General features: G+C 47.2%; 55 protein-coding genes, 1 tRNA gene and 1 pseudogene (2 of these 57 only partly in view). 33 read left to right on the forward strand and 24 right to left on the reverse strand.

Features of this window, described 5'->3' with window-relative positions; genetic code table 11:
* From nirB to NDI44_RS05555, 6 genes and pseudogenes are all read left to right on the forward strand, one after another.
* A protein-coding gene (gene nirB, locus NDI44_RS05530) for a nitrite reductase large subunit NirB (protein WP_190412707.1) crosses the window boundary here: on the forward strand, positions 1–1,387 show its 3' portion. Its footprint begins 1,157 nt before the window's first position; only the last 1,387 of its 2,544 coding nucleotides appear in the window; the start codon falls outside the window, past its left edge; its stop codon occupies positions 1,385–1,387.
* A 44-nt stretch (positions 1,388–1,431) separates the two neighbouring features.
* A complete protein-coding gene (locus tag NDI44_RS05535; RefSeq protein ID WP_190412708.1) occupies positions 1,432–1,857 on the forward strand; it encodes a hypothetical protein in 426 nt (141 codons plus the stop codon).
* 66 nt (positions 1,858–1,923) lie between these two features.
* Positions 1,924–2,286: a nitrite reductase small subunit NirD gene (gene nirD / locus NDI44_RS05540; RefSeq protein WP_190412709.1), complete on the forward strand. Its 363-nt coding sequence runs from the start codon at positions 1,924–1,926 to the stop codon at positions 2,284–2,286.
* A gap of 100 nt (positions 2,287–2,386) precedes the next feature.
* Positions 2,387–2,969 (forward strand): annotated as a pseudogene (locus NDI44_RS05545) (Uma2 family endonuclease).
* An 81-nt stretch (positions 2,970–3,050) separates the two neighbouring features.
* Positions 3,051–3,236 carry a hypothetical protein gene (locus NDI44_RS05550; protein WP_190412710.1) on the forward strand — a complete coding sequence of 62 codons (186 nt, stop codon included), beginning with the start codon at positions 3,051–3,053 and terminating at the stop codon, positions 3,234–3,236.
* 112 nt (positions 3,237–3,348) lie between these two features.
* Positions 3,349–3,591, forward strand: coding sequence for a hypothetical protein (locus tag NDI44_RS05555; protein WP_190412711.1), 243 nt, complete (start codon positions 3,349–3,351; stop codon positions 3,589–3,591).
* A 29-nt stretch (positions 3,592–3,620) separates the two neighbouring features.
* Here the strand turns inward: NDI44_RS05555 and NDI44_RS05560 are convergent.
* Positions 3,621–3,694, reverse strand: a tRNA-Pro gene (locus tag NDI44_RS05560).
* A gap of 137 nt (positions 3,695–3,831) precedes the next feature.
* Between NDI44_RS05560 and lipA the strand changes: the two genes are divergently transcribed.
* The 4 genes from lipA (at position 3,832) to NDI44_RS05580 (ending at position 8,195) form a co-directional block, all read left to right on the forward strand.
* Positions 3,832–4,716, forward strand: coding sequence for a lipoyl synthase (gene lipA / locus NDI44_RS05565; protein ID WP_190412712.1), 885 nt, complete (start codon positions 3,832–3,834; stop codon positions 4,714–4,716).
* Positions 4,709–5,692 carry an NAD(P)H-dependent glycerol-3-phosphate dehydrogenase gene (locus tag NDI44_RS05570; protein WP_190412713.1) on the forward strand — a complete coding sequence of 328 codons (984 nt, stop codon included), beginning with the start codon at positions 4,709–4,711 and terminating at the stop codon, positions 5,690–5,692. Before lipA ends, NDI44_RS05570 begins: the two co-directional genes overlap by 8 nt.
* Positions 5,693–6,078: 386 nt before the next feature.
* A complete protein-coding gene (gene sigC, locus NDI44_RS05575) occupies positions 6,079–7,356 on the forward strand; it encodes an RNA polymerase sigma factor SigC (protein ID WP_190412714.1) in 1,278 nt (425 codons plus the stop codon).
* Positions 7,357–7,739: 383 nt separating this feature from the next.
* Positions 7,740–8,195 carry a transcriptional repressor gene (locus NDI44_RS05580; RefSeq protein WP_190412715.1) on the forward strand — a complete coding sequence of 152 codons (456 nt, stop codon included), beginning with the start codon at positions 7,740–7,742 and terminating at the stop codon, positions 8,193–8,195.
* A 90-nt stretch (positions 8,196–8,285) separates the two neighbouring features.
* Here NDI44_RS05580 and NDI44_RS05585 read toward each other — a convergent pair whose 3' ends face one another.
* The 13 genes from NDI44_RS05585 to NDI44_RS05645 form a co-directional block, all read right to left on the reverse strand.
* Positions 8,286–9,656, reverse strand: coding sequence for a peptidoglycan-binding protein (locus NDI44_RS05585; protein WP_190412716.1), 1,371 nt, complete (start codon positions 9,654–9,656; stop codon positions 8,286–8,288).
* A 73-nt stretch (positions 9,657–9,729) separates the two neighbouring features.
* Entirely contained in the window at positions 9,730–10,959 is a 1,230-nt protein-coding gene (locus NDI44_RS05590; protein ID WP_190412717.1) for a peptidoglycan-binding protein, read from the reverse strand.
* A gap of 62 nt (positions 10,960–11,021) precedes the next feature.
* Positions 11,022–11,900, reverse strand: a complete 879-nt coding sequence (locus tag NDI44_RS05595; RefSeq protein ID WP_190412718.1) for a peptidoglycan-binding protein — start codon at positions 11,898–11,900, stop codon at positions 11,022–11,024.
* Positions 11,901–12,088: 188 nt separating this feature from the next.
* Positions 12,089–12,259 carry a hypothetical protein gene (locus tag NDI44_RS05600; RefSeq protein ID WP_190412719.1) on the reverse strand — a complete coding sequence of 57 codons (171 nt, stop codon included), beginning with the start codon at positions 12,257–12,259 and terminating at the stop codon, positions 12,089–12,091.
* Between the two features lie 209 nt (positions 12,260–12,468).
* Entirely contained in the window at positions 12,469–12,951 is a 483-nt protein-coding gene (locus NDI44_RS05605; protein ID WP_190412720.1) for an SH3 domain-containing protein, read from the reverse strand.
* Positions 12,948–14,477 carry an AAA family ATPase gene (locus tag NDI44_RS05610; RefSeq protein ID WP_190412721.1) on the reverse strand — a complete coding sequence of 510 codons (1,530 nt, stop codon included), beginning with the start codon at positions 14,475–14,477 and terminating at the stop codon, positions 12,948–12,950. Before NDI44_RS05610 ends, NDI44_RS05605 begins: the two co-directional genes overlap by 4 nt.
* A 276-nt stretch (positions 14,478–14,753) precedes the next feature.
* Positions 14,754–15,260 (reverse strand): YceD family protein, encoded by a 507-nt coding sequence (locus tag NDI44_RS05615; protein WP_190412722.1) that lies wholly within the window; start codon positions 15,258–15,260, stop codon positions 14,754–14,756.
* 80 nt (positions 15,261–15,340) lie between these two features.
* Positions 15,341–15,856, reverse strand: a complete 516-nt coding sequence (locus NDI44_RS05620; RefSeq protein WP_190412723.1) for a R3H domain-containing nucleic acid-binding protein — start codon at positions 15,854–15,856, stop codon at positions 15,341–15,343.
* Between the two features lie 2 nt (positions 15,857–15,858).
* On the reverse strand, positions 15,859–17,007 hold the full coding sequence (gene yidC / locus NDI44_RS05625; RefSeq protein ID WP_190412724.1) for a membrane protein insertase YidC: 1,149 nt from the start codon (positions 17,005–17,007) through the stop codon (positions 15,859–15,861).
* A 181-nt stretch (positions 17,008–17,188) separates the two neighbouring features.
* A complete protein-coding gene (locus NDI44_RS05630) occupies positions 17,189–17,584 on the reverse strand; it encodes a PH domain-containing protein (protein ID WP_190412725.1) in 396 nt (131 codons plus the stop codon).
* Entirely contained in the window at positions 17,556–17,954 is a 399-nt protein-coding gene (gene rnpA, locus NDI44_RS05635) for a ribonuclease P protein component (protein ID WP_190412726.1), read from the reverse strand. Before rnpA ends, NDI44_RS05630 begins: the two co-directional genes overlap by 29 nt.
* A 77-nt stretch (positions 17,955–18,031) precedes the next feature.
* Positions 18,032–18,169 carry a 50S ribosomal protein L34 gene (gene rpmH / locus NDI44_RS05640; protein WP_190412727.1) on the reverse strand — a complete coding sequence of 46 codons (138 nt, stop codon included), beginning with the start codon at positions 18,167–18,169 and terminating at the stop codon, positions 18,032–18,034.
* A 123-nt stretch (positions 18,170–18,292) separates the two neighbouring features.
* Positions 18,293–18,826: a DUF2808 domain-containing protein gene (locus NDI44_RS05645; RefSeq protein ID WP_190412728.1), complete on the reverse strand. Its 534-nt coding sequence runs from the start codon at positions 18,824–18,826 to the stop codon at positions 18,293–18,295.
* Between the two features lie 592 nt (positions 18,827–19,418).
* On the opposite strand from NDI44_RS05645, the gene NDI44_RS05650 reads away from it, so the two are divergent.
* The 6 genes from NDI44_RS05650 to NDI44_RS05675 all read left to right on the forward strand — a co-directional run bounded on the left by NDI44_RS05650 (position 19,419) and on the right by NDI44_RS05675 (position 29,879).
* A complete protein-coding gene (locus NDI44_RS05650; RefSeq protein WP_190412729.1) occupies positions 19,419–20,564 on the forward strand; it encodes a Re/Si-specific NAD(P)(+) transhydrogenase subunit alpha in 1,146 nt (381 codons plus the stop codon).
* 133 nt (positions 20,565–20,697) lie between these two features.
* Positions 20,698–20,988 (forward strand): NAD(P) transhydrogenase subunit alpha, encoded by a 291-nt coding sequence (locus NDI44_RS05655; protein ID WP_190412730.1) that lies wholly within the window; start codon positions 20,698–20,700, stop codon positions 20,986–20,988.
* Between the two features lie 115 nt (positions 20,989–21,103).
* Positions 21,104–22,507, forward strand: coding sequence for an NAD(P)(+) transhydrogenase (Re/Si-specific) subunit beta (locus NDI44_RS05660; protein WP_190412731.1), 1,404 nt, complete (start codon positions 21,104–21,106; stop codon positions 22,505–22,507).
* A gap of 183 nt (positions 22,508–22,690) precedes the next feature.
* Positions 22,691–24,052: a serpin family protein gene (locus tag NDI44_RS05665; RefSeq protein WP_190412732.1), complete on the forward strand. Its 1,362-nt coding sequence runs from the start codon at positions 22,691–22,693 to the stop codon at positions 24,050–24,052.
* 92 nt (positions 24,053–24,144) lie between these two features.
* A complete protein-coding gene (gene pruA / locus NDI44_RS05670; protein ID WP_190412733.1) occupies positions 24,145–27,141 on the forward strand; it encodes an L-glutamate gamma-semialdehyde dehydrogenase in 2,997 nt (998 codons plus the stop codon).
* 158 nt (positions 27,142–27,299) lie between these two features.
* On the forward strand, positions 27,300–29,879 hold the full coding sequence (locus NDI44_RS05675; protein WP_190412734.1) for a glycosyltransferase family 39 protein: 2,580 nt from the start codon (positions 27,300–27,302) through the stop codon (positions 29,877–29,879).
* Between the two features lie 40 nt (positions 29,880–29,919).
* Here NDI44_RS05675 and NDI44_RS05680 read toward each other — a convergent pair whose 3' ends face one another.
* Complete coding sequence (locus tag NDI44_RS05680; RefSeq protein WP_190412735.1) at positions 29,920–33,012, reverse strand: response regulator; 3,093 nt, start codon at positions 33,010–33,012, stop codon at positions 29,920–29,922.
* Positions 33,013–33,923: 911 nt separating this feature from the next.
* On the opposite strand from NDI44_RS05680, the gene NDI44_RS05685 reads away from it, so the two are divergent.
* From NDI44_RS05685 to NDI44_RS05695, 3 genes are all read left to right on the forward strand, one after another.
* Entirely contained in the window at positions 33,924–34,349 is a 426-nt protein-coding gene (locus NDI44_RS05685) for a BON domain-containing protein (RefSeq protein ID WP_190412736.1), read from the forward strand.
* Positions 34,350–34,384: 35 nt separating this feature from the next.
* On the forward strand, positions 34,385–35,221 hold the full coding sequence (locus NDI44_RS05690; protein ID WP_190412737.1) for an RsmE family RNA methyltransferase: 837 nt from the start codon (positions 34,385–34,387) through the stop codon (positions 35,219–35,221).
* A gap of 78 nt (positions 35,222–35,299) precedes the next feature.
* Entirely contained in the window at positions 35,300–36,382 is a 1,083-nt protein-coding gene (locus NDI44_RS05695; protein ID WP_190412738.1) for a tetratricopeptide repeat protein, read from the forward strand.
* Between the two features lie 49 nt (positions 36,383–36,431).
* Here the strand turns inward: NDI44_RS05695 and NDI44_RS05700 are convergent, their stop codons facing one another.
* Positions 36,432–37,022, reverse strand: coding sequence for a hypothetical protein (locus tag NDI44_RS05700; RefSeq protein WP_190412739.1), 591 nt, complete (start codon positions 37,020–37,022; stop codon positions 36,432–36,434).
* 427 nt (positions 37,023–37,449) lie between these two features.
* Here NDI44_RS05700 and NDI44_RS05705 point away from each other — a divergent pair, with 427 nt between their 5' ends.
* A complete protein-coding gene (locus NDI44_RS05705; RefSeq protein ID WP_190412740.1) occupies positions 37,450–38,139 on the forward strand; it encodes a triacylglycerol lipase in 690 nt (229 codons plus the stop codon).
* Here NDI44_RS05705 and NDI44_RS05710 read toward each other — a convergent pair.
* Positions 38,069–38,500 (reverse strand): VOC family protein, encoded by a 432-nt coding sequence (locus tag NDI44_RS05710; RefSeq protein WP_190412891.1) that lies wholly within the window; start codon positions 38,498–38,500, stop codon positions 38,069–38,071. The genes NDI44_RS05705 and NDI44_RS05710 overlap by 71 nt on opposite strands.
* Positions 38,501–38,661: 161 nt before the next feature.
* On the opposite strand from NDI44_RS05710, the gene NDI44_RS05715 reads away from it, so the two are divergent.
* The gene (locus NDI44_RS05715) at positions 38,662–39,453 is read left to right on the forward strand and encodes a TIGR00297 family protein (protein WP_190412741.1); all 792 of its coding nucleotides are present in this window, start codon (positions 38,662–38,664) and stop codon (positions 39,451–39,453) included.
* A 24-nt stretch (positions 39,454–39,477) separates the two neighbouring features.
* Here the strand turns inward: NDI44_RS05715 and NDI44_RS05720 are convergent, their stop codons facing one another.
* Positions 39,478–42,066 (reverse strand): type I secretion system permease/ATPase, encoded by a 2,589-nt coding sequence (locus NDI44_RS05720; protein WP_190412742.1) that lies wholly within the window; start codon positions 42,064–42,066, stop codon positions 39,478–39,480.
* The gene (locus NDI44_RS05725) at positions 42,015–42,770 is read right to left on the reverse strand and encodes a peptidylprolyl isomerase (RefSeq protein ID WP_190412743.1); all 756 of its coding nucleotides are present in this window, start codon (positions 42,768–42,770) and stop codon (positions 42,015–42,017) included. Before NDI44_RS05725 ends, NDI44_RS05720 begins: the two co-directional genes overlap by 52 nt.
* Positions 42,771–42,887: 117 nt before the next feature.
* On the opposite strand from NDI44_RS05725, the gene NDI44_RS05730 reads away from it, so the two are divergent.
* A complete protein-coding gene (locus tag NDI44_RS05730; RefSeq protein WP_190412744.1) occupies positions 42,888–44,699 on the forward strand; it encodes a serine/threonine-protein kinase in 1,812 nt (603 codons plus the stop codon).
* 167 nt (positions 44,700–44,866) lie between these two features.
* Here NDI44_RS05730 and NDI44_RS05735 read toward each other — a convergent pair whose 3' ends face one another.
* Both NDI44_RS05735 and NDI44_RS05740 read right to left on the reverse strand, forming a co-directional pair.
* Positions 44,867–47,230, reverse strand: a complete 2,364-nt coding sequence (locus tag NDI44_RS05735) for a response regulator (RefSeq protein ID WP_190412745.1) — start codon at positions 47,228–47,230, stop codon at positions 44,867–44,869.
* A gap of 155 nt (positions 47,231–47,385) precedes the next feature.
* Complete coding sequence (locus tag NDI44_RS05740; protein ID WP_190412746.1) at positions 47,386–47,643, reverse strand: ATP-binding protein; 258 nt, start codon at positions 47,641–47,643, stop codon at positions 47,386–47,388.
* A 403-nt stretch (positions 47,644–48,046) separates the two neighbouring features.
* On the opposite strand from NDI44_RS05740, the gene NDI44_RS05745 reads away from it, so the two are divergent.
* A complete protein-coding gene (locus NDI44_RS05745; protein ID WP_190412747.1) occupies positions 48,047–48,496 on the forward strand; it encodes a pentapeptide repeat-containing protein in 450 nt (149 codons plus the stop codon).
* Between the two features lie 68 nt (positions 48,497–48,564).
* On the opposite strand, the gene NDI44_RS05750 is transcribed toward NDI44_RS05745, so the two are convergent.
* Positions 48,565–49,152 carry an SRPBCC family protein gene (locus tag NDI44_RS05750; protein WP_190412748.1) on the reverse strand — a complete coding sequence of 196 codons (588 nt, stop codon included), beginning with the start codon at positions 49,150–49,152 and terminating at the stop codon, positions 48,565–48,567.
* Between the two features lie 238 nt (positions 49,153–49,390).
* Here NDI44_RS05750 and NDI44_RS05755 point away from each other — a divergent pair, with 238 nt between their 5' ends.
* From NDI44_RS05755 to NDI44_RS05790, 8 genes are all read left to right on the forward strand, one after another.
* Positions 49,391–49,546 carry a hypothetical protein gene (locus NDI44_RS05755; protein ID WP_190412749.1) on the forward strand — a complete coding sequence of 52 codons (156 nt, stop codon included), beginning with the start codon at positions 49,391–49,393 and terminating at the stop codon, positions 49,544–49,546.
* Positions 49,547–49,566: 20 nt separating this feature from the next.
* Entirely contained in the window at positions 49,567–49,758 is a 192-nt protein-coding gene (locus tag NDI44_RS05760; RefSeq protein ID WP_190412750.1) for a hypothetical protein, read from the forward strand.
* A 148-nt stretch (positions 49,759–49,906) separates the two neighbouring features.
* Positions 49,907–50,698, forward strand: coding sequence for a ChaB family protein (locus tag NDI44_RS05765; RefSeq protein ID WP_190412751.1), 792 nt, complete (start codon positions 49,907–49,909; stop codon positions 50,696–50,698).
* A gap of 215 nt (positions 50,699–50,913) precedes the next feature.
* Positions 50,914–51,078 carry a rubredoxin gene (gene rd / locus NDI44_RS05770; RefSeq protein ID WP_190412752.1) on the forward strand — a complete coding sequence of 55 codons (165 nt, stop codon included), beginning with the start codon at positions 50,914–50,916 and terminating at the stop codon, positions 51,076–51,078.
* A gap of 51 nt (positions 51,079–51,129) precedes the next feature.
* On the forward strand, positions 51,130–52,398 hold the full coding sequence (locus tag NDI44_RS05775) for an NAD(P)/FAD-dependent oxidoreductase (protein ID WP_190412753.1): 1,269 nt from the start codon (positions 51,130–51,132) through the stop codon (positions 52,396–52,398).
* A 116-nt stretch (positions 52,399–52,514) separates the two neighbouring features.
* On the forward strand, positions 52,515–53,564 hold the full coding sequence (gene lpxD, locus NDI44_RS05780; RefSeq protein WP_190412754.1) for a UDP-3-O-(3-hydroxymyristoyl)glucosamine N-acyltransferase: 1,050 nt from the start codon (positions 52,515–52,517) through the stop codon (positions 53,562–53,564).
* Positions 53,565–53,734: 170 nt separating this feature from the next.
* Positions 53,735–54,043 carry a WGxxGxxG family protein gene (locus NDI44_RS05785; RefSeq protein ID WP_190412755.1) on the forward strand — a complete coding sequence of 103 codons (309 nt, stop codon included), beginning with the start codon at positions 53,735–53,737 and terminating at the stop codon, positions 54,041–54,043.
* 121 nt (positions 54,044–54,164) lie between these two features.
* A complete protein-coding gene (locus NDI44_RS05790) occupies positions 54,165–54,485 on the forward strand; it encodes a WGxxGxxG family protein (RefSeq protein WP_190412756.1) in 321 nt (106 codons plus the stop codon).
* A 248-nt stretch (positions 54,486–54,733) separates the two neighbouring features.
* Here the strand turns inward: NDI44_RS05790 and NDI44_RS05795 are convergent, their stop codons facing one another.
* A complete protein-coding gene (locus NDI44_RS05795) occupies positions 54,734–55,288 on the reverse strand; it encodes a peroxiredoxin (protein ID WP_190412757.1) in 555 nt (184 codons plus the stop codon).
* Positions 55,289–55,517: 229 nt separating this feature from the next.
* Complete coding sequence (locus tag NDI44_RS05800) at positions 55,518–56,603, reverse strand: fatty acid desaturase (RefSeq protein ID WP_339380667.1); 1,086 nt, start codon at positions 56,601–56,603, stop codon at positions 55,518–55,520.
* 166 nt (positions 56,604–56,769) lie between these two features.
* On the opposite strand from NDI44_RS05800, the gene NDI44_RS05805 reads away from it, so the two are divergent.
* Both NDI44_RS05805 and NDI44_RS05810 read left to right on the forward strand, forming a co-directional pair.
* The gene (locus NDI44_RS05805) at positions 56,770–56,979 is read left to right on the forward strand and encodes a hypothetical protein (protein ID WP_190412759.1); all 210 of its coding nucleotides are present in this window, start codon (positions 56,770–56,772) and stop codon (positions 56,977–56,979) included.
* A gap of 70 nt (positions 56,980–57,049) precedes the next feature.
* Positions 57,050–57,671, forward strand: the 5' portion of a protein-coding gene (locus NDI44_RS05810; RefSeq protein WP_190412760.1) for a retropepsin-like aspartic protease. 281 nt of this gene lie beyond the right edge of the window; 622 of the gene's 903 nt are visible here — the first part of the coding sequence; its start codon is at positions 57,050–57,052; its stop codon lies beyond the right edge, outside the window.

Here is a 57,671-nt window from a genome sequence, read left to right on the forward strand (position 1 = left end):
ATTTGTGCAGAATGCGATCGCCCTCCCGCCTCATCCAGAAGATTTGCTGATGCCACCCCGCGAAGGCAAGTCTGCCACAGTCGGTATGGGTGTGGAGAGTTTACCAGATACTGCCCAAATTTGCTCTTGCAATAATGTTAGCAAAGAGCAAATTTGTAGCGCTATCCAAGAAGGAAAACTCACTGATATTGCCGGTGTCAAGAAATGCACCCAAGCCGGGACAGGTTGCGGCGGTTGCGTGCCACTGGTAACGGATATCCTTAAAGCTGAGATGAAGAAAGCGGGGATAGAAGTCAAAAATCATCTCTGCGAACACTTCGCCTATTCCCGTCAGGAACTTTATCACTTAGTGCGTTCTCAAAAAATCCTGACTTTTGAAGATTTAATTCAAAAACACGGGAAAGGTAAGGGTTGTGAAATTTGTAAGCCTGCGGTTGCCTCTATTCTCGCTTCTACTTGGAACGAGTATATTTTGGAAATCCCACACGTCGGTTTACAGGATACCAATGATTATTACTTGGCAAATATTCAGAAGGATGGAACTTATTCAGTAATCCCCAGAGTTCCCGGTGGTGAACTAACGCCAGATCAGCTAATTGTGTTGGGAGAAGTTGCTAAAGATTTTGGTCTTTATACCAAAATTACAGGCGGACAGCGGATCGATTTATTAGGTGCGCGGGTAGATCAATTACCCCAAATTTGGCAGCGGCTGATAGATGCTGGATTTGAATCGGGACACGCTTATGGGAAGGCACTCCGCACAGTCAAATCTTGTGTAGGTAGCACCTGGTGCCGCTTTGGGGTTCAGGATTCAACCACTTTGGCGATTGAGATCGAACTGCGATATCGAGGCTTGCGATCGCCCCACAAATTAAAATCAGCTGTATCGGGTTGTACCCGCGAATGTGCCGAAGCTCAAAGCAAGGATTTTGGGATCATTGCTACCGAAAATGGCTGGAATTTATATGTATGTGGCAATGGTGGAATGAAGCCACAACACGCAGTTTTGTTAGCAACAGATATTGACAAGGAAACGCTGATTAAATATTTGGATCGGTTCTTGATGTTCTATATTCGCACCGCGAATCGACTAGAACGCACTGCAACTTGGTTCAATAAGCTGGAAGGAGGCATCGAGTACCTGAAGCAGGTAGTTATTGAAGATTCTCTGGGCATTTGTGCTGAATTAGAATCAGAAATGCAGCATCTTGTCAATACCTATCAGTGTGAGTGGAAAGCCACAATTGAAGATCCAGAAAAAGTGAAGCGATTCCGTCACTTTGTCAATTCTGACCAACCCGATCCTGGTTTAGTTCATGTAGAGGAACGGGGGCAAAAACGTCCAGCTTATGACCACGAGAAGGTTTTAGTTGGTATTTCCGAATAAGCTGACTGTTGCTCTGGTGCATTACCTACAGTTTAAAAAAACTGATGTTATTTCAAGTAGGAAAAACATACACACGCTATCAAATTCATTCTGCATTGGGTGGAGAACTCCAAACTTATCTTCCTCAGCGTGCTGGAAAGATTGTGTGTGGATGTTTTAAGCCTACCCTGGACTCAAAAGCTCCTGATGAAGTTTTGGTAGAAGATTCACCAAAAGTAAAACAGAAAGCTGAGATACTCTGCCAACAAGGAGGTGCTATTCCAGTGTTCCTCAAGCTACATCGAGCTAGGTGGAAGTATATAGGAATGTTTCGTGTCAAGAAACATTCCGTTGACCTAGAAGAAATTAGGCGTAAGCAGCAGGAATCAGGCAGAAATAACATTGCAGCCGTGCTGTATTTGGAACCTGTGTTAAGCGAACTATGCAGTACGGTTCAAATAACCAAAGAGCGAGTTTTTGAGTTAGTTTGACTTGCTGCAATGTGTTGAATTTTTCAAGCTAGGCTACACCAATCCGTTAATCAATAGGAAAAGAAAATGGTTCAAGCATTACCGATTCGTCAGACAATTTCTACATGGGTTGATATTTGTCCGCTGTCAGCGATCGCGCCCAACACTGGAGTTTGCGCTTTAGTTGAAGATCAACAGGTGGCAATTTTCCGTGTGGGACAAGAAACTGATGTATTTGCGCTAGGCAATTACGATCCCTTTAGTAAAGCCTTTGTCCTATCGCGGGGAATTTTAGGCGATCGCAATGGCATTCCCAAAGTTGCATCCCCCATCTACAAGCAAAATTTTAACTTGCTCACCGGAGAATGCTTAGACGATGAAACCGTAAGCGTTCCTACTTTTCCTGTAAGAGTGGTGGAAGATAAAGTGCAGGTAGCTATTAGCGAATAACTACTGCTACATTTCATCAAAGAACCCGGTTTCAGAAGAGAAACCGGGTTCTTTAATAGGGATACTACTATATATACAGCTAATGAAAAGGAGTTCTCCTATGCAGCCTACGGTAACTAATGGAGTGCGTTGGGCTACTACAGATATCAACCTCTTACCTGAAAACGAAGGCACGCGCTATGAGATTATTGATGGAGAGTTGTTTATGACCAGAGCGCCCCACTGGAAGCATCAACGCACCTGCTTCAACATCTGTTGAGAAGTCGATGCTTGGTCTGTTTTTAGTGGTTTAGGGCAAGCCAGCATCACTCCAGGTGTGCTATTCAGCGAATCAGATAACGTCATACCAGATGTAGTGTGGGCTAGTAACGGAAGATTAGCTGTATTGCTAGACGAGGCGGGACATCTAACAGGCGCACCAGAATTAGTGGTGGAAGTGTTATCACCTGGTATAGAGAATGAACGCCAAGATAGAGAACCTAAACTCAAACTTTACGCATCACGGGGAGTCCAAGAGTATTGGATTGCTGATTGGCGCTTGCAACAAGTTGAAATCTACCACCGCGAAAATGCGACGCTAAAATGCGACGCCAAAATTGATAGCAACGCTACTAAATAATGATGAGTTAAGTTCACCTCTATTGCCAGATTTTACCTGCACTGTGGCTCGGTTTTTTGTGTAGGAAAGTGGTAGGGAAAAAGGCGATCTCCACTAGCTGTGCTTACTTTTAGAAGCTGTTTTAAAAGTCTAATAAGTTGTTATTTTGCATCCTGAGTGGAGTGAAGCGCAACGCTCAAGGCGCGATCGCTTCCCTCATTCAGTGTCCCCACCCACCCCTAAAAAAATACATCTAGCCAGAGCAAAATTACTGGCTGACAACGGGGTCAAGATGCGATCGCACCCCATCTCACTCCATCAGCAAAGTGCGATCGCTCTCAACTCGGACTAAGTCTTCAGACTGATGTATAGCTGCAATAAAATTTCAACACTTGTGGCATAACTGACAGAAAAAATCTGTAGTTATAAAATCTCATTTGTGCCTTATAGCCGGAGGAAAAACAATGTTTTCAAATCAACCGAAGCACGTTGATGCCGTTGGCGCTGATAACACTGGCAGTGGGTTTCTCACCCCTGATGCTGGCCCCGATACCGCACGCGCCGATTATTCTGAGGAATCGGATCTAAATGACGCAACTCATGATTATGACAACGTTGATGAACTTGTTCCCGATACCTCTGTTGAGGAGTCTAGGGGTAACGTTGTCGATCGTCAAATGAGAATTATTGGACGCACTTCAGGATGACATCGCAAGTGTCATTCAAAAAATCAAAATCGGGATGACAGGATTTGAACCTGCGACCCCCTCGTCCCGAACGAGGTGCGCTACCAAGCTGCGCTACATCCCGTTGTCATAAGTGACAAACTAGATCCACAATATCACGCCAAATCCCAAATCACCAACCCACTCCACCAGAAATTAATTCACTGAGTCCGTTGCTTGCTACGATAAACTCTGTATGACTGAAAGTGGAAAAAGCGGGTTGTGGCTGTTAAACCAGATTGGTTGCGCGTCAAAGCGCCTCAGTGGGAGCGAGTCGGTAGTGTTAAAGAAATTTTGCGGGATTTGGGGCTGAATACCGTTTGTGAGGAAGCCTCTTGCCCCAACATCGGCGAGTGTTTCCAAGCCGGTACAGCGACATTCTTAATTATGGGGCCAGCCTGCACGCGGGCTTGCCCCTATTGCGATATCGACTTTGAGAAAAAGCCCAAAGCGCTTGACCCCACGGAACCAGAAAACTTGGCGGAGGCAGTTAGACGACTCCGACTCAATCATGTCGTAATTACCTCCGTGAACCGGGATGACTTGCCGGATGGCGGTGCGTCTCAGTTTGTCCGCTGCATTCAAGCGGTACGCGCCACCTCACCAAAGACGACAATTGAGGTATTGATTCCTGACTTGTGCGGCAACTGGGGGGCACTCGAAACAATCCTCCAGGCATCACCCGAAGTGCTAAACCACAATACAGAAACGGTTCCCAGCCTTTACCGGCGGGTGCGTCCTCAAGGAAATTATCAGCGATCGCTCGAACTACTACATCGAACCCGCGAGTTAGCCCCTTGGGTTTACACAAAATCTGGTTTGATGGTAGGGCTGGGAGAAACTGACGCCGAAATCCGGCAGGTAATGCAAGATTTACGAGATGTCGATTGCGATATTTTGACGATTGGGCAATATCTCCAACCCTCCCAAAAACATTTGAAAGTCGATAGCTTTGTCACACCTGCTCAGTTTGATGCTTGGAGACAGTTTGGCGAGTTGCTGGGTTTCCTGCAAATCGTCTCCTCTCCCCTGACTCGGAGTTCTTATCATGCCGAACAGGTGCGGGAATTGATGGAACGCTATCCTCGATTCAAGAGTTATGAGTGACCAGAACTCCTCTAACTCAATCAAAACCATTCCCTTGAGGGAAGCGAAAGGTCAAAACTCAAAACTCACGATAGCGATTCTTGGATCGGGCGCTTGGGGTACGACCCTTGCCTCTCTCGCATCTCAGAACGGTCATCACGTCCGTGTGTGGTCGCGTCAGTCTTCCCTATGCTTAGAGGCGGTTCTAGAGAATGCTGAAATTGTTTTATCCGCCATCTCGATGAAAGGTGTCGGCGAGGTTGCGGCGAATGTACAAAAGGCTGTCTCTTCTAAGCCAATTTTCGTCACCGCTACCAAAGGATTAGATCCTGTCACTACCTGCACCCCTTCACAAATTTGGCAGGCGGCATTTCCGACTCGCCCAGTGGTCGTTCTATCGGGGCCAAATCTTGCTAAAGAAATTCAACAAGGATTGCCAGCTGCTACGGTGGTAGCCAGCCGGGATGCTGCCGCTGCCTCGTCGGTGCAAGCGGTGTTTTCGTCCCCCAGTTTTCGGGTTTATACCAATGCTGATCCTTTGGGAGTGGAACTCGGCGGAACGCTAAAAAACGTGATGGCGATCGCTGCCGGTACTTGTGATGGGTTGCAATTGGGAACGAATGCCAAAGCCGCTTTGTTAACCCGTGGTCTCACTGAAATCATCCGCATCGGCAACTGCTGGGGGGCACAACCTGAAACGTTTTATGGATTGTCAGGACTTGGTGACTTACTCGCCACCTGCAACAGCAGTCTCAGTCGCAATTATCAGGTTGGTTACAGGTTGGCTCAAGGTAAGACACTCTCCGAAGTTTTAACCGAGCTGGAAGGAACCGCTGAAGGGGTCAACACCGCTTCCGTGCTGATTCAACGAGCGGATCGAGAAGAAATTTCAGTTCCGATTTCTTACCAAGTCTATCGCTTGCTCAAAGGGGAAGTTACCCCACTCTCAGCAGTTGAAGCACTCATGCTAAGAGACAGCAAACCTGAGTATAGCTAGGTTTTAGCCTTTAAAACCATCTATAGGGAACTCTTTGAGCCAATATTCTTTCTTAACCCTAGGGATTTTTCAGGAAATCCTTCAATTGGTGATGTAGATTAACTTGGCCTTTGACCCAAATCACTACTCTAAGATTGAGCGCTGCCTATACTACCCAAAGATAGAAATCTGAATCCTACTAGAGACAGGTTTTTCTGAATGTCACGTCGTCCCTGCCTGCATAACCATCGATATCGATGAATTCAGTAAGTGTCATGCAGCTAGATGTAACAGAAAGTAACAGAAAGGTAAGCATTAGCTGTTTCGTCCTGGAGGGTGGGAATTCTAGCAATAAGTAGTGAAGTGATTAATTGAAAGACTATTCCGGACGCAATTGAGAGATCCCTATGCCAGCCACTCCTTTTTATGCAGAGACAGATACAGAATTTGACTCCGAGTTGCCAGATTACAACTTTGGGTCTGCCGTGTTGAACGACGATGCTCGACCCCCGGTGGATGATCTCGATAGCCCTGAGATGGAAGGTCTAGATGCAGAGTACGGGCGACTCGGCGAGGCATCTCTACGGGCAACTGCCAGCCGTCGTACTACCGATCTGGTTCGGTTATATCTTCAGGAAATTGGCCGGGTTCGGTTACTAGGGCGAGATGAGGAAGTCTCGGAAGCTCAAAAAGTCCAGCGTCATATGCGGTTGCTGGAGCTGAGAAATGATACTGCCAACCAGGCAGATCCAGTGATTCAGCCGTATGTGCATCTGATTGAAGTACACGATCGTCTAGCATCTCAGTTGGGGCACCGTCCTTCTTTGGAACGGTGGGCGACGGAAGCGGGTATTGAGCTGAGCAAACTGAAGCCCACATTAGCTGCTGGGAAGCGTCGCTGGGCAGAAGTAGCAGGTCTGGCAGTTGAAGAGCTAGAGCGGATTCAGGCTACTGGCATTCGCGCCAAAGAACACATGATCAAGGCCAACCTGCGTCTAGTGGTTTCTGTGGCGAAGAAGTATCAAAATCGCGGATTGGAATTGTTGGATTTAGTCCAGGAAGGAACCCTTGGGCTAGAACGGGCGGTTGAGAAGTTCGATCCGACCAAGGGTTATCGGTTTAGCACCTATGCTTACTGGTGGATTCGCCAAGGAATTACCAGAGCGATCGCAACTCAAAGTCGTACTATCCGCCTGCCGGTTCACATCACCGAAAAGCTCAACAAAATTAAGAAAGCTCAGCGCAAAATTTCTCAAGAAAAAGGTCGCACGGCAAGCATTGAGGATATCGGCGTTGAGTTAGAAATGACACCGGAGCAGGTACGGGAAGTTTTACTTCGGGTGCCTCGTTCTGTCTCTTTAGAAATTAAAGTAGGAAAGGAGAAAGACACAGAATTAGGCGACTTGCTGGAAACAGACAGCATATCTCCCGAAGAAGTGTTGATGCGAGAAGCTTTACACCGAGATTTGCAGCAGCTGCTTGCCGATCTCACCAGCCGCGAGCGAGATGTGATTCGGATGCGGTTTGGCTTAGGAGATGGTCATCCTTACTCCTTGGCAGAAATTGGTCGCGCTCTGGATTTATCTAGAGAACGAGTTCGTCAAATTGAAGCCAAAGCTTTACAAAAGTTGCGGCAACCCAAGCGCCGCAACCGTGTACGCGACTATCTGGAGTCCTTAGGCTAAGAAATAGTAATTTCATTTTCACAACTGCCCAATACTAATTTCTCAAAACCCCCCTTTTTAAGGAGGGTTTTGTGATTTCAAATATAGAAAGTCAGGGAGCGGCAAGCAGTGGTAAAAAGCGGTAAATACTGCACCCAGCAGGGACAAGGCATCAAACTAGATCCCACAAGTAACAACTGACACTCACAGCAGTGGTCAAAAGGAAAAAAGAAAAAAGCAAAAGATATAATTCTTAACTTATCTTGCTTCCTTTTTCCAGTTGCTTTCCCTATTTCTTCGCCTTGTTTCTTATTAAATATTATTCTCAATAAGCTTCGATTGTTGCAAATATTCTAGGAATTCGCTATTCTTCTCAATAGGGCTACTTTCTTGAGAAGGTCAACATGTCTTTCTACACAGCAACCTCACTCAAGGCTGAACTGAACGAGCGGGGCTGGCGTTTAACTCCCCAACGGGAAACCATCCTGAATGTCTTTCAACATCTTCCCAGAGGTCAGCATCTTAGTGCTGAAGACCTCCACGAGTTGTTGCACAGTGAAGGTGAGGACATAAGCTTATCCACCATTTACCGAACCTTAAAGTTGATGGCTCGGCTGGGCATTTTGCGCGAACTTGAACTGGCAGAAGGACATAAGCATTACGAACTCAATCAACCTTATCCTCATCACCATCACCATTTGATCTGTGTTCGGTGTAACAAGACGATTGAATTCAAAAATGACTCGATTTTAAAAACCGGCACCAGAACAGCCAGAAAAGAAGGGTACCACCTGCTTGACTGTCAGATGACGATTCACGCTATCTGTCCAACTTGCCAGCGGGCGTTACTACCCATTTAAAAAGCGATCGAGTAGGGTTAGGGCGGGATGCACCACTTCCACCATAGCGATTAGCTAGTAGTATAGCTAATCGCTAATTGCTATGTTTGTTTAAAAACGTCCCTTGACGATGTCATCAGCGCTGAGACCATAAGCACGTTGGGCAGCTTCAACTGCTGCTTTGGTTTGCGCCTCGAAAACCCCATTTAATGGTCCGCGATAAAAGCCGTTTTCTTTCAGACGCTTTTGTAAAGACAATACATTAAAGCGATCGCTTGTATTTTCCAGAGCCAATATAGTATCGGGTCTAGCGATTCCATCAGCTGTTAAACCTTGCGATTTCTGAAACTGAATCACGGCGTCTTTGGTGTCTTGATCGAAGTAGCCAGTCATGGCACCTTGAAAAATTCCCATCTGCCGCAACCGTCGCTGGAGTTCTACCACCTCCCGGTTGTTACTGCCTAACTGTAGGATCTGTCCGCTAGAAGCTGTATTAAAGCGATCTCTTGTATTTTTCAGAGCCAATATAGTATTGGGTCTAGCGATTCCATCAGCTGTTAAACCTTGCGATTTCTGAAACTGAATTACGGCATCTTTGGTGTCTTGATCAAAGTAGCCAGTCATGGCCCCTTGCAAAATTCCCAGTTTCCGCAACCGTCGCTGGAGTTCTACCACCTCCCGGTTGTTACTGCCTAATTGTAGGATCTGCCCACTAGAAGTGATATTTTTAGGCGGAGTCCGATCCTCTCCACCTCCCACACCTATCAAAGCTGCCTGGGTATCCGAACCGACAATGCCATCTACTGGCATTCCCGCCGCTTGCTGAAATCGGTTAACGGCTGCTTTTGTGATCGGGCCATAATAGCCAGTGATATTTGCTTGAAAATAGCCCTGTTTTTGCAACCGTTGCTGGAGGGATACTACCTCCGGACCGCTGTCTCCTTCCTGTAGGACTCCACTCCTCGGACGTTGGCTGACCTGAGAAGCCTTGCTGACCGGCTGAGTACGTTGCCTGACAGACTGGAAACGTGGGCGGCTGACCTGTCTGACCTGCCGAGATTGGCTGGCCTGCGCCTGGATTGCCTTGCCTCGCTTCTTCTGTAAGGCGGCTTCGGTTCGCGGCCCCACAATGCCATCCGGTTCCAGCCCATTAGCTTTCTGGAATTGGATCACAGCTTCCGTTGTAATCGGGCCAAAATTGCCTGTGATACCTGCTTTGAAATAGCCTAGCTGCTGCAAGCGCTGCTGGAGAGTGGCTACCTCCGCGCCGGTGTTTCCTGGCTCAAGTATTGCTAAAGCTTGAGACATTCCCAAGAGGCTCAGTGAGACAAAAAGCGATAGCAGAGACAAACTTGCTCTACTAGACAGCTTTTGGCGGTTCAGTCCTTCAAAAATTTTTTGGCTATTCCAGACTATAGGAAACTCGCTGTTCGTAGATGCTTCGTAGGCCAGGGCAAGATGCAGGTAGGCAAGGGTTTCCATAATTTTACTGGCAAACTCTTGATAGACAGTTTAAGAAGGTCAATTTCATCAACTAGCTATACCATACCAGTGCCTAGGGGCGATATACCACCCGTGCATCTAGTCCGCGCGATCGCAGTAGCTCGGAGCGGCTTTCGGCAAGCTGCCGATTGGAAAATGCCCCTGCATTTACATAGGAACCTCGTTTCGATTTCGGCCCCAGATCCGCATTCGGTACATAGCGGAGGACTTTATTCAATGTTGTGTAATTCCCTGGTACGACTACCACGTAGCGATTCTCAGCAAAATTAATTCCTAATTCCTGTAGGGTTCGTGCATCTGCAATGCCGTCAGGGTATAAACGCCGAGCTTGCTGGAACCGCCTGACAGCTTGCTGGGTATTAAAACCATAAACCCCATCAATGCGACCAGGGTTGAAGCCTTGATCGCTCAATCGCCGTTGGAGATCCTCGACCTCGGAACCGCGATCGCCAGGTTGGAGACTTCTCCGACTCCTGTCGTTCCGGTTGCTGTAGTCGCTTAGTTGTTGACTTGGACGACCGGCAACATAGTCGTCTAGTGCCCGCAGCGTTTCTGAAGTAATCGTCCCGCTGGGGGATAAACCTACACTTGCCTGGAACTCCCTGAGAGCTTGCGCCGTATTTCGACCAAATACTCCATCAATACGACCGGGGTTGAATCCTGCCTGTGCTAACTGTTCTTGGACAAGCCTAATGTCTGAATAGGTATTTTCTGAATAGGTATTTTCTGAATAGATATCTTCTGGATAGATATTTTCTGCTCTCAGTGTAGGGATGTTGGGAGGAGACAGTGTAGGGTTTTCCGGAAGCGAGTCAAGAGTTCTGTCCGGAGGTGGCAGCGTAAACGGGTCATTGTTGAAGCTTTGGCTTATAGTCGGTCTAACTTGATTAAATAATTCTGCCCTGGTTCCTCGACCCACAATCCCATCTGGTGTGAGCCGATTGGCTTGCTGGAATCGAATCACCGCATTTTTAGTTTGCGAGCCAAAATTGCCAGTGGCGGGCACACTAAAGCCTCGCGCCTGTAACTGCTGTTGTAATGCGCGTACCTCAGAACCGCGATCGCCTTGTTTCAGCGTTCTCTGTGCTAACGCCTGAGAAGAGATTCCTAGCATCGCTAAGGCAACGGCAATCGATAGAAAATGAATCGTTGCGTGGCTAGAAAGTTTTTTCCAATTCAATCCGGTCAGAAATTCCTGGTTTTCCCCAACCGGAGAAACACCGGCTTCTTGTACAGGTGTTTCGTAGACTAAGGCTAGATGAAGATAGGCAAGGGTTTCCATTACTTTTTACAGCATAGATTTTAACGCCAGTCTAGCCGATTGATTGCATCAAATCGCACTCTCTATCGACGATATACCACTCGTGCATTCAGTCCTTGCGATCGCAACATCTCTGACTGACGTTCTGCCCCAGACTCAGTGGCAAATGCTCCTGCCTGAATATTTGAATCACTACTGGAAGTATCCAGATAAGCATTCGGCACATACTGGCGCACTTGGCGCAGCGTTTCGGTAGTCTCAGCCATTACGATCACCGAGTAAGGAGAATTTGAAGTCGCAAGATACCCGACAGCAAACCAGGTTTCCCGCCCCATAATGCCGTCAATCTTTAAACCCCTCGCCACTTGAAAGCGCTTCACAGCTTGCTCTGTTTTCCAGCCAAATTTTCCATCAATAGAACCCGGATCAAAACCAGCCGCTTTCAGCCTTTGCTGAGCTTCGGTGACTTCCCGACCGCGATCGCCCAGTCGCAACCCGCGCTTACCAATGTTCATTGCACTCGTCTGCGGAGTGTTGTGCGACTTTTTACTTTTCTGGCTTTTGCTCTCCAGATATCGCTTTAATGCTTCTAGGGTCTCTGAACCCGCGATGCCGTCAGCATCTAAGTCACTGATCGCTTGGAAACGCCTCACCGCTGCCTCGGTCAACTTGCCGTAGTATCCAGTGACAGGTCCCTTATAGTAGTTGGCTGCCATCAAGTTTGTTTGCAAAGCCGTCACTTCAGCACCCCTATCCTCTATCTGTATTGCGCTAGCACTGTGGAGCAAACTGAGGAAAGCTAGATTTAGAGCCAGCGATAGTAGATAGCTTGTCGCGGTGCTAGAAAGCTTTTGCCGATTGAGATCCTTAAAAAGTTCTAACTTTTCTAGAACTGGAAAAGCCAGAGGGTCTGTCGTTTCCTCGTAAGCTACTGCTACATAAAGATAGGCAAGCGTCTCCATTATTGTCCTGCAAAACTCTTAGCAGCTAATCCACTCACTGAAGTTTTCAGCGAAGGTTTAACTGCTATTTTTGGCTTATTTTACGTTATTTTCACGTTTTTTGTTTACTAACTACAGAGAGAATACTTTAAGCTAGATGGTTTCTAGGTCTTGTTTTTGAGAAACTCTAGACGTTTTCAGCGATTAAACTAAACCTTAGCATCAAAAATTAAGGCAACTATCACCGCTACACCAGTAATGCCTAAAGCTACGAGCGGGTGTTGACCTTGACTGACGGCAAAAGAAGTAACGATACCAGCACCCAATGCCGCGATAACGGCAGATCCTAATAAATCTTGATGAGAGTTTTTATTGAACATTGTTGCGCTCCAGCAGCCAAGTTAAAAATAGCTGTGACTTACAGTTTTACAACCTACCACCAGACTTTAGTAGGTTGAAAAGTTGCTGGAATATTGCAATTAAGATTTAAATTAAGCTAATTTTCTTAACACGTCCCAAGGTTACAGAAACGGGGGAACTCTATGCTTGTACTGCAATCCCCCGCACTGAAATCTCTGTCAGATTTCGCCTATTGCTGTTGTTCTGTCTCAACTCGCTCAATGTTACCGGCTTTGATCCAGCCTTGTTGTTCGCCCTCTTCCAGACGGATCTGTTGCCATCTTTTATCATCGCTTTCTTTGATGACTACAATCCGCTGATTGTATCCGACCCCACCGACGCGGTTGGCTTCCAAAGTTGGTGCCTCTCGTAAGCTTAAACCTTCGCGCCAGGTAACGCGAGCGGTATACGCTCCAGGTTCTAGCACTTTAGCAGGAGCAGTGCTGGGCGTCGGCGTTGGGTTGGGTTGAGCGGAGGACGCCGATGTTGTCTTGACAGCGCCAGGAGAAGCTTTGGCTTTTACCTCTGGTTTATCATTTGCATAAACCGGCTTGGGCGGAGGAGCCGACAGTTTAGTTAGGAAGTAATAGGCGGTAGCACCACCACCCACAGCGAGGAGGACGATCGCTAGGAAGAAACCAATTATAAATTTTGCTAAACCCGACCAACTCATGCTTGTGATTCCGGTTGTTGCAGCTGATGAAAGCGACTACTCAAAGGGCTGTGTCTCGATGCCATACGGGCTTTACCGGCGGCTGCCCAATCTTGCAAAAACTGGATTTGCTCTTGGGCAGTCCGAGCTAGGGGCACAATCTGACTGGCGGCTTCTAAAATATCATCGGTAGTGAAGTCTCGATTCTGGCTAAAGCCAATGTGCATCGCTTCTATCAAGGTTTGCTCAATTTCTGCCCCAGAAAAATCGGGGGTTTCGTATGCTACCCGATCGAGATCGTAACTACTCAAGTTGTGAGGCCGCAGCCTGGATAAGTGTACCGCAAAAATGGCACGGCGTTCCTCTTGTTCGGGCAAACCCACAAAAAAGATTTCATCAAATCTGCCTTTGCGAAGCATTTCCGGGGGTAAAGCTTGAATATTGTTAGCAGTCGCCACGACGAATACAGGTGAAGTTTTTTCTGCCAGCCAAGTAATAAAGGTACCAAAGACGCGGCTAGTTGTTCCGGCATCGCTTTTGCCATCAATGCCAGAGAAAGCTTTGTCAATTTCATCGATCCAGAGTACGCAAGGAGCTAAAGCTTCCGCTAGTTGAATCATTTGCCGGGTGCGAGATTCCGATTCTCCCACCAATCCTCCAAAAAGACGCCCTACATCTAAGCGTAATAAAGGTAAGTGCCAGTGATGGGCGATCGCTTTTGCCGTCAGCGATTTTCCGGTTCCCTGAATTCCTACAAGGAGTAACCCTCTGGGATAAGGGAGACCATATTGCCTTGCTCGTTCTGAAAAGGAACCACCACGCCGCAGCAGCCAGTCTTTTAGGTTATCTAAGCCGCCAATATCAGAAATTTTCTCGCTACTCGAATAAAACTCTAATATTTGGGTCTGGCGAATGGTTTGACGCTTTTCTTCCAGCACCAGTTCCACGTCTTCAGGGCGCAACTCTCCGTGAGTCGCGATCGCGCGTGCCAAGACACGACGAATCCGTTCCATCGATAGCCCTTGGCAGGAACGCACCAGTTCATCCAAAATTTTGCTGGTGAGGGATTTACCTGTGGCACCGAGTAAGCGTTCCACTTCTGTCTTGATCTCAGCTGGCGCTGGCAACGGAAACTCCAGGATGGTTAAGACTTCACTCAAGTCCGTTGGAATGGCAATTTGCGGCGCGACGATGACAATATTTTTCGGCTGGGATTTCAGACGCCGTGACAGATTCCTCAGCTTGCGATAAACTGATATATCTTCTAAAAAACGGGAAAAATCCCGCAAAATAAAGATTCCTGGGGCAGATGCTGCCACTTTTTCTACAAATTCTAATGCTTGAACCGGATTGCGTCGTCCAAAACCGGCATCGTTGGGGTTGCCCTGATAGCCATCGACAAAATCCCAGATATAGACTGGGCGATCGCCTAACCGTTGAGCTACCTGCGCGATCGCTACTTCTACTCGTTCCTCTTCGGGAGTTGGAATATAAATTAATGGATATCGGGCGCGTAGCAGCAGTTCAAACTCTTCACTGAAGCTCATAGCTGTTATAGGATGTCAGTTGGTAGAAGACTTGCGGTTGTCGCGTCTCCAGGTCAGTGGTCAGTTGGTAGGGGCGCGAACAAAAATCTTGGCAACCCAAAACTCTCTCCATTTAACCCGCCCGTACAATCATTGTTGCTTGATTAGTTGCCAACTGCTTGTAAAAACCAAGAAAAAGCATCTCGCCTTAGTGGTTCAGTTCGTATATGGAAGGGCGATACTTGTTCCCTTAATTTGTTTGTTTCTTGCCGCTGACCGCTAACCACTGACGGCTGACTATTTGGGAAATTGTTTTTTGAGTGCTTTTAAAGCTTCCCATCGGCGGTCAGATAAACTGTCCGAGCCATTAGTATTTGCTGGTTGAATCCCCGAACAATCTTTGTCACAAAGCTGCCTTGGGGGAATTGCCAAACACATTTGTTCGTATAGCCAAACATCAGGCTGAAAATGACCCTGTGGCGGCAGCATTTCCAACAAATCTTCGAGTGGTGTTTCTCGTTCTACAGGCCCTGTGTCTGGTTGCTCAGCCGCTTCATCTAACCAAATCATTTCTGATGTGTTGATAGCTAGACGGTGATTATACTGTTGCAAGCAACGATGACAAGTGAGAGTGACAATTGCTTCTGCTTTCACAGAAACATCCAGGTAATTTCCTTGATGGGAAACTTTTATCTGTCCGCGCACGGGCGTCAAAGTTTCCAGTTCTGGTAAAAACTCATCAATTTGAATGACTTCTGAGCGCTCTGGCGCTTTCAGAAGCCCAGGAATATAAATCGCCTTCATAATGCTTCAGCCATCCTTCCAACCCGATTAAAAAAGGAAAATAAAAAATAAAATTATTTCTCATTTTCCTTTTTTAAGTCTTAATTTTTTAATCGTACAACCAGACGCCGGTCTGGTTCTTGACCCCGACTATAGGTTTCTAAATCGTCGCACTCTTGGAAAAAAGTATGAACTTGACGCCGCTCTGCTGAAGACAAAGATTTTATTTCAAATTCTTGACCAGAAGAGCGAACTTGCTGAGCGGCATCCTCAGCAAGTTCCTGGAGTTCCGCTTGACGCCGAGCGCGATAGCCATCAAGTTCAATGGTGTAAGCCGTCTGCTCCTCCCGCTCTTGACCCAAGTTCAAAATGGCATTGGCAAGGTACTGGATGGCATCGAGAGTCGCACCTTCAGAACCTACTAAGGCTTGAATTTGTGCGGATGTTAGTTTAGTTTCGTCGATTGTCAACCAGTAAGTTTCTAATTCTGCTTGGGAGGAGTCGCTGCTTTGTGGAATCGTTTGGATTGCGGTTTCTTTAACGCCGGTAGGAAATTTGGCTAGTTGTAGGAGTTGCTCTAGCCACTGCTGACCCCGCTGCATTCTGCGATCGCTCATAGCTAACTCGAAGCCTTTTTCTTAGAACGACCTGGTTCAAAGGGAAGTGCTTCTCTTTCCTTTGCTTTCGTTTCTTTTTCTTGAACTTCTACCATTTTCTGAAGGTTTTCTGGTAGGGGTTCGCGCGACAAAATAAACGTCTGAGCAGTTTGGAAAATGTTAGCAATGACCATGTACATCAACACTCCTGCTGGCAGTGGGAAGAACAAAAACATCCCAGAAAAGAGGATTGGGGTAATTTTGTTGACCGTAGCCTGCTGAGCGTTTGCATCGCTGGAATCGTTCTGTCCGGAGAGAACCTGGTTGAGATACAAACTGATGCCAAAGAATAGCACCATGCCGATAATATCCCAGTGAATGGTTCCGTCTTCATCAAAAGCGCCCACACGACCTAACGCATCAATAAAGAGAAATCCTTTATCTGCCGCTAGTCCTGGAACTGTTCCCTGAACGGTGACTTCCCCAGGCTGAAGAGCTTCCACGCTGCCATCTTCATTCACCTGTACCCGTTCTTCGCCTTTAGTGACCTTCCAGCGGGGAATCAGCTTAGTTTCAGGATAGTCGGCGAGGAGTTCCCGAAGGGGTTTGCCCTCCACGGTTTGAAATTCAATTTTAGCCTTTTCCCCAACCGTCAGGCGGTTCCCTCCCGGCAGCAGCGCCGCAATCGGGGCATGAACGCCATCTGAAAAGTAAATGTTTTGTGGCGCTGTCACGAAAGCTTGCGGCTGAATCCGTTCAATTTGTTCTTGAGGAAAGATTTGCAAATTGACCGTGTAGTTCACATCCGAGAATGGCGATCCCCGCAAGGTGGCAAACAATGCAAAGAGAATCGGCATTTGCAGCAACACGGGGAAGCACCCGGCTAAGGGATTGCCAAATTCTTTGAACAGCTTGCTCATTTCCTCCTGCTGTTTTGCAGGATCGTCCTTGTAAAGCTTCTGAATTTCTTCTTGTCGCTTTTTCATCAGCGGTTGGGAAACTTTCATCCGCCGCATATTGCGAATGGAGCCAGCACTCAGGGGATAGAGAGCAAAGCGAATTACAAGTGTCAGCGCCACGATGGCGAGACCATAGCTAGGCACAATCCCGTAGAAGAAATCCAGGATTGGCAGCATGACATTATTGGAGAGAAACCCGATACCAAAGTCCATTCGTTCTGAGTTAGAGGGGGCGCTAGTAGCTTGTGGAGAATCTTAATCTAAGTTATCTAATGTTTGTGATTTTTGGGTTATAAAACACACAAAAGCCAGGGTAGAGTCGCTGGGGAATTTTTAGATAAGCCATTGACAATTCAATTCGAGCATCTAAAATTTCTTGACTTTTGAGGCAATTCTATCGACTCGCGGAACCATCCGCTGGTTTGCCGGTTCTGGCTGCCATTTTCTCGTTGATGTAGTCATAAATTTCCCGGAATCGAGGTAAGGCTCTGAGTTCCAGGCGACTGCCATCTCGAAGAGTGACTACCATATCGCCCCAGAGACCAATTCCACGGGGAACCTTCACGACATTAACAATTTCTGAGTAGATAATGTCGGTGCGATCGCGTCCCATCCAACCACCCGTTACCGAGATACGACGAGTTGTAATCCGGTAGCGCAACCAAAGCGCTCTCACAATTGCCCCTACCGTCAGAGGTATACAGATGACTGTAAATCCCAGCAGGATATTAATAATCAAATCACCTATGTGGGGACCGCCTTCATAGAAGGTTTCCTCTTTGATGCCCATTGAGTACCTCTGCTTCTGCCAACAACTGCTCTAATTCTCGCAAAATTTGACCATAATCGCACTCCACTGCTATGGGTCGCACAACGATAACCAACCGCCAGCCAGGTGCAATGCGAGGTAACATCTGACGAATCGCTGCCCGAATCCGTCGCTTGATCCGGTTCCGGATGACTGCTCGCTTGCTGACTTTTTGGCTGATGGAGATGCCGATGCGGGTTGGCATCACTTCAGCAGTTTTCATGCCCTTCGCGCCGCTTGATTGCCTCAACGCTCTTAAAGCAAAGTGAGGGGCATTGCGACGCAGACCGCTCTGGTACACAGCGGTAAAATCTTGCCGGTGCCTGAGTCGATTTGCTCTGGATAATGCCACTAGAAACTCCGCCCTCCTGGGTGGCTTAAAAGAAGGATGAAGGCGAAATCAATTCATCCTTCATCCTTCTTTTGTTTCTAAACGGAAAGGCGATAACGTCCCTTTTTTCGGCGAGCTTTGATGACAGCCTGACCATTTTTGGTACGCATCCGTGCTCGAAAACCAGATGTTCTTTTTTGCTTACGATTAGTGCCGCCCAGAGTGCGCTGAGTCATCGGTTTTTACTCCAGATTTAGAATCGCCGCTATAGAAAAAGTCACGATTCTCCAGCATAGCATCACATTGCGCTCCTTTTACAAGCGCCCCTTGGCTGCACAGAAGCGGACGTGGACTGTGCCTTAATTAATACTCAAAATCCAGGTACCGAGATAACGGGGCAACGGTACATCGCCGGGAGTAAGAATCGCACCCGTGAAATAATAAGTTCCACCAAAAGGCGGGTTTTTCACGTTAGACAAGATTAAATCTACGCTGTTACCAGCAGCCACTGGCTCCTCCATATAAATCAGAAGCTTGTAATTTTCTTTGTCCCAGACAACCTCTTTGAGAGGCAGCTTTTTCCCTTTGACACGGACTTCAACGTTTTTCGTGTCAAACTTGCCCTTATAGTAATCGGGATAAGTGATGACAAACTGAGCTGCCCCTAATTCCATTTTTTTGGCGGGAATCTTGAGCCGGTAGCGATCCCAAGCATCCGATTGACCGCCAAAATCTAACCGATAGCTCAGCTGATTTTGCCGTTCAACACCGCTAAAAATGGTTAAACCGGGTAGACTCTGTGCTTGGGTAAGGCTGGCAAAGCCCGTTAGCACGCAACCCGTCGCCGCTAGGGCAGAAATTAGGCGTCGCTTAGAGGATTTTGTTGACAACATAGGCTCTTGTATCTCAACTGTAGAGAATGGGCTAGAGAGTGGGCTTCGTTACTAAACTTTACTATTTTTGACTCAAACGGGAATGTAGCCGCCCCGAATGAATCCTCCCCCGTGACGCGGGAAGTCGGAAGAAAGTGCCCCCAGATGCAAGCTTGGTGAGCTTTTGAGTCGAGCGATCGCTCAGGTTAGGGCAATGGAACCAGACCGGCTCATAAAGACAGTTGATTTTAAACTAGTTGCCGCTCGGCACGATCGCGCTGCTCGGCATTTTTTTATGTACTAATGTATATCATTATGTATTTTTTTGGTTATTTATTGAATAAATTTGAAAAAATCAGCCGGAAACAAACCCTTCAATTAATCTGAATTGACGCCAGAGATTATAGGCACCAGAGGGTTTAAGAGAAAGCTTTTTATCATTGGTTAAAGCTTTGAAAACGGGTTCTAGGTGATATCGTCTTAGGACGTGCGTGAGTGTGGAACTCTAAATTCATAAAACAAAGTTAAAGATACGGATCGGAATTTAGAAATCCGCCTAGGATGCAAAAGGATAGGATGCAGAAGGGTTTCGTAGAATTGATTGGGAGAGTTCATGAGAATTGCGGTTGCAAAGGAAGTTGAAGTTGGCGAACGTCGTGTGGTACTGGTGCCTGACACTGTAGGCAGGTTAGTAAAACAGGGTCTAGAAGTGTGGGTAGAGGCGGGTGCTGGTGAGCAAGCATTTTTCTCTGATGACGCCTATAAAGCAGCTGGTGCAACGATTGTCTCGGATACAGGTGCTTTGTGGCGCGAAGCGGATGTTCTATTAAAAGTTAATCCGCCGAAAGAGCATGAAATTCATCAGCTCAAGGAAGGGGGCGTGTTGATTGGGTTTCTAAATCCTTTGGGAAATCCAAACCTAATCCAGCGTTTAGCCGAGCGCCGAGTCACCGCCTTCAGTATGGAATTGATCCCCCGCACCAGTCGGGCGCAGAGCATGGATGCTTTGTCTTCTCAGGCGGGAGTGGCTGGATACAAGGCGGTACTGATTGCGGCGGCAGCTGTGCCGAAGTTCTTCCCGATGTTGACGACAGCAGCTGGGACAATTGCACCGGCAAAAGTATTTATCATGGGTGCAGGCGTAGCGGGACTGCAAGCGATCGCTACTGCTAGACGCCTAGGTGCCATCGTAGAAGCCTTTGATATTCGTCCTGCCGTGAAAGAAGAGGTGCAAAGCCTAGGGGCGAAATTTATCGAAGTGCAGCTGAATGAAGAAACTGTAGCGGCGGGTGGCTACGCGAAAGAAGTTTCTGAAGCCTCGAAGCAACGCACCCAGGAAGTCCTCACCGAGCACGTCAAGCAAGCCGATGTCGTCATTACCACGGCTCAGGTTCCGGGCAGGAAAGCGCCCATCCTGGTGACTGAGGAAATGGTAGCCCAGATGAAACCGGGTGCGGTCATCGTCGATTTGGCAGCTGAGCAAGGCGGCAACTGCGCCTGCACGGAACCTGGCAAGGATGTACAGCGCAACGGAGTCACGATTATTGGCCCGATAAATTTACCTGCGTCTATGCCGGTTCACGCCAGTCAAATGTATGCCAAGAATGTTTTGACTTTGGTGCAATACCTGATTAAAGAGAGTGCATTGCAGCTGAATTTTGAGGATGACATCATTAGTAGTACCTGCGTCTCTAATAACGGTGAGATTCTCAATCAACGAGTCCGGGATGGTTTGACTCAGGTGAAGATTAACGCCTAGAAAAATGGTGGATGAAACCCATTTTCTCTCTAGAAAACGGGTTTCTTAGCTATCAAATTAGGTATCCAATTTTAAGATTGTCGGTGGGCAGTGTCCACCTTGACCGCTGAATCAAGAAGGAGTATTGAGCTGAATGACAGAAACCTTAATTGGCGCTTTGTTTGTATTTGTATTAGCGTCTTTTATCGGATTTGAAGTAATTAACAAAGTGCCGCCGACACTCCATACTCCCCTCATGTCTGGGGCAAATGCAATTTCTGGAATTGCCGTGATCGGGGCGCTGATTGTCTGTGGACCGCGCGAGTCAAATCTCAGCGTCATTTTGGGCTTAATTGCCGTAGTGCTAGCAACCATCAACGTAGTAGGTGGTTTCTTAGTGACGGATCGGATGTTGCAAATGTTTAAGAAAAAGGTAAGCGGGTAATGGATAAGCTTTGAATTTTGAAAAGAAGAAATTTCTCACTCAAAATGCAAACCCGAACACTCAAAACTTTTCTGATTACCAATCACCAATTACCCATTACCGACGAACAAGTGATATGACGGAATTTCTGCCAACTGGGATACAGCTGACTTACTTAGTAGCAGCGTGTTTGTTTATTCTGGGATTGAAGAAGCTGGGTTCACCGGCGACAGCTCGCACAGGCAATCAGTGGGCAGCTGTCGGGATGCTACTGGCTATCGTGGCAACACTGCTAGATAGGCAGGTGTTGAACTACGAAATGATTTTGTTGGGTTTGCTGATTGGTTCAGTGTTGGGAGCGATCGCAGCCTATAAAGTAGAAATGACCGATATGCCCCAAATGGTGGGTCTACTCAACGGTTTGGGAGGCTTAGCTTCTGCCCTGGTCGCTGTAGGAGAATTTTGGCGGCTCTTGGGCACGCAGCAAGCAATTCCCTTCGACGCCAACCTCTCGATTATCAGTAGCGTATTTATCGGCGGCGTCACCTTCACTGGCAGTATGATGGCCTTTGCCAAATTGCAGGGACTCATTAGTGGTTCTCCCATTACTTTTCCCTTACAACAACCCATCAACGCCCTCCTATTAGTAAGTTTTGTAGCAGCGAGTGCCTTCCTGCTAATTACCCCAGACAACTTACCTGTATTTCTAGCAATGGTAGGGATTTCCTTACTGCTGGGCGTGCTGTTCGTGATTCCGATTGGCGGCGGCGATATGCCCGTCGTAATTTCACTGCTGAACTCGCTTTCTGGGGTCGCTGCGGCGGCTGCTGGTTTCGTGGTGATGAACAATATGCTGATCATCTCCGGAGCCTTGGTAGGCGCTTCAGGCTTAATCCTGACCGAAATCATGTGTAAGGCGATGAACCGTTCCCTTGCCAGCGTGCTGTTTGGTGCCTTCGGGAAAGCTGGGGCATCTGGTGGTACTGGTAGTGCAGAAGGGGGCGATAAAAATGTCCACAGCATCGATACCGAAGAAGGCGCGATGATGTTGGGCTATGCGCGTTCCGTCGTGATTGTTCCCGGCTATGGCATGGCAGTGGCTCAAGCACAACACGCTGTCCGCGAATTGGCTGACGGCTTAGAAAAACTAGGCGTTGAAGTGAAATACGCCATTCACCCAGTTGCGGGACGGATGCCAGGACACATGAACGTATTGCTAGCGGAAGCGAATGTGCCTTATCCGCAGCTATACGATATGGATGATATCAATCCGCAGTTAGAGCAGACGGATGTGGCGCTGGTGATTGGGGCGAATGATGTTGTGAATCCAGCGGCTCGTCACGATTCTGCTAGCCCGATTTACGGGATGCCGATTCTGGAAGTAGATAAGGCAAAACACACGATTGTAATTAAACGCGGGATGAGTGCGGGTTTTGCCGGTGTGGATAACGAGCTTTTCTACAAAGACAAAACGATGATGCTATTTGGCAGTGCGCGGGATGTCGTGGCGAAGCTGGTTGCTGAAGTGAAGCAGCTATAAACAAATTTTGAGTTTTATATCATCACTCAAAATTGCGATCGCGATATGATACCAGTCTGCTTCAGGAGTTTAATACTCCTGAAGCTATCTTTTCTTTGGAATAAAAGATAGGTTAGGCTGGGCTTACCAGAGGCATCTGCTACATTCAGAAACCACGGCTATGTGATTTTGCATGAAAGCAGCATGAGACAATTCATCGCGGGTTTTACCGCCGCTTTAGTAGGTTTGGCGATCGCTTCGGTTGGTTCCGCGATGGCTCGTGAACCTGGTATCTATTTTAGGAATTCCCGTGCGTTGTCAGACAAGGCAGATGGGAATGGGACTCCAAAGCCGATTTTAACCAGCCAAACCGCGTCCACCACTCCAAAACAACCAACAGAGGAACTTTCCGCACTTTTAGATACGGTGGTGGAGGGCAACAGCTCGTTTGCCCTCGATCTCTATAACCGTCTGCGGAAACAAGAAGGAAACCTATTCTTCTCCCCTTACAGCATTTCAACGGCACTCGCCATGACCTACGCTGGAGCTGGCGGACAAACGGCGACCGAGATGGCGAAAGTTCTCCACTTCACCTTAGAGCAAGAACGCCTACATCCGACTTTTGCCGCGCTCATGGCTGAGCTAAACGCCAGCGAACAGCAGGGATATCAAATTGCAGTTGCGAATCGGCTTTGGGGTCAAAAGGGCTATGGCTTTAGCGATCGCTTTTTGAAAACCACCCAGAACGACTACGGCGGGGGACTCCAAGAAGTGGACTTTGCCGGTGCGACTGAACAGACTCGCCGCACGATCAACAACTGGGTCGCAAAAAAAACTGAAGACAAAATTCAAGACCTGATTGCGCCAGGGACGATCTCTTCTAAGACCAAGCTGGTGCTGACAAATGCCATTTACTTTAAAGGTGCCTGGTTCAGCCCGTTCGATCGGCAAAAAACCAAAGATGAGCCGTTTTATGTCACTCCAACGCAGCAGGTTAGCGTGCCGATGATGTGCAAGACGGAGCAATACGGCTGGGCAGATATTGGCAGCTTGAAAGTGTTAGAGCTACCCTACGGTCAAGGCGAGGAGATATCCAAGGAATTATCGATGGTCATTCTCTTACCCAAGCAAGTGGATGGGTTGGCGAAGATGGAGCAGCAGCTGACGCCAAAAAACTTGGAACGGTGGCTATCGTCCCTCAAATACGAGCAGATGGTTGAAGTTTGGGTGCCTAAGTTCAACCTCACTTCAGAGTTTGACCTAAGCAAGGTACTGGCAAATATGGGGATGCCCGAAGCTTTCAGCGTTCAAGCTGACTTCTCGGCGATGACCGGCAAGAAAGGGTTGTTCATCTCCAAGGTGATTCACAAAGCCTTCGTGGAGGTAAATGAGGAGGGCACTGAGGCAGCTGCGTCTACAGGGGTTGGGATGACTAGGGGGGCAAACAAAGAGTTTCGAGCCGATCGCCCATTTGTGTTCCTGATTCGGGACAAGCAGTCGGGTAGCATTTTGTTCCTGGGTCGTGTGTTGAATCCGCTACAGTCAACAGCGGCTGTTGGGAAGTAAAGTTGATGCCGATCGCTTGGGAAATCGAGAAAATAGAAGATAGAGGGTTCCCAGCATTGATGCCTTTATCCTGAATTAGGAGTCTGCCAGCCGTGGTTGTACAAATATCTGATAGCACCTACGAAGTCAAGACCCAAGAAATTGCCAAACAACTGTTGGCAGCAACGAGAGAAAATCGCTCCTTTTTTGCCCAAATGCGCGACCAAATGCGCTGGGATGATAAATTACTTGCTTGGGCAATGGGCAACCCTGGTTTGCGAGTGCAGCTGTTTCGCTTCATTGACTGTCTGCCTGCGCTGCACAGTAAACCGGAAGTTGCTCGCCACTTGCAAGAATACTTGGCGGATGAGTCGGTTGAACTCCCGACGAGCCTGAAAGGGATGCTCAACTTTGCTTCTCCAGACTCAATGCCCGGTCAGGTAGCAGCGACAACGGTGAATACAGCAGTTGAAACCTTAGCGCATAAATATATCGCTGGGGAAAGTATTAAACAGGTTATTAAGACGGTTGAGCGATTGCGTAAGGAGAAAATGGCTTTCACCATCGACCTGTTGGGGGAAGCGGTGATTACGGAAACTGAGGCGCAGTCGTATTTAGATAGATATTTGGAATTGATGCAGCAGCTGACGGAGGCGGCGAAGACGTGGACGCGGGTTCCGGCAATTGACCAAGCAGATGGAGAAGAAATCCCCCAAATTCAAGTATCTGTCAAGCTGACAGCGTTTTATTCGCAGTTCGATCCGTTGGATGCGAAGGGAAGCGAGGAGCGAGTGAGCGATCGCATCCGGCTTCTATTACGTCGCGCCCAAGCGTTGGGGGCTGCTGTTCACTTTGATATGGAACAGTATGCCTACAAAGATTTGACGCTCTCCATCCTGAAACAGTTGTTGATGGAAGAGGAGTTCCGGAGTCGCACGGATCTAGGGATAACGCTGCAAGCTTATCTGCGCGACAGCGAACAAGATTTGCGCGGCTTGATTGACTGGGCGAAACAGCGTGGCTATCCCCTAACAGTGCGCTTGGTAAAAGGGGCGTACTGGGATCAAGAAACCATCAAGGCGATGCAGAAAGATTGGCCGGTGCCAGTTTACAGCGATAAAACTGCAACCGATGCCAATTTTGAGAAGATGACCCAGCTGTTGCTGGAAAATCACGAGTATTTGTACGCGGCAATTGGCAGTCATAACGTGCGATCGCAAGCACGGGCGATGGCGATCGCGGAAAGTTTGAAAATTCCCCGCCGTCGCTTTGAGATGCAAGTTTTGTACGGCATGGGGGATAAGCTGGCAAAAGCGCTCGTCGATAAAGGTTATCGGGTGCGGGTGTATTGTCCTTATGGGGATTTGCTACCGGGGATGGCTTATTTGATTCGCCGGTTGCTGGAAAATACTGCCAATAGTTCGTTCTTGCGACAAAATCTGGAAGAGCGTCCGATTGAGGAATTGTTAGCGCCTCCCGTCGTAGAAAGTTCGGAGTCTTCAGTCAAAGCTCAAAACTCAAAACTCAAAACTCAAAACTTGCCTTTTCACAATGCAGCGGATACGGATTATGCAGAAGCTGAGGAAAGGAAGCGATCGCAACAAGCCTTGCAAACCGTGCGCGAACAGTTGGGTAAAACCTATTTACCTCTGATTGACGGTGAATATGTAAACACATCCGATATCGTCGATTCAGTGAATCCTTCCAACCCCAGTGAGGTGGTTGGCAAAATCGGATTGATTAGCGTAGAACAAGCAGAACAGGCGATCCAAGCCGCAAAAGCAGCATTTGCCAGTTGGCGGCAGACTCCAGTGCCAGAAAGGGCTGGAGTGTTGCGGAAAGCCGCAGATTTGATGGAAAAACGCCGCGCCGAATTATCCGCGTGCATGGTATTAGAAGTTGGTAAGCCAGTGCGGGAATGCGACGGTGAAGTTTCCGAGGCAATAGACTTCTGCCGTTACTACGCCGACGAAATGGAACGGCTGGATGCTGGGCACCATTATGACATCGCCGGGGAAACCAACCGCTATAACTACCAACCACGAGGGATTTCTCTGATTATTTCCCCTTGGAATTTCCCCTTGGCGATTCCCACCGGAATGACAGTGGCGTCACTGGTGGCTGGAAATTGTACGCTTCTCAAACCGGCTGAAGTTTCATCGGTGATTACAGCGAAACTCAGTGAAATTCTGGTAGAAGCAGGCATTCCTCGTGGGGTGTTCCAATACGTACCCGGAAAAGGTTCAACGGTGGGTGCTTATATGGTGAAGCATCCCGATGTCCACATGATTACTTTTACAGGTTCTCAGGAAGTCGGCTGTCGGATTTACGCCGATGCGGCGATTTTACAACCAGGGCAAAAACACCTGAAGCGGGTGATTGCCGAAATGGGTGGCAAGAATGCGATTATCGTCGATGAAAGTGCCGATCTCGATCAAGCTGTGCAAGGTGTGGTGCAGTCCGCCTTTGGTTACAGCGGACAGAAGTGTTCGGCGTGTTCTCGGGTAATTGTTCTAGAACCCATCTATGATGCCTTTGTAGAGCGTTTGGTGGAAGCAACGCGATCGCTCAATGTTGGCCCTGCGGAGGCACCCAGCACCCAAGTTGGCCCCGTGATTGATGCAAACGCACGCGATCGCATTTTGGAATATATCGAGAAAGGGCGTCAGGAAGCCAAAGTGGCGCTGGAAATGCCCGCACCCGACAACGGCTATTTTATCGGGCCGACGATTTTCTCAGAAGTCTCGCCAGAGGCGACGATTGCCCAAGAAGAAATTTTTGGTCCGGTTCTAGCAGTCATGCGGGTGAAGAATTTTGAGGAAGCGATCGCGGTTGGTAATAACACCAACTTCGCCTTGACTGGCGGTCTATATTCCCGTACACCTTCCCACATTCAACAAGCTGAAAGCGAATTTGAAGTCGGCAACCTCTACATCAATCGCGGCATCACTGGCGCAATTGTAGCAAGACAACCCTTCGGCGGTTTCAAACTTTCTGGCGTCGGTTCTAAAGCAGGTGGCCCAGATTACTTGCTACAATTCCTCGAACCCCGCGTAGTGACAGAAAATATCCAGCGCCAAGGATTTGCTCCGATTGAAGGAGTAGATTAGAAAGGCAAAAGTAAGAAGGCAAAAGTAAACAGAAAGAATTGTTTCTTTTACTTTTGTCTTTTTATTGGGGTAAGGTAATTGGGAGAAAATAATAGAGCGGTTCTCAATTTGATGCAATACAAAATGAGAAAGAAGTTAAAAGAACCTATCTGGATTCTGTGACCGATAAAGATAAAAGCACTAAGTTTAAGAATAGAAGTCTGCTAATTCTAGGAATCATTTGGCTGGTGGGGGCAGTTAGCGATCGCATTTGGTTTACGCTTGACCACTCGGTGCCAGCTTGGGATCAGGCAGATTACTTGACGGGATCGTTGAACTACTGGAGGGCTTTGCAACAACCCCAGTGGTTTTCAGGCGAGTGGTGGACGAGTTTTTGGCTGTTGACCTCCAAAGTGCCGCCTTTTACCTACATTGCGGCTGCTATCGTCCAGCATCTCTTTGGGACGGGGGCGGATCAAGCCACGCTGGTTCTGTTGCTATTCAGTGCGATGCTTTTGGGTTCGGTTTATGGTTTGGGCGTCCAGCTATTTAGCATTGAAGTCGGTTTATGGGCGGCTGGGCTGTGCCAATTGTTACCGGGGATTTATCAATATCGCCTGGATTTTCTGCTGGATTATCCGCTGACAGCGGTTGTGACGTTGAGTTTCTTTTGCTTGACGGTTTGGCGAAATTGTCGAACCGCAGAGGAACAGAGGACGCAAAGAACAAGAGAATGGGTTTGGGCGGCGGCGTTTGGGCTTTCTTTGGGGCTGGCGCTGATGGTAAAGCAGACAGCGCTGTTCTTTCTGTTGACGCCGATTTTGTGGGTGGGATTTGGGACGATTCTTCGGCACCGGGCATGGGGACGCCTCGCGCAACTGGTTTCTGGGTTGCTGCTTTCGGTTTTGGTCTTTGGTCCTTGGTATCGCACCAATTGGCTGCTGATGCTGACAGCGGGAAAACGGGCAACCGTGGATTCAGCGATCGCGGAGGGAGATCCCGCCCTCAATACTCTAGACGCTTGGACTTACTATTGGAAAATTCTTCCTTACCATCTGTCTTGGCCTTTGTTACTCATTCCAATTGTGGGATTGCTGATTTATTCAATTAAAAAAATAAAAACTCAACAAGAGAATTCTTCAACTTTTAATTTTTCATTTCTAAATTTTGATTCAATTGCTTGGCTTGCGGTATTTTGGCTGGGAGCTTATTTACTGGGTTCGCTGAATATTAATAAAGATTCTCGCTATGTCTTGCCTTACTTGCCGGTGGTAGCGCTATTTTTGGCTTATGGCTTGACGCGCCAGACAGGACGCTGGAAACATCATATCCGTTGGGGAACCGTTGGTTTGGCGGTGCTGCTAATGTTTCTGAACCTGTTCCCCGTGGGATGGATGTTTGCCAATTTCACGCAAGTCCTCAGTCCCTATGCCCAGCATCCCGTTTATCTGGGAGAAAAATGGCCTCATCAACAAGCGATCGCCCAAATTATTCAAACCGAACCTTATCTGCGTTCCACACTAGGAGTATTACCCTCAACCGCAAAAATTAACCAGCACAATTTCAATTATTACGGTGCGTTAGAAAATTTTCAGGTGTATGGGCGTCAGGTAGGAAACCGAAAGAAGTTTGTCCCTCAAGATGCGCGATCGCTTTCCTGGTTCCTCACGAAAAGTGGTAAGCAAGGATCGATTCCAGACGCGCAAGCAATCATCGTCCAAACTGTAGAACAAGGTTCGGATTTCCAATTGCAAAAGAGTTGGGATTTACCCGATGACAGCGTTTTGAAACTCTATCATCGCAAAACGCCACCCATCCAAGTACAACCCCTCACAGAACCCCGCACTCAAGTCAACCTAGAACGGGTGAGTGTACCGAATCAAGCCCCACCAGGGATTCCCGTACCGATTACCTACGAATGGTCTGGTTCCTGGGAACAGTTGCAATCTGGGTTAGTGCTGCTGACTTGGCGAATGAGCGATCGCATTGTTGAAAATTCCACACTTAACAATTCCAAAGTTGGAAATCCCAAATCTGAATGGCTGCACGATCACGGGATTGGGATGGGAGAATTGTATCCAAAAGTTCTTCCCTCTAAGCTTTCTGCGAATGGCTTTCGAGTCACCGAACAGATGGCGATGCTGCCGCCAGCAAATATATCGGCTGGAATTTACAGCCTAGAAGCGACTTACCTGAACCGGCAAACGGGTGAAACTTACCCGATACAGGTGCCCCCCGTGACACTGAAGATTGAACCCCTTGCCGCCGCCACACCCGCACCTGAATTGGATTTACTGACTCAGTTGCGGACTCTAGCGGCTACCTTACCCCAAGGGACAGAAGCTCTAGAGTCGATATTTGAAGAAACTGGGCGCATCAACCAGTACGACCCGATTCAAGACTATCTGAATCAAACCTTGACGGCATTGGAATACCGACTGCAACGGGAACCGCAAAACCGGGATTGGGCATACACGCTGGCTTTGTCAAAGGCACTAAAGCGACAAGTCAAAGGTGCGATCGCTGCCTTAGAACGAGTCGTTGCGATCGACTCCCAAAATCCCTACGCTTATGCCTATCTCGCCTTTGTCCATCTGTACGATTGGCATCCCGCCGCCGCCCAGAAAGCTTTGAAACCGGCTCTTGCCATCAACCCGAATTTATCCGAACTTCAAGCCCTGAATGGCGTAGCAACGCTTCTGCAAGGCAATCTCGTCAAAGCTTGGCAAATTCTGAAAGAATTAAAAATTCCGAATTAGAAACAAAATTCTTTCTTTTGCCTTTTACTTTTTGCCTTCTTCAGAGATGTTTCATCAAAATTAACTCCAACTGAGGAATGCCTATCGGCTTGCTGAGATAATCATTAGCACCAGCCTCTAGAAAACGGTCTCGATCTTCTGCCATTGTATTTACCGTTACCATTACCACTGGCAGTCTTTCCAGTTCCGGCTGCTGTTTTAAGTCTTTTAGTAAATCTAACCCGCTGTATCCACCGGGTAAATTTACATCCAACAAAATCAGATCGGGCTGGAAGTTTCGCACTCGCTGGAGGAAATCCGTCCCATCAAGCAAATGTTCAACGGTATGACCTACGACTTGGAGATAGTCTTGCAACAGCAACCCACTATTTTCATCGTCTTCCACAATTAGAATTCGTCTTTTGCCAGGGAGAGAAAAAGGGTTGGCGGCGGCTTTTAACTCGCCATTGTTAAGTCCAGAAGACAATGAAGAAGAATCGCCCCCCTCGCTTGGGAACTGATAGATGGAGACTGATTCATTGCTCATATCGGGCAGATATAGAGTAAACTCACTGCCTTTTCCTAGGGTTGAGGAAACCGTCACATCTCCACCATGAAGTCGGGCTAAACTGCGAGTCAGTGACAACCCCAAACCAGTGCCAGCAAACTGCCGGTTCAGTCCGCTGTCCAATTGGCGAAATGGCTCAAATAACAATGACAGCTTCTCAGGGGCAATACCAATGCCCGTATCCGCTACGGTAAACGCAATGCATCCAGGCTGCTTTTGCACAATTAGGGAAACTTGACCCGATGGTGTGAACTTAATTGCATTCGATAGCAGATTCAATAACATCTGCTTTAGACGTCGTTCATCGGCGACACAAACATCAATTTCTGGGTCAATTTCACTGGTGAGTTGTAGCCCTCGTTCGTAGGCTTGTTCCCTCATAATCGTAACGATGTATTCGCACAAATGCGGCACGATGATTGGCATCGGGCAGAGTTGTTCTTTGCCTGCTTCGACTTTAGAAAGGTCAAGAATATCGTTAATCAGCGATAGGAGATGTTCGCCACTATTGTTAATGCAGGTAACATATTCTTTCTGTTTCTCATTGAGCGTGCCAAAAATCTCTTGCCGCATAATGTGAGAGAGTCCCAAGATCGCATTGAGGGGCGTTCGGAGTTCGTGGCTCATGGTGGCAAGGAATTCACTTTTTGCGCGACTTCCCGCTTCTGCCGCTTCCTTCGCTTCCCGCAGTTCGATTTCCTTGTTCATGCGATCGCTAATGTCATACACGACCGCTTGTAGCACTTTTCGGTTGTCCAGCTCGATTGCCGTTAGCGTCACCTCTGCCGGAAAATCTTTACCATCCGACTTCCGATAAATCCAATCAAAGCGACAGTTGCCTTCTGTTAGGGCAGTGGTAATGCGATCGCAAGCTAGACTCAGAGAATTTTGACCATCGGGCTGAGTCGGCGGCGAGAATTCGCTGAGATGTTTCCCGCAAAACTCCTCCAAGCCATTACAGCCAAATAACTGTAGGGTTGCACTGTTGCAGTCGAAAAATCCTTGTTCATCCAACAGCATCACCGCCGCGCTGGTTGATTCGTAGAGCGTCCGGAATTTGGTTTCCGATTCCCGCAGCGCCTTTTCTGCTTGTTTGCGCTCGGTAATGTCTCGCGTCGTATTGACCGCCAGCAGGACTTTCCCCCTGTCATCGCGGATTGCCGCCCCATTGATACTTACCCACTTGCGCTCTCCATTGAGACCGTGTACCACCAGCTCCTGATCGGTAAAAACTTCCCCTTGAAGTGCCCTTGTAAGGGGTAGCTCCGACCGACGAGGGCGGGAACCATCGGGGTGACGGACTTTTAATTTAGTTAAGAAATTCTTGACGTGAGGCACAGAGCCTGGTGCGGAGGTAGGTGTGACACCATTCCCGACCAGACCATATATCTGCAATGCCGCCCGGTTTAACAGCACGATTTGACCATCGGGTTGAGTGACAGTAATTCCCTCTTGAATGGAATCAAGAATGGCTTCCAGCAGTGTTTTTTCCTGAGCGAGTTGCTGAGTGCGCTCCTGAACGAGGCTTTCTAGCTGTTCAAGCTCGTGGGCATTGTAGAGTGCGATCGCTGTCTGTCCAGCTAACTGTTGCAGCAGTTGGATTTCCCATTCTAAGAACGGCGGACGCGGCTTGATCGAGCCGACAACCAGATAGCCGTAGAATTGCTCTCTCACGAAGATGGGAGATAGAAGCATCGCACTTGGTCTAGCCTTAGGACAAAGCGCTTGGTAGGCTGGGGTCAACCAAAAGTCAGTAGTGTTTATGATCGCTACCGGACGGTTTTCGAGCAACTCACTTCGCACCGTTTCCCAGCCTTCTACGGACAGGGTTGTCCCTTGTAGGGGCGATTGAGAAATCGGCTTTACGGCATCTGATAAATGGGGCCAATACTCCGCTTCAATGTAAACTCGGTTTGATTCCGACAAGTCTCGGACTACCATGCAGAAATCGCAGCTCATCGGGACTGCCGTCTGTCGGACAATTTCATCAACGACTGATTTTGGATCGAGATTAGAATTTAAGGCAGTCGTGATGCGGTTTACTAAGGCTTCTCGCTCCAGTTGTTGCTGCAAGGCTCGCTGGGTTTGTTGGAGTCGTATCTGCATCCGCTGACGCTCAATGGCATATCGCACGGTGCGGAGCAGCAGATGGCTGTCGGCATGACCTTTGACGAGATAGTCTTGCGCTCCTTCTTGTACAGCAGAAAGTGCGATCGCTTCATCGGCTAGCCCCGACATCACCACAATCGGCACTTCTGGTACAGCATTGCAGACTCGTCTGACGGTTTCTAAACCCTGAGCATCTGGCAGCGATAAATCTAACAAAATCACCCCGATCGATAGTGGGAGGCGATCGCCTTTCAGCTCAAAAGGTTGCTGGTTCGCTGGTTGGTTAAACCTTTCAATCTTCAACTTCTGAACGTTCAACCCTTCTGAACTGACGAGGCAATCCAGGGCTTCTGTGAGCGTTTGAACGTGGATCAGCGTTATCTGGGGAGCATTGACTTCCCGCAGCAGTTCCCGCACGAGACGGGCATCGCCAGGGTTATCCTCCACAAGCAATACGGCGATCGGTTCAGTCTGCATGGGTTGCACTCCAATTCTTTTACTGGAGGGTCTTCTTCCAGCATTTCCCCTCTCTTTCGGCAGCGTTACCATCTTTATGAGCTAAAACTTCCAGGGTTACTTTGAAAATTCTTAGGAACCAATCCACCTCTACTGGCTTGGTAATGTAATTGAGATGCTATGTATTGTAAATATTTTAATCTTTCATCAATGTTATCGGGATTACTTGCGGAGTCCCTCCAGTGTGCTGGTTTGGCTTGTTTTTTGCCCACACTCGATCAATATTTTTTTAGAATTCGTATCTACAAGCATGATGTCTGACCCTACCTACAGGGTGAATTTACTATACTTCGCCCCCTGAAATACCACGTCTGAGAAGTTGGTTATGGCATCATCCCTCTGTACAGGCTTTCCGATTCGGGCGGCAATTTCTTAGGATTTGCAACAGTAGCTTCTTGACCGAATAAATAACTCCTCGTAGTTGCCGATATGACTTTTAAAAAATTTCTAAATTCTTAAAGCTTGTAAAGCTAATATTTGGTCATTTTTTTGCTTGAATGATTGCTGAAATTTAATTTTTTTAAGACTTTCTAAATAAAAATAAATTTTGTATGTATAATTTTTTTACTGGATGTTAAATTAGTGATATAGTAGCAATCTGATTTGAGCTGTAAGATGCCAGCAGTTCAGATACCTGACTTCTTAGAGAAGTCAGGTATCTCGCCTTTAGAAACCATTTAGGATGGCTATATATATTATTAAATTAAAAGAATTTTAGTTGACAAATGCACCTAAGCTAGGTTTATTGTTTAGCTAAAAAAACAGTAATTTGTCCTATATCTGAAGACTGATTTCTGATGAGGGATGTAATCAGAACTGGGATAGATGTGTAATAGAAAATATAAAACATCCTTAGAAGGCAAACAATAATTATGACTTGGTTAGAAAGGCAATTTGGACAACAGAAGACCAGCTCAGAAGGAGACAGCAAACATGACGCTCAGGCTGTCGAAGAACAAATGAGTCCAGGACTTACGGGTGAGTATGATTGGGAGTTGCGTGAGAAGGCTGGGATGCATAAACCTCCAACATTGCCAGAATACATGGGCTTTGAGGGGGAATACGATGCTAACGGATTAGCTAAGCGCGTTGCTGCTGCATTTGATCAAGAGCCGAACCTCAAAAATATTGACACTCTTGAAATCGCTCAAGACGGTGGCACGATTATCCTCACGGGTTCTGTACCCGATCAATCAATTTTGAGCCATGTCGAAGCGGTTGCTGCCAAAGTAGATGGCACCAAAGCAGTAGACCTTCACCAAGTGGAAATTAAAACCCACGAAGGTTCCGTCCGATAAAATTAGAAAGGTCTGCTGTTAGTGGGAGATAAAGATTGGCTCAGCTGCAACGATTAGCGATCGCTCCCTCTCAATTTCAAAACCAGCAAATTATCCTGACTGCCGAACAACAGCATTACCTCAGTCGGGTGTTGCGGTTGCGGGAGGGCGATCGCTTTATCGCAATGGATGGACAAGGGCACTGGTGGCTGGCGAAGCTGGAGGCGAATCAGGGGCAGCTTCTAGAGCCGATTTCCGTCCAAACTGAGTTGCCCTGCTCGATAACCCTAATGGTTGCGTTGCCAAAAAACGGCTTTGATGAAGTGGTGCGCTACAGTACCGAGCTAGGGGTGGTAGCGATCGCGCCCGTCGTGAGCGATCGCACCCTGCTCAATCCCAGCCCCCAAAAACTCGAACGTTGGCGGCGAATTGCCCAAGAAGCCGCCGAGCAATCAGAACGTCAAATCATCCCCACAATTTTAGAAGCCGTTTCCTTTTCTGCTGCTTTGTCTTCGCTCAAGAGTCATTGTTCTTCGATAAAAAACAAGAATTATATCTGCGTTGCTCGTGGAGATTCTCCCCATTTACTCGATTGCTTGATTCATCTATTGCCGCAAGAGGCTTCTCCCCCAGCCCCTCTCCTACAAGGGGAGGGGGCTGGGGAGTCAGGTTTTTCAGGTACAGCAGATGAACTGAAGAATCCAGGGCAAGGAACGATTGTCATCGCCATCGGGCCAGAGGGAGGCTGGACACCAGCAGAAGTTGAACAAGCGATCGCTTCTGACTTCCAACCCGTTTCTCTAGGGCGTCGTATCCTGCGATCTATTACCGCCCCAATGGTCGCCTTATCTCTGGTAGCTGCGGCATGGGAATCCGAAATTAGAGAGATTTAAGGGACTGCTCAATGCACAATTAGAAATGAAGGATGCTTCAATTGCTAATTTTTAATTGTTAATTTTTTAATTACTGTAATGCTTGAACAACTTGCGGAAGCTTTCGAGCGCAAAGACTATAAAACCGTTGCCTGGTTACTCAACCATCTGGTAAAACAGATGCCGCAAAATCCCTTAGTACAGTTTTATGTGGGACGGCTGTACGAAGAAACAGGCAAGTTGGAGGCGGCAGAAAATGCCTATCGGCAACTGCTACGGGAAACCACCAATCCCAAGATTATGACTCAAGCTCGTCAAGGATTGGGACGTATAGAAACGATCGCCCAACAAAAAAGACGAGACGCGATCGCTCAAGCCACCGCCGCCCCAGAAGACACAGAAGCAGGCGTCTTAGTTCTGGAAGCCGTCAGCGCCGAAAAGAAACAGGTCGCCGCTCAACAGTTAGCTCAAATCGTGCAGATAGACCCTTACACCGCACGGCTACAACTCCCCAGTCGCGGCTGGCGGTTGTACCGAACTGGTCCGGTAGGAGAACTGCGATTCTACAGTCAACAGATGCAGCAAGCTGAAATTCCCAACTTCTGGGCAAACCTTGCAGATGTTCGGAAACTTAACGTTTTTCGCGTCAGCCATTTCCTTTCGGCTTCCCCACCTAGCGTCGTTTGCGAGAACGAACACGGTCAGACAGGTTCCCTGACCTTCAACTGGTCAGAAGTCAGACAACAAGTCCAAGGACTCTTACCCATTTTTGGCGAAGTCATCGACCAAGATGCCCGTCGCCAACTGCAATGGAAAACTCAAACCCAAGACTATGCCCAATTAATCGACCTGCATCTTCCTTCCAGACACAGTATTCTTCGCCTTTGCGATAGCAACTACCAGTTTGGGCAGGGGATTTCCTTCAATCCACAGCCGACTCAAGCCAATCAGGCTACCAACCGTAGTCACTGGAACAATTTACTTCATTTTCTAGAAGGACATTTAGTTCAGACGCCGATTTGGGCAGATTTTACAGATTTTGCTCAAACTGCACTAGATCGCACAGAAATGCTAAAAAGTCTCAAGTCTCACATCGACTTATTTCGGCGCGAAGAAACCCTCTGGGACCCAGCTTTCCAACTGTACAGTGGGCTGGTTTTCCTCAGAGGGTCAAAGAATTAAAAAGCAAATCAAAAATTAGACAACAAGCCTGCTAATTTTTAATTTTTAATTATTTTTTCACCTGACGCGCCATGTCCATGAAGTTGCTCATGCTGGGACCGGGACGCCGACGAGTATTAGAGCTAGAAATTGGATTCAAGTATTTCGGAGCAAACGTGGTATCGGATTGGCTTTGACCTTTGCCGTTAATCGGTGCTGCTGGTTTCTCAGCAACTACTGCCTCAACACCTTCAGCCGTCTGAATTAGCTCTACTGGAGGTCTTTGAGCAATTTCTTTCGGTTCTGAGACTTCTTTAGAGTTTGATGAATTCTTGGATGCAGCCCCTACAAGTTCTGGGGTTGCTTGAGGCTTCGATGAATCTTTTTGTCCATTAGACGCAGATTTAGAAGCGGATGCAGATGCCTTCGCGGGTTCCGGCTTCTTCGATTCTGATGTTTGGGCTTTGACTGGTTCTGGCTTCTTCTGGCTCTCTTGTGCCGCTGGTTTTGCGTCTTTGGACTCTTCTAGCTCCATGTAGTATCCACCAGACTTCTTACGAGGAAGAGCAGCAGCCTCGTTTCCTTCAGATTTCTTAGAGCCAAAAATTCCACCAATGAAAGCGGTAATGCCGCCCAACAATTTTTTGATAAAACCAAACATTTAGTATTACTCCTGAGATTTAAATGACGATGTTGACTAATTCCCGAAACATTGGAGCAAGCTATTCTATTTTTGATGCAAGACTGGTATCGCCAAGGATAAGCTTAACTGCTCAGCTCAGAAAGCAGCCGCTTTACAATATGGACAAAGCGTTTCTACCGTTGCAATTTGCGATCCAGATCGGATTATGAAGTTTTACGGCGGACAAACGCAAGATTCCCAGATAGTTCTTTACAAAAATTTACAAATTTTGTTTTAGTAAGTACAGTTACCCAGCCAGTTAGCTCTGGAAAACGCTCTTTTGTTGCAAGAATTTACATTAATCTCAGATTTTAAGCCACAGCCACTCGACAGGCTGTCCTAAACCAACCCCAGCCGCGATCGCTCGTGTCTAAGCTGGGATTATATGAGATTAATTCCTGGCAAAATGAACAGTGCCCCTAAGCGCAATCCTGTATTGCTAATTCACGGCATCAACGACACGGCTGCTGTATTCCATAAAATGGCTCCTTACCTGGCACAGCAAGGCTGGTCTGTATACGATCTCAGCCTCACCCCCAATAATGGTGCGATGGGTCTGGACTCTCTAGCACAGCAGGTTGCTGATTACGTTGCCAAGACCTTTGCACCCGACCAACCATTTGATTTGGTCGGCTTCAGTATGGGAGGCATCGTTAGCCGCTACTACGTGCAGCGACTAGGGGGCATTAACCGGGTGCAGCGTTTTATTACCATATCAGCACCCAACCACGGAACGTGGGCGGGCTACTTTCACAATGGGATTGGCTGCGTTCAGATGCGCCCTGATAGCGCTTTTCTACAAGATTTGAATCGGGATGTGGCGATGCTGGAACAGGTGAATTTCACCTCGATCTGGACGCCTTTTGATTTAATCATTCTGCCACCGAATAGTTCGGAAATGCCCGTCGGTCAAAATCTACAGGTGCCAGTATTGCTGCACCCGTGGATGATTACAGATGCTAAGGGGGTTAAGGCTGTGGAGAAGGCACTTTTAGAACCACTGAAGCGCGATCGCGTAGCGTCTCCTAATGGGAATCGCCAATCTCGGCATACTCCCGAACCCCGAAAATTGCCTCGGCATGAGAGTAATATTTGAACTCCATCAGGTTATAAAAAGGATCTTCGAGGAAGAAGGTGCGATGTTCGGTGAGTTGACCGGGAAAGCGATGTTTCGGCTGCTGATAAAAGTGCAACTGTTGCTGTTGTGCCCGTTCTAGCAAGCTTTCCCAATCAGCCATTGATGTAAAAATTAGCCCAAAGTGCCTGGGATAAATCCCCCGTTGCGGGATAATCGGTTCTTTGCTAACGTGCCCCACAAGCTGATGACCGTAGAGATTCAGAATCAAGGCATCGCGGGTTTCTCGCCCAACTTGGCAGCCGAGTCCATCAGCGTAGTAGGCTTTGGCTTGGGCAACATCGGAGATGGGAAAAGCAAGATGAAAGATTGTTGGGTTCATCGGTAATATTCTGAGTGCTGTGCTTTTGCGGCGCTTTACTTGCAAGCGAAGATCAAGGGTGATATCGCTAATAGATACATCCTTCACTTGCGGTTCCTTTTTGCACCTCTCTCACGAGCAAGAGTATTGTGAAAGAGTGTTATGAATTCAAGATTTTTAAGATGCTCTCTACCATTAATTCTGTCAATCCCTGGTTAGTTGCAGTGGGATTGAATACAGTTTTGTTAGCGATCGCCTATTTCGCCCCTAAAAAGTTACTCACCCCCGCCGGATTCCTCCACGCTTGGGCGTTGGGCGTCATTATCTGGGGTACCCTCGGCTGGCGGGGATATTTAGTCGTCATGTTCTATTTTCTCGTAGGTTCTGCCGTCACGCGCATCGGCATGGCTCAAAAAGAAGCCGAGGGAATTGCCGAGAAACGCTCTGGGGCGCGGGGACCGGAGAATGTCTGGGGTTCCGCGCTCACGGGCACTCTATGCGCCTTAGGAACGCTACTGGTGAGTTATTTAGGGCAGCCCCAATGGGTGCCTTTCTTACTGCTGGGCTACGTAGCCAGTTTTAGCACTAAACTTTCGGATACCACCGCCAGCGAAGTCGGGAAAGCTTATGGTAAACGGACGTTTTTGATTACGACTTTACAACCTGTAGCTAGGGGAACAGAAGGGGCAGTCTCTTTAGAAGGGACAATGGCTGGAGTGGTGGCATCGGTTGCGATCGCTTGTGTTGGCTGGGGCGTTGGTGCGATCGATCTCATCGGGGTGGTTTGGTGCATAGTAGCAGCGTTTATTGCGACCAATTTGGAAAGTGTCATCGGTGCTACGCTGCAATCTCGCTACGATTGGCTTACCAACGAATTAGTGAATTTTCTCAATACATTAATCGGCGCGATCGCTGCAATTTTGTTTGCCTTAGCATGGTACTTGTTTACTCTGCCTACTGCGGGGATTGCTTGAAAATAGAATAATTTCCAGCAATCTTTAAACGGATGGCTGCTGACGTTGATAAAGCGACCAATACAACCCTTTTTTCTGCATCAATTCTAGATGAGTTCCTTGTTCCATTAGTACCCCTTTCTCCAGCACCAAAATCAAATCTGCCCGCTTGAGCGGCTCAAATCTGTGGGCAATCATAAAAACTGTACGGTTTTGGGAAATCGCTTGTAAATTTTGTAAAACTTGCTGCTCTGTTTCGCTATCTAAGGCGCTAGTCGCTTCGTCGAGAATTAAAATAGGAGCTTGAGATAAGAATAAACGAGCTAAGGCAATTCGCTGACGCTGACCGCCAGATAAAGCAGTGCCTCGTTCTCCAACATTATTCTCGTAACCGTGGCTTAGTTCGCTGATAAAATCTTCGGCGACAGCTAACCTCGTGGCTTCTACGACTTGTTCGGTACTAATATCTGAATTGCCTAAAGTAATATTCTCCAAGATGGAACCGTTAAAAAGAAAATCTTCTTGGAGAACTACACTGATCTGTTGGCGCAAAGATGCTAAATCAGCACTTTTAATATCAAACCCATCAATGAGAATCCGCCCTGATTCAATTGGGTAAAGTCGTTGTAAAAGCTTGGAAAGGGTACTTTTACCAGAGCCACTTCGCCCGACAATGCCGACAAACATTCCCGGTTCAACAGTGAAGGTAATTCCTCGCAAGATTGGTTCTTGATTGGATTGATAGCGGAAGAAAACCCGATCGAAGGTAACTTTACCTTTCAGAGTGGGAAGAACTAGACCCGATCCGGGTTCGGCTTCGGGGGCTACGTTGAGAATATCTCCAATTCGGTCTACAGAAAGTAAAACTTGCTGGAGATTCTGCCACAATTGCACTAAGCGTAAAATTGGCCCGGTCATTCTTCCAGCCAGCATTTGAAAAGCGACTAGCTGACCAATTGTGAGCGTATGGTTGATGACTAGCGCGGCTCCAAACCAGAGAATCAGTAAGTTGGAAAAATTAGTGAGAAAGTCACCAATATTGTTACTGATATTAGAGGTGGTAGAAGCTTTAAAGCCGGTGCGGATGAAGCGGGCAAATAAACCTTCCCAGCGATCGCGTGCGGTTCCTTCGGCTGCATGAGCCTTCACTGCATGGATTCCCGTCACCGTCTCTACAAGAAACGATTGGCTATCCGCACTGCGGTTAAAGGTTTCATTCAACCAGTTCCGGAGAATCGGCGTCGCCACCAATGTCAACATTGCAAATAGCGGAATCACTGCCAAGGCAACGAAGGTAAGCTTGACATTGTAGTAAAACATCAGCGCCAGGTAGACAACGGCAAAGATGCTATCTAAGATGACAGTTAACGCCGTTCCGGTGAGAAATTGGCGAATATTTTCCAGTTCTTGTACTCGCGCTACCGTATCTCCAACGCGGCGAGACTCAAAATAAGCTAGTGGTAGCCGCATCAAGTGGCGAAACAATTGAGCAGATAAACTAAGGTCTAAGCGTCGTGCAGTGTGGGTAAAGATGAATAGCCGCAAGATGCCTAGAATCGCCTCAAAGATAGCAACGCTCAAAAGCGCGATCGCCATCACATCCAAAGTCGGTAGACTTTCCTGCACCATCACCTTGTCAATAATCACCTGAGTGATGATTGGCGTCGCTAAACCCAACAGCTGCAACGTGAAAGACGCAACCAGGACTTCCCCCAGTAAACCCCGGTAACGCCAAACTGCCGGTAAAAACCAAGTAAGGTTAAATTTGTCTTGTCGCTGAATCAGTTCAACTTGCCACAGTTGCCCATCCCAAGCAGCTTCAAGTGAGGACAAAGGAATACTTTCGCAAGTTTGACTAGGGTTGAGGGGGTTAGCGATGATGACGCGATCGCCTTTTACCTCGTATACCACCACCCAATGTTCCTGGTTCCAATGCAACAAAGCCGGAAAAGATAGCTGCTGCAATTCGCGCCCAGATACTACCAAGCGTCGCAGATGTAGCCCTATTTTCTCACTGGCTTCTACAAGCTGTTTCGGGCGTTGTCCCCGCAACTGACGTTGTATCCACTCTAAAGAAGCTGGATTTTGTAAGTATTGCGCCACCATTGTTAAGCAAGCAGCCGCTGAGTTAAGGCTAGAAATAAACGGATAATTACTTACAGGTATCCTCGTTTCGGTTTCTATCGTTGCCTCTTCGCCGCTAGATTTCACACCGCTAGATTGCTGCCAAAAGCTATCAAGTTCTGGTGATGAAGCTTCATTCCATAACGTCGTATCCCAGCGCACTACCACAACTTCTTTGCTAGAGGCGATCGCTTTAAATCCCAGGAATTGCTGCAAGTCGCCGAACCAATCTCCCGCCTCTAAAGTTGCCAGCGGTTTCGCTACTCCTTCTTCCCGCAAACGCACCTTTCCAGACACAATTAAAAACTGGTTGCCCAGACGATCTGTAGACCAAATTTTTTCCCCCAAGCTGTAGTAACGAATTTCGGCTTGCATCTGGAATTTCGCTTGCTGTTCGGATGTCAGCAAGCTCAGAGGTGGAACATTCCCAGGCAAAATTTTAGCGAGTTCAACACTACTCAACTGATTTGCAGTTTCACCGTTAAGTTTTGAATTTTCTGTGCTAGCCATTGCTCAAAAAGTTCATTTTGTAGTGCTTCCTTTAGCTGACTATCTTCTAACGAGGCTGGAAGGAATTGCTCAACACGAAATAAAGCCCAACGATTTTCCAGTTTTAATGGCTCTAATAACCGTCCTGGACTCGCGGTATCAATCGCGGCTCGGATTTGGTCTGGAAGCGTTCCTCGGCTGACTGGCCCCATCATGCCATTTACAATCCGATCATCTGTGAGAGAATACTCTTGAGCTAATTGTTCAAAGCTGGCTCCCTCTTCAATTTGGCTATATAATTCTTCAGCTAATTCTTGTTGGGCTACCACAAGACGAGAGAGTACAACCCGATCCAGGAATAGCTTGCGTTCAATGAAATATTCTTGCAGTTTCGGCTCTGCAATCTGAGTTTTGAGCTTGGTGAGCTGAAAACCAGATTTTACCTGATTGTGGAATGTTTCGTAGTCGATTCCACTGCGAACAAGCCATTCTTGGAAACTCTTGGGATCTGCTAAATTTCGCTGCAACCGAAAATCAATCACTGCTTGCTCAATTGCCGCTAAGCTAATATCTAGCTTGAGGTTTTTTAATTCTTTATCCACAACGTACTGACGAAGGATTTCTCCAATAAAAGAACTGAGTTTACCAGAAAATTGCAGATATTTTAGAGTTTCTTTAAGGGAAATTGATTGGTCATTTACGAGGAGAAAAGGTACAGATTCCATAATATAGACAATTGAGGGAATGTTTGTATTTTCTAAAATTATGAGTAATTATATACAAGAGAGATATCCGCTCCACAAAAAGCTTTATCATAGACGCAATCTGCCGATTTTCTGTCTATGAGCTATTGCCTGAATTCAGGTTGCAACAAGCCTCAAAACCCTGTTGGCACAAACTTTTGTACAAGTTGCGGAACGAAGTTACTGCTCAAGGATCGATACCGCGCGATCGCGCCCCTGGGTGAGGGTGGATTTGGTAGAACTTTCTTGGCTGAAGATGCAGACAGGCTAAAAGCTGCTTGTGTAATTAAGCAATTTTTGCCAGTGCCAGAAATTCAAGGCAATTCAGCGGCAATGCAGAAGGCAACCCAGCTATTTGAGCAAGAAGCGAGACAGTTACTGCAACTGGGAGAACAACATCCACAAATTCCCAGTTTATTTGCCTATTTCGAGCAAGATAAACGCCTGTATCTGGTGCAGCAATATATAGAAGGGCAGGAATTAGGTCAAAACTTAGAACGGCAGGAAGCATTCACAGAAGACCAAATTCGAGATTTATTAAATGATTTGTTGCCAGTGCTGCAATTTGTCCACGAACATCAGGTGATTCACCGGGATATCAAGCCGACGAATATTATTAAACGTAAAAGAGATGGCAAGTTTGTCCTAATTGATTTTGGCATTTCCAAACAATTAACAGTCGGTACTGGTTTAACTAAAACAGGCACGAAAGCTGGCACAGAAGGCTACGCACCCATCGAGCAATTTCGCGGCGGTAAAGCTTATCCAGCCAGCGACTTATACAGTTTAGGCGTTACCTGCATTCATCTGCTGACAGCAACCAAGCTTGATGAACTTTACGATCCATTAGAGGGCTGCTGGCTATGGAAAGAGCATCTGAAGGAAAAGGGGAAAAATGTCAGCAGCCAACTGGGTCAAGTTTTGGATAAGTTACTGAAAGATTATGTGAAAGAACGCTATCAATCAGCCGCTGATGTGTTGAAAGACTTGAATGCTGCATCTACCCCACCACCGCCAAAATCTCAGAATTGGAGATGTGTCTACACCCTCATAGGGCATTCAAGCTGGGTTCGTTCTATAGCTATCAGTCCGAATGGGCAGACTCTTGCCAGTGGCAGCAATGACAAAACCATTAAGCTGTGGCAGTTGGACAGTGGCAAGCTGATTCACACTCTCACGGGGCATTCAAGTTGGGTTCGTTCTATAGCTATCAGTCCAGATGGGCAGACTCTAGCTAGTGGTAGTGGAGACAGCAATATTAAACTGTGGCAGGTGGACAGTGGTAAGCTGATTCGCACTTTCACGGGGCATTCAAGGTGGGTTCATTCTGTTGTTTTTAGTCCGGATGGGCAGATTCTTGCCAGTGGTAGTGGGGACAAAATCATGAAGCTGTGGCAGGTGGGAAGTGGCAAGCTGATTCGCGATTTTACGGGGCACTTAGACTATATTTTTTCCGTTGCCTTTAGTCCGGATGGGCAAACTCTTGCCAGTAGCAGTCAGGATTACACTATCAAGCTGTGGCAGGCGGGCAGTGGCAAGCTGATCGAGACTCTCACGGGGCATTTAAACCGGGTTTATTCGGTTGCTTTTAGTCCGGATGGGCAGACTCTTGCCAGTGGTAGTGGAGATAAGACTATCAAGATTTGGCACTTGGAGACTGGTAAGCTGATTCACAGTCTCACTGGATATTCAAATTCAGTTTGTTCCGTCGCTTTTAGTCCGGATGGGCAGACTCTTGCCAGTGGTAGTGGAGACAACACCATTCAGAATTGGTCGATTGACAGTGGTAAGCTGATTCACACCCTCAGAGGGCATTCAAATTTGGTTTATTCAGTTGCTTTTAGCCCGGATGGGCAGACTTTAGTCAGTGGCAGCGAGGACAAGACTATCAAGATTTGGCGGTGCGATTAACTGGGCGAGAACTGTTGCAAAGCGCGGCTCCTAGTACATTCTTTGGTCGTTGGATAAAATTGAGCTGCAACTATAGCATTCCTGAATGATTCGTGAAGGCGAGATACCCGACTTTTTAGAAAAGTCGGGTATTTGAAACGCTACCAATCATAGAAAAACAAAATTTTCTAATTTGCAGTAAGAACCACCTGTAGGTTTTTCAACAACTCCTCTGACGTGTAGGGCTTTGGTAAAAAGGTTTTAACGTTATTGCCAGTGATTTCAGTTATCTGGTAATTAGATGTAAGTCCACTAACGGCAATAATTTTGACCTGAGGATTGATTTTTTGTAAAGCCCGAATAGTCGTTATCCCATCCATAGCTGGCATCATCATATCGACTAATACAGCGTTAATATCTTGCTTGTGTTCTGCATATAGCACCAATGCCTCCACTCCATCATTAGCGGTTAAAACTTTGTAATTATAGGTTTCTAGAGAAATTTTCGTAAGCTCGCGAATGGAATATTCATCATCAACAACGAGAATTAATTCTCCTTGTCCTCTAGGCAATTCATGATGCACATTTTTCATGTCATCTGTTATCGTTGCCTGCGCTACTGGTAAGTAAATATAAAACTGCGTTCCTTGCCCCACTTCGCTAAGTACCTGCACAAATCCACCGTGACTTTTAATGATACCCATCACCGTTGAAAGACCTAAGCCAGTGCCTTGTCCAATCTCTTTTGTTGTGAAAAATGGCTCAAAGATTCTATCTATTATTTCCCTTGAGATTCCCATCCCTGTATCGGATACAGTAATGACAACGTAAGGGCCAACCTTAGCGTCAAGATTCATCCGGACATAGTGTTCATCAACCCATAGATTCCTGGCACCAAGCTCTAAAGTTCCCCCATTTGGCATTGCATCCCTAGCATTTACGCAGAGATTCATCAATACTTGGTGCAGCTGAGTTGCATCCCCAGAAATAGTCCAAAGATCAAGCATGGGGATATCGGTGCGGATTTCAATCGCTCTAGAAAACGTCTGTTTAACAATCTGCTCAATTTCTTTAATAATGTGCCCTACTTGCAGAGTGGTTCGCTTCCCTTCGACTCCTCGCACAAATGACAGCACTTGTTTAACGAGATCGGCACTTCGTTTAGTATTGGTTTCTAGTGTTTTTAGTATTCGCTGGCTCTGCTCATCCTGGAGTTTGTGTTCCAAGATTTGAACAGACATTAATACAGGCGCTAGGGCATTGTTGAGATCGTGAGCAATCCCGCTTGCCAGAGTGCCGATACTCTCCATGCGCTGTGCCCGAAGAAACTGGGCTTCGAGTTGTTTCCTCTCTGTAATATCGGTATTAACAGTTAAGATAAATTTGGGTTGTTCTTCTTCATCCCGAACGAGAGTCCAGCGACTTGCAACGATAATATTTTTCCCGTCTTTTGTGACTTGATGCAATTCACCCTGCCACTCGTTTTCTTGGGCAAGAATATTCTGATTTTTTTGGAGTTGTGGTGAAATTTCCTTGTATAAAAGTTGATTAGCATTCTTACCAAAAACTTCTTCTGTCTTCCATCCGTACAAACGTTCAGCCCCTTTGTTCCAAAATAGGATTTGGTTGTTCAGGTCTCGGACGAGAATTGCATCGGTTGTAATATCAAGCAAAGCCGCTTGTTCTTGGATTTTCCGATCTGCCTGTTTGCGCTCGGTGATGTCAAGGACAAAACCGACAACGTTTGGTTGAGATGGTTCCATCAGCGCTGCACCAATCATCACTGGAACGCGACGACCATCTTTGGAAATAAATTCTTTCTCGTAGGGAGTACAATTGCCAGAACTGAGGAATTGTGCGATCGCGTCTTCGTCTAAATGGCGATATTCGGGCGGAGTAATTTCATCCCAACGCAAACCTCCCGTTGGCAGTTCCTCCCGCTCATATCCCACCATCTGTAGAAAGGCATCATTCGCTTCGGTAATATTGCCCCGAAAATCTGCGAAAATAATCCCAATGATATTCGATTCAACCAAGCATCTAAATCGAGCTTCGCTTTCCTGGAGCGCTATAAATGCTTGCTCTCGTTCTGCTTCTGCTTGTTTGCGTTCGCATATCTCCTGTTCTAAACGTATATTTTGGTCTATCAGTTTTTTGGTCAAGCAACGCAGGCGTAGGTGGATGCTGACACGGGCTAAAACTTCTTCATGCTGGAGCGGTTTAGTAATGTAATCTACCGCCCCAAGATTCAACCCTTTGACCTTATCCACTGTCTCACTCAGCGCGGTCATAAAAATTACGGGAATATCTTGAGTTACTTGATTCGCTTTTAGGCGGCGGCAAGTTTCAAACCCATCTATTCCGGGCATGAGTACATCTAACAAAATTAGGTCGGGTGAAGCATACTCGGCACTTTCAATTGCACTTTCGCCATCTTCAGCCACTAAAACTTGGAAGCCGGAATGAGCCAGGAAATCGAACAGCATTCCCAAATTGGTAGGAGTGTCATCAACGATTAAGATAACTCCTTTTTCAACCGTATCAACACTCATTCATACCTCTTAAATTCTGTAATAAACTATAAGACTTGTTTCTCTTTAAAACCTTACCGAATTGACAAAATGGGTAGTATACGGGATCAACTGCCGATCCAACCCCTCAAGGTAAGCGATCGCTCTACGACGCCTCTAAAATCGTCTTTCCTTGCCTAGATCGAGCAAGTCTGCGATTTCCTTGGCAGGTGGAGGGTACTCTTGACTTTGAATGCGCCACTCATCAGTTGAACTAATTGACAGCGAATTGCCAATTTTAATCCGGTTCCTTTTGCATCCGGTGTAATACCAATTCCTGTATCTGCCACCTGAAACTGGGTTCTCTCCGTTTGGTAGCCCACTTTGAAAGTTATAACGCCAATTTCTGTAAACTTGACTGCATTGCGAAGTAAGTTAATTAAAACTTGCCGCAACTAGATCGCCTCGCGTCTGAGGATGGGTTTATAAACTTCCTTTAATCAAGAGGATTTACCAATTCCTAACCGCATTTTTAAAGGGTTCCTTTTTTCCCTTCATCTGGACTGCAAGCAATCCACCTTTGTATAGATTTTAAGATATTTTTCCTTATTTAAAATTACACCAAATCGTCAAGAAGCGTAACGAATTTATAAATCTTTTAGCTTTTGATAACCGAAACTTTTGTTTGTATTCTTAGTATTAAAAATTTGTTAAATTTTCAAGGTTTATTGCAAACGTCATATAAGAAACAGTTTTAAATGATTTAACCAACCCAATTGGATAGACAAATGTGGCGGTTTTCTTTCTCCTCAGAGATAACGCCTCGCTGGATAATAAGCTTAGGAGGCGAAAAACGTCATGAAACTCACAATACTGGTTGCCGCCGCTTTATCGGTGCCGCTATCGCTGGCGACGCCCGTACAAGCGGCAAATATGGGGCACGTCAAACGATTGCTGGAAACGAAAGAATGCGTAGGGTGCGACCTTTCCGGTGCTGATTTAAGCGGTGCCGACTTGAGAGAAGCGAACCTGCAACGGGCTAACTTAAGGAAAGCCAACCTAACCGGAGCCAATCTGGCTGGTGCTAACTTATACGTAGCGGACTTAGATCGCGCCCAGCTCAGAAACGCTAACTTACAAAATGCCATCCTAAGATTTACGCGCTTAACGGATGCCAACTTAGAAGGTGCTGACCTGCAAAAAGCGACTTTGAGATTTGCAAACTTGACAGGTGCCAAGCTGAAAAATGCCAACTTGCTTGGGGCTGACTTAAATAGTGCTAATTTATACCAGACAAATATCCGATGAAGAATTCTGCCTGGTATCGTTATCCCCGATAATTTAGGTGCATTTAGAACTAAACGCGATCGCCTCTTTTAACTGCCGCACATCACCTGGCGCATAGTTCGCATATTCACAGGCAGTTCTAGCTGCATTGCCTGTTCGATGAAAATTGACGGCACTGGGATATTGGGCGTTGCTTTTACTGTATAGGTGAGCAAAGTGCCATTCTCGTAATCTTGCAAACTTAAGTCAGCACAGAAATCGGTAAAAGTACCTTTTTCCAAGCGAAAATGAATTTGCTGCTGCACGATCTCAGACACACTCAGATAAGCCTCAACCTGAAGACTGAGAAACAGGAAAGTTTTCGTGGCAACTTGGTAAACACTCTTGGAACTCGTCCCTTCCGGTAAGCCAACAGGCGAGGAGACGTTGGAGTGCAGTACCTCAGAGTGAGTAACATCTGGGAAATATTGCACCCAACGGGGATAGTCTGTCACTTGTTGCCAAACGCGCGATCGCTCGATTGGCAAATACATTTGGGCAGTAACAGCACCCCCCCACGTAGAACGCAATTGCGTTTCTATCAAAATCTCACCTTGCAAAAGCGCCGTTGAGTATCTCTTTCTCAGCGACAAGTCTGAGGCGGCATCCATCGAGTCCGACGGAAAAAGTATACTCATACTGACTCAGCTACTCCTCAATCAATAGTAATTCGATGTCAAGCTAACACAGGTTGTCTCGGACGTGGAAGGCAAGGTATGTTGGCTAATCTCCTAATTTGATCCTACATCGCTGTTTCAGCAACTCAGTATGTAACAATGATGACCATAATTCCTCAAGCATGTCAGGAGCCAAGGAACGTGAGTTGCTCTCCCAACCCAGGCACCGCAATTTTGTTGTATCGCTGGCATTGCTTTAGTGATTACAGCGATTATCGTGGTGCTGAAAGGATCGGGCGTTCTGAAGCAGCTTCCTGACTACGTCATCTGGGCGTTAGTTCTCTTTACCTTGGTTGCTGCCTCGGCGGCATTTGCAGCTTGGGCGGACGTAGCCGATGGCAATATTCTGTTTTAACCATTTATTTGGTCGAGTCTGTGAGCCAAACTCCTAACCCTGAAACCCTGATTTCTTCTATTTTTGCCAGTGTTGTAGGGCTGACAATTGCGGTGTATCTGTTGCGAGGATTTGGAATTCTCACGTTCATCCCTGGCGGCGTTATCTGGATATTAATTTTGCTTTCAATTGCGAGTGGGATTACTTACGGCGTTCAGCGCACTCGCCGATAATTGCTTTCTTTTTCAAAGTTTGTTAAGTCATTTAGTATCTTTAAATACATTTAATATCAACCTTCGGGGCGATTCGCTGGAATTGTCATGTTCGCTATTCTCCAAGAGAAATTAACAAAAATTAAAAAACAAATTTCAGGAGAAGTGAATGACCGCGACAAACCCAACTACACAGCCAAGTGTTTCCACAGTAGAACGCAGTATCTCAGCCGTTTTCAAAGAGCGCGAACAAATTGAGAAAGTGATTCACCGCTTGCTCGATCGGGGGATTTCCCGCGACGATATTTCAGTAATCGGCAAAAACTTTCATTCCGAAACTCGCATCGCTGGATTCATCACCAAAAAAGATGTGATTTTAGGCGGGCTAAGAAGCGGCGGCATCTTTGGTTCCTTGTTTGGTTCAGCCCTTGGCTTGCTGACTGGTGTGGGAGTGCTGTTCATTCCTTTTGTGGGTTCAGTCGTCGCGGCAGGACCCATTGGTGCGGCGTTGCTGGGTGCAGCAAGTGGTGCTTTAGCGGGTGCAGCGGGCGCTGGTTTAGTTTCTGCTTTGGTCGCTTTGGGAATGCCAGAAGACAAAGCTGCCATTTATCAAACTCGCGTCGAAGCTGGAGATTTTCTGGTAGTTGTAGAAGTCTCTGCCAATCAATCCGGTGAAATTCAGCTGCTGCTAGAAAGTGCTGGTGGCGAAGAAGTGCATACCAGCGAAACCACATTACCCCGCAAACGCGCTGGGAAACTGGAAAGTCCTAGCGATTTGTCCCCGGAAGTTCGTTCTCACCTCTCAGAGGATGCTCAAAGGACATTTATCGCCAATTACAACAAAGCGCTAGAAGACTCTGGCGATGAATCCAAAGCCGAACATCATGCCTGGGATGTTGTTTCTGAACAATTTGAACAAGATGAACACGGCTTTTGGTCGAAGGCTAAAGCAAAGCTCTAGCAACTGGGCGGTTGAAAGTGCGTCTACAAGAGAATTAACCTGCTGGCGTGGGTTTCAAAACTTTTGATTCGGCTTAAGGCAAGTGCGATTCAGCGATAGTCCTTGGCTCAAAACTTAAGTTTCTTGAAGATGAACAATGGGTTCTGCAAAAGCCGATGTAATTTCGATTACGTCGGCTTTTAGTATTATGTATAGGCAAATGTTGAGGAGCGATAATGAAGAAGTATATATGTACAGTTTGCAACTACATCTACGATCAACAACAAGGCGACCCAGATAGCGGTATCCAACCGGGTACGGCATTTGAAGATATCCCGGAAGACTGGGTATGTCCTACGTGTGGAGCCACAAAAGCGGATTTTGAACCATACGACGGGTAGGGAGATGATATCGCATCTGTACGGAAAATATTCCGTGAAATCGGCAATAGCTTGATTGTGCAACCTTTAAAAGTAGTAGTGATTGGCGGTGGGGCAGCGGGGTTTTTTGGTGCAATTACCTGTGCCGAAACTTATCCCCAGGCGCAAGTAATTTTGTTAGAAGCAGGACGACAACCCTTATCTAAAGTTCGGATTTCTGGCGGCGGGCGATGCAATGTTACTCATGCTTGCTTTGACCCGGCTGGTTTAGTGCAATATTACCCCAGAGGTGGGAAAGCACTTCGGGGGGCTTTTAGTCGTTTCCAAGCTAAAGATACAGTCGTTTGGTTTAGCGATCGCGGCGTCCAATTGAAAACTGAACCGGATGGACGGATGTTTCCAATTACAGATAGTTCCGAAACTATTGTGGATTGTCTGTTTGAGGCAGCAAGGGCATCTGGAGTGCAGATTCGCAGGGGAACACCTGTTGATAAGATTTTCCGGCAAGTGACTTCATTGAATCAACCACTCGACACCGGCTTTGAGATCCAGTTGAAGTCAGGAGAGATCCTCAAGTGCGATCGCATTCTCCTCGCTACCGGCAGCAATCCCCAAGGCTACCGCTGGGCAAAAACTTTAGGACACACGATTGAACCACCCGTTCCCTCTCTATTCACCTTTACGATTTCCGACCCCCGGTTGCAAGATTTAGCCGGAGTCAGCGTGGAAAGTGCGCGGCTGCGTTTAGGTGTCGGTAAAACTCAGTTAGAACAAATCGGGCCATTACTGATTACCCACTGGGGTTTGAGTGGCCCTGCTGCCTTGAAACTGTCTGCTTGGGCGGCTAGAATGCTGCACGATTGCAATTATCGAACAACGTTGCAAATTAATTGGCTACCCCAGTACAACCCGGAAAAGCTGCGGGAAATGCTTTTGGCGGTCAAGTCCCAATTACCCCAACGCGCCATTTCTACCAGTTGTCCGCTGCCCTTACCTCGACGCCTCTGGCAGAGTTTAATTGCTGCTGTGGGGATTAGTGGGGAACAGCGTTGGGCGGAATTATCTAATAAAGTTCTCAATCAGCTAATTCAAGAACTTTCCGAGGGTAAGTACCAAATTCAGGGGAAGGGTGTCTTTAAGGAAGAATTCGTTACCTGTGGCGGCGTCAACTTAAAGGAAGTGAACTTTAAGACAATGGAAAGCCGCATCTGTCCGGGACTTTACTTTGCCGGAGAAATCCTCGATATTGACGGCGTCACGGGTGGCTTTAACTTTCAGAGTGCCTGGACGACTGCTTACTTAGCGGGTCAGGCAATGGGCAATGAAGAAATTAAAAATTAAAAATTAAAAATTAAAAACCCAAAAATTTAATTTTTAATTGTGTCTTGGCGGTGCGAATACTTGATGAATCTCTTGTATAGCTGCCAATTCATTTACAGTTGTCCATGAATATGCCGATGAAATTTCACGAAATTGTCGAAAAACTGGGTACTACTGCCGCCTGCAATAGTTTGACCTCAAATACAGATTGCAACCCGGAAATTACGGGAGTAGCACCCGTCGATGAGGCTGCCATTGGCACACTCAGCTACATAGAGGGCGCGAAATTTGCGGCTTTTGTGGGAAAAACCTTTGCCAGTGCCTTAATTTTACCGCCGGATGAAAAGCTACAAGCACAAGCATCTGAGCGGGGAATTGCCTGGATTGCGGTATCCGATCCGCGATTAATGTTCGCCGCAGCGATCGCACTTTTCTATAAACCCTTCCGTCCAGCGCCTGGAATCCATCCCACCGCAGTCATTCATCCCGACGCCAAAATTGGTCAAGATGTTTACATCGGCGCTCATGCAGTCATTGAGGCGGGTACAGAGATTGGAAATGCTGTCATCATTCACCCGAATGTAGTCATCTATCCAAACGTGCAGATAGGCGATCGCACGGTATTACACGCTAATTGTTCCATTCACGAACGCACCCGGATCGGCGCAGATTCCGTGATTCATAGCGGTGCCGTCCTCGGTGCGGAAGGCTTTGGGTTTGTCCCCACCCCGACTGGCTGGTTCAAAATGGAGCAGTCTGGCTACACTGTTCTGGAAGATGGCGTTGAAGTGGGTTGCAATAGCACCATTGACCGCCCCGCTGTGGGAGAAACCCGCGTTGCCCACAACACCAAAATTGATAACTTGGTACATATCGGTCACGGCTGTAAGGTTGGCTCTAACTGCGCCTTAGCCGGACAGGTGGGGATGGCAGGCGGTGTTACCGTTGGCAATCGCGTGCTATTAGCCGGACAGGTAGGGATTGCCAATCAAGCGCATATTGGAGATGGTGCGATCGCGACCGCCAAAGCAGGCATCCACAATGATATTGAACCCGGTGCCATTGTTACTGGCGTGCCAGCGATTCCCCACAAAGTATTCCTAAAAGCAGCAGCCATCTACCATCGTCTTCCAGAGATGTATCAAACTCTCAGGCAGCTACAACGACACCTAGGAGACAAGAAATAAAATTTACAGAAATGTATATACGGCTTTAGCCGTATATATTCATCTCCTGTAAAAGGCTTTTTCTATCTCTTGAGTGATAACAAACACAAGCAGGAGTTTCCAGCTATAGAGGGATTTGGATTCTCTTGATACTCGTATAAATTAAGAGTAACAAAAGAGGAGATTCACCCATGAAAAATTCAAACTTGTCTAAACTAATGAGTGCTGGTGTTCTTGCAGCTAGCGTCGCTCTGGTTCCCATGACCCTACCTGCTTCTGCCCAGACTGATACGACTACATCTCCCGGTACCACCAATACAGCTCCTAGCCAAGGCGTAGACAATACAAATACAAATACTGAAGGCGATCGCGGTTTTGATTGGGGTTGGTTAGGATTGTTGGGCTTAGCTGGTTTGGCAGGTCTTGCCGGTCGTAAGAATCACGAAACGACCGCTTACCGCGACCCCAACGAAGTCGGTTCCTCTACTTATCGCCGCTAAAGCTGATTGACAGCTTGTTCGTAGACATTTATTGTCTGTCCGTCACTTTTAAAACCAATTTGCTGGATGTCGTCCTGTTGGAAATCCATCGATTGGAAACATAAGAACAGGAGATTTAAACATGAAAAATTCAAACTTGTCCAAATTGGTGAGTGCTGGTGTTCTTGCAGCTAGCGTCGCTTTGGTTCCCATGACCCTACCTGCTTCCGCCCAGACCGATAATTCAGCTCCCGGTACCACCAATACAGCTCCCGACACCACCACCACTGCTCCGAGTCAAGGCGTAAACAACGCCGATTATGAAGGCGATCGCGATTCTAATTGGGGTTGGTTAGGACTGCTGGGTTTAGCTGGTTTAGCTGGTTTAGCTGGTCGTAAACACGACGACCGTGTAGCTTACCGCGACCCAAATGAAGCCACTTCTTCTACTTATCGTCGGTAAAGTACAACAGAAGTTTCGCCGTAGTTACGTAACATTGACAACTACGTTTTAGAAACAACTTTAAGAATTCCTGGTGGAGACAAACATCCATCAGGAATTTTGTTATTTATGCTTTTTGCTAATATAGCAATCCTCTTGAATGTGCATGAGCTTATCGGGAATACTGACAAGAACTTATTGCCGATTACCGATGATCAGCTTGCACAAACGATGTTGATTTTCACGGCTTTGCTGAGTTATTAGCCGCTTTAGGATGCTGCCTGCAATTCATTGAGACGTACCAAAACCTCGCTACTGTGAATTGCAGGATTGATCCCTGTAAATGTCTCGCGTAGCACTCCCTGTGGATCGACAATGAAGGTATGGCGCATCGAGACAAATCCAATCCAAGAACCGTAAGCTTTGCTCACCTTGCCATCTGTATCAGCCAGCAGTGGAAACTTCAGCTTTTCTGAATCGCAGAACTTGGCATGAGAATCAACAGAATCAGCACTGACGCCAATAATTTGAGTATTTTTATCCAGGTATTTCGGCAAGTCTTGCTGAAATCTGCGGGCTTCTAGAGTGCAACCAGAGGTGAAGTCTTGGGGATAAAAGTAGAGAACCACCCATTTACCTCGGTAATCGGAGAGGGAGACTTCGCCATCGCCGGTATTCGTTGGCAGGGTAAACGCTGGAGCCGATTGATTTACCGTGGGCAGCTTGCCGCCGAGAGCAGCCGCTGATGGTGTAATGCTCAACCAGGTGATGAGGGCGAAAAAACTTGCGAATAGAGTATTGAGGAAGATGCGACGGGAATTCATGATGAAAAGCGAAAACTGAACTTAACATAAGTTTACAGTTTTAATTCGCTCTCCACTTTTATCTGAATATTCCTGGTTAATGGGGGTCGCAGTCTGTCAGGCTTGCCGCGAAGGGTTCATTTACCGTAGAGGCAAGGGCTGAGCGCGTTTGGAATCAAACCATCAAAATTTTAATCAATTAGAGGCGCAAAGCTTTGCGCCTCTACTGCGAACTCAGGAAATGACTGTATTAGTCTTTTTGGAGTTCTTTTTCAGATTTGTAGTAAACCTTCGCCCCTGTATCCGTTACAAAATGGCAAGAAGGGTTAGAGCGTAGGAAGGCTTGGAAAACTGACCGCTCAGATTTTCGGTAGTAATTACCCAAAATGGGTTTAATCGCCTCAGTCGCTGTTTTCAGGTGGTAGTGAGGCATGTTGAGGAATATGTGATGAGCTACATGGGTGCCAATATTATGGTGGATATTATTGATAAACCCATAGTCGTGGTCAATCGTAGATAAGGCACCCTTGAGAAAATACCAGTCTTTCCCACGATACCAAGGAATATCTGGGTCGGTGTGGTGCAGAAATGTTACCAATGCCAGCCAGACAACAAAAACCTCGTAGGGGCCTACATAGTATTTGACCAGCCACATCCACCCCCACTGATAAGTTAACCAGCCCAAGCAACCCAGCATCAGCGTCCAGAGGGTTGCGCTAGTGATGACATCCCATTTTTCGGAGGGTCGAAACACAGGATTACTGGGGAGAAAGTGAGAACCAGGCTTTCCAGGAGTCCCTTTAAACAAGTACAAAGGATAAGCCACCAGTAAGGCTAAGGCATTAAAGCGGACAAATTTTTCATACGCGGGCATCTCCCGATACTGGCTTTCTGTAACGGGATACCAGCTTTCATCCGTGTCAATGTTGCCGGTATTTTGGTGGTGAGTTCGGTGGCTGATACGCCACCCATGATACGGCACGAGGATGGGAATGTGTGCCAAATGCCCAATCAGGTTATTTACCCATTTTTTTCTGGAAAAAGAACCGTGACCGCAGTCGTGTCCGACGACAAACAACGCCCAGAACATTGTTCCCTGCGCCAACCAAAATACAGGCCAAACCCACCAGGAATCCAGATAGCTAGCGATCGCGTAGAGGATGCCGATTATCCCTACATCCACTAGAAAATAGAACAGCGATCGCTTGGTGGAGGGCACAAAGCACTCTGGGGGAATGGCGGCTTTCAAGTCTTGAAGGGTAAAGGGGGGTTCTGAGTCACCCAAATATAATTCTTCTTCGACAGGATTATTTAACTCTATGAGCTTAGATTGCACAAAGTTTCCAATTTTACGTAACTGTAGACCAAAAGGCATTATTCTACAGCCGCGCCATCAGTGCAATTAACGCTATAAAGACCGATTAGTCAAGAGTATGGCTGTTGTTTACCTACAAAATCTATTCTGTGGAAAATGCGGTTGCTCATGTAGCATTTAGTATGGTATGGAACAAATACACTTTGATGCAGCCCTTGATGGAGGGACTGGCTTGAACGGGTTCGCAACTACGGCAAGTCGGGGCAACCAATCGGCTCCTTCTGGCATGGAGAGTTTCCGGGAAGCGATCGCGATTGACAGGTTAAACAGTCATTCAACAAAAAGAAACTGGTTAAATCCGGAAAAATCTACGGAAAAATCTTACCTTAGGGTGTAGTAAGACCCGTCTTGCCAGAAAAGCCGTGTCCTCTCCAAAATCAATTGCTTATAAGATCGGGCGATTAATCATGTGGAAACCCTCTCAAAGCCGTACCACCCTGATTGTTCTATCCAGCTCCCTGGCGTTTGGGATTCTTGGCTGTAATAACGATGCAGCAAGCCCTCCTAGCCCACCAGCCGCCTCAGCCCCAGCAAAGCCTGCTGCTAGCGCAAGTCCCGTGGCGGCTGTTGCCAGTTCTGCTGCGACTCAACCGGCTAAATCTGCCTCAACAGCTAAGCCAAAAGCATCAACGGCGACTAAAAAAACACCCGTTAACCAACCGATTAAGACTGGCCCTGACACTTATAACGAAGCGATTGATACTGCCCTTGGCGCGATCGCGATTAGTGAATCTGCCAAAAGCCGAGATGATTGGCAATTAGTTGCCAGCCGATGGCAAGAGGCAATTGAATTAATGAAAGCTGTGCCAACTTCTAGCCGCAACCATGCGATCGCTCAAAAGAAGCTGCCTCAATACCAGCGCTTTCTAGCCTCGGCTCAGAAACAAGCGGCTCCTCCGCCCAAGCCCAAACCCATTGGACCTGCAATCGTTAACAAACCCTTTTTCACGGTTCCCATCAAACGCCGACAAGGGGACACGATTCCTGTTGTTGACGTGACATTTGATGGCAAAAAGAAATATGAAATGT

This window comes from Trichocoleus sp. DQ-A3 (genome assembly GCF_039961975.1).
In the GTDB taxonomy this organism is placed as follows: domain Bacteria; phylum Cyanobacteriota; class Cyanobacteriia; order Cyanobacteriales; family FACHB-T130; genus FACHB-T130.

Bases quoted from the DNA above. Each gene is read 5' to 3' on its own strand.
- NDI44_RS05715 (WP_190412741.1), top strand. From the start codon at position 38,662: ATGCTCTCTACCATTAATTCTGTCAATCCCTGGTTAGTTGCAGTGGGA.
- sigC (WP_190412714.1), top strand. From the start codon at position 6,079: ATGCCAGCCACTCCTTTTTATGCAGAGACAGATACAGAATTTGACTCC.
- NDI44_RS05750 (WP_190412748.1), bottom strand. From the start codon at position 49,152: ATGAGTATACTTTTTCCGTCGGACTCGATGGATGCCGCCTCAGACTTG.
- NDI44_RS05570 (WP_190412713.1), top strand. From the start codon at position 4,709: ATGAGTGACCAGAACTCCTCTAACTCAATCAAAACCATTCCCTTGAGG.
- NDI44_RS05785 (WP_190412755.1), top strand. From the start codon at position 53,735: ATGAAAAATTCAAACTTGTCTAAACTAATGAGTGCTGGTGTTCTTGCA.
- NDI44_RS05650 (WP_190412729.1), top strand. From the start codon at position 19,419: ATGAGAATTGCGGTTGCAAAGGAAGTTGAAGTTGGCGAACGTCGTGTG.
- NDI44_RS05700 (WP_190412739.1), bottom strand. From the start codon at position 37,022: ATGTTTGGTTTTATCAAAAAATTGTTGGGCGGCATTACCGCTTTCATT.
- rd (WP_190412752.1), top strand. From the start codon at position 50,914: ATGAAGAAGTATATATGTACAGTTTGCAACTACATCTACGATCAACAA.
- NDI44_RS05725 (WP_190412743.1), bottom strand. From the start codon at position 42,770: ATGGAATCTGTACCTTTTCTCCTCGTAAATGACCAATCAATTTCCCTT.
- rpmH (WP_190412727.1), bottom strand. From the start codon at position 18,169: ATGACTCAGCGCACTCTGGGCGGCACTAATCGTAAGCAAAAAAGAACA.
- NDI44_RS05720 (WP_190412742.1), bottom strand. From the start codon at position 42,066: ATGGCTAGCACAGAAAATTCAAAACTTAACGGTGAAACTGCAAATCAG.
- NDI44_RS05580 (WP_190412715.1), top strand. From the start codon at position 7,740: ATGTCTTTCTACACAGCAACCTCACTCAAGGCTGAACTGAACGAGCGG.
- NDI44_RS05655 (WP_190412730.1), top strand. From the start codon at position 20,698: ATGACAGAAACCTTAATTGGCGCTTTGTTTGTATTTGTATTAGCGTCT.
- NDI44_RS05585 (WP_190412716.1), bottom strand. From the start codon at position 9,656: ATGGAAACCCTTGCCTACCTGCATCTTGCCCTGGCCTACGAAGCATCT.
- NDI44_RS05610 (WP_190412721.1), bottom strand. From the start codon at position 14,477: ATGAGCTTCAGTGAAGAGTTTGAACTGCTGCTACGCGCCCGATATCCA.
- NDI44_RS05795 (WP_190412757.1), bottom strand. From the start codon at position 55,288: ATGAATTCCCGTCGCATCTTCCTCAATACTCTATTCGCAAGTTTTTTC.
- NDI44_RS05595 (WP_190412718.1), bottom strand. From the start codon at position 11,900: ATGGAGACGCTTGCCTATCTTTATGTAGCAGTAGCTTACGAGGAAACG.
- NDI44_RS05805 (WP_190412759.1), top strand. From the start codon at position 56,770: ATGGAACAAATACACTTTGATGCAGCCCTTGATGGAGGGACTGGCTTG.
- NDI44_RS05555 (WP_190412711.1), top strand. From the start codon at position 3,349: ATGTTTTCAAATCAACCGAAGCACGTTGATGCCGTTGGCGCTGATAAC.
- NDI44_RS05605 (WP_190412720.1), bottom strand. From the start codon at position 12,951: ATGAGTTGGTCGGGTTTAGCAAAATTTATAATTGGTTTCTTCCTAGCG.
- NDI44_RS05680 (WP_190412735.1), bottom strand. From the start codon at position 33,012: ATGCAGACTGAACCGATCGCCGTATTGCTTGTGGAGGATAACCCTGGC.
- NDI44_RS05615 (WP_190412722.1), bottom strand. From the start codon at position 15,260: ATGAAGGCGATTTATATTCCTGGGCTTCTGAAAGCGCCAGAGCGCTCA.
- NDI44_RS05660 (WP_190412731.1), top strand. From the start codon at position 21,104: ATGACGGAATTTCTGCCAACTGGGATACAGCTGACTTACTTAGTAGCA.
- NDI44_RS05620 (WP_190412723.1), bottom strand. From the start codon at position 15,856: ATGAGCGATCGCAGAATGCAGCGGGGTCAGCAGTGGCTAGAGCAACTC.
- NDI44_RS05745 (WP_190412747.1), top strand. From the start codon at position 48,047: ATGAAACTCACAATACTGGTTGCCGCCGCTTTATCGGTGCCGCTATCG.
- nirD (WP_190412709.1), top strand. From the start codon at position 1,924: ATGGTTCAAGCATTACCGATTCGTCAGACAATTTCTACATGGGTTGAT.
- NDI44_RS05765 (WP_190412751.1), top strand. From the start codon at position 49,907: ATGACCGCGACAAACCCAACTACACAGCCAAGTGTTTCCACAGTAGAA.
- yidC (WP_190412724.1), bottom strand. From the start codon at position 17,007: ATGGACTTTGGTATCGGGTTTCTCTCCAATAATGTCATGCTGCCAATC.
- NDI44_RS05630 (WP_190412725.1), bottom strand. From the start codon at position 17,584: ATGGGCATCAAAGAGGAAACCTTCTATGAAGGCGGTCCCCACATAGGT.
- NDI44_RS05535 (WP_190412708.1), top strand. From the start codon at position 1,432: ATGTTATTTCAAGTAGGAAAAACATACACACGCTATCAAATTCATTCT.
- NDI44_RS05685 (WP_190412736.1), top strand. From the start codon at position 33,924: ATGACTTGGTTAGAAAGGCAATTTGGACAACAGAAGACCAGCTCAGAA.
- NDI44_RS05590 (WP_190412717.1), bottom strand. From the start codon at position 10,959: ATGGAAACCCTTGCCTATCTTCATCTAGCCTTAGTCTACGAAACACCT.
- NDI44_RS05730 (WP_190412744.1), top strand. From the start codon at position 42,888: ATGAGCTATTGCCTGAATTCAGGTTGCAACAAGCCTCAAAACCCTGTT.
- lpxD (WP_190412754.1), top strand. From the start codon at position 52,515: ATGAAATTTCACGAAATTGTCGAAAAACTGGGTACTACTGCCGCCTGC.
- NDI44_RS05790 (WP_190412756.1), top strand. From the start codon at position 54,165: ATGAAAAATTCAAACTTGTCCAAATTGGTGAGTGCTGGTGTTCTTGCA.
- NDI44_RS05695 (WP_190412738.1), top strand. From the start codon at position 35,300: ATGCTTGAACAACTTGCGGAAGCTTTCGAGCGCAAAGACTATAAAACC.
- NDI44_RS05735 (WP_190412745.1), bottom strand. From the start codon at position 47,230: ATGAGTGTTGATACGGTTGAAAAAGGAGTTATCTTAATCGTTGATGAC.
- NDI44_RS05705 (WP_190412740.1), top strand. From the start codon at position 37,450: ATGAACAGTGCCCCTAAGCGCAATCCTGTATTGCTAATTCACGGCATC.
- NDI44_RS05600 (WP_190412719.1), bottom strand. From the start codon at position 12,259: ATGTTCAATAAAAACTCTCATCAAGATTTATTAGGATCTGCCGTTATC.
- NDI44_RS05710 (WP_190412891.1), bottom strand. From the start codon at position 38,500: ATGAACCCAACAATCTTTCATCTTGCTTTTCCCATCTCCGATGTTGCC.
- NDI44_RS05645 (WP_190412728.1), bottom strand. From the start codon at position 18,826: ATGTTGTCAACAAAATCCTCTAAGCGACGCCTAATTTCTGCCCTAGCG.
- NDI44_RS05665 (WP_190412732.1), top strand. From the start codon at position 22,691: ATGAGACAATTCATCGCGGGTTTTACCGCCGCTTTAGTAGGTTTGGCG.